This window comes from Entomomonas asaccharolytica, assembly GCF_016653615.1.
GTDB classification, from domain to species: Bacteria; Pseudomonadota; Gammaproteobacteria; order Pseudomonadales; family Pseudomonadaceae; genus Entomomonas; species Entomomonas asaccharolytica.
On sequence record NZ_CP067393.1, the window covers coordinates 1441787 to 1498099 of the forward strand.

General features: G+C 36.3%; 67 protein-coding genes and 1 tRNA gene (2 of these 68 only partly in view). 52 read left to right on the forward strand and 16 right to left on the reverse strand.

Annotated features, from left to right (window positions below; translation table 11 throughout):
- The 38 genes from JHT90_RS06650 to JHT90_RS06835 form a co-directional block, all read left to right on the forward strand.
- Nucleotides 1–212, forward strand: the 3' portion of a protein-coding gene (locus JHT90_RS06650) for an ATP-binding protein (protein WP_201095410.1). 565 nt of this gene lie to the left of the window's left edge; 212 of the gene's 777 nt are visible here — the last part of the coding sequence; its start codon lies off the left edge, out of view; its stop codon occupies nt 210–212.
- Nucleotides 209–433: a hypothetical protein gene (locus JHT90_RS06655; protein WP_201095411.1), complete on the forward strand. Its 225-nt coding sequence runs from the start codon at nt 209–211 to the stop codon at nt 431–433. Before JHT90_RS06650 ends, JHT90_RS06655 begins: the two co-directional genes overlap by 4 nt.
- A gap of 345 nt (nt 434–778) precedes the next feature.
- Nucleotides 779–1015, forward strand: a complete 237-nt coding sequence (locus JHT90_RS06660) for a hypothetical protein (protein ID WP_201095412.1) — start codon at nt 779–781, stop codon at nt 1013–1015.
- A gap of 1 nt (nt 1016) precedes the next feature.
- Nucleotides 1017–1442 (forward strand): recombination protein NinB, encoded by a 426-nt coding sequence (locus JHT90_RS06665; RefSeq protein WP_201095413.1) that lies wholly within the window; start codon nt 1017–1019, stop codon nt 1440–1442.
- Entirely contained in the window at nt 1439–2056 is a 618-nt protein-coding gene (locus JHT90_RS06670; protein ID WP_201095415.1) for an HNH endonuclease, read from the forward strand. The genes JHT90_RS06665 and JHT90_RS06670 overlap by 4 nt, the downstream gene beginning before the upstream one ends.
- Entirely contained in the window at nt 2050–2415 is a 366-nt protein-coding gene (locus tag JHT90_RS06675) for a Ref family recombination enhancement nuclease (RefSeq protein ID WP_201095417.1), read from the forward strand. The genes JHT90_RS06670 and JHT90_RS06675 overlap by 7 nt, the downstream gene beginning before the upstream one ends.
- Entirely contained in the window at nt 2412–2609 is a 198-nt protein-coding gene (locus JHT90_RS06680; protein ID WP_201095419.1) for a hypothetical protein, read from the forward strand. Before JHT90_RS06675 ends, JHT90_RS06680 begins: the two co-directional genes overlap by 4 nt.
- Entirely contained in the window at nt 2596–2976 is a 381-nt protein-coding gene (locus JHT90_RS06685) for a VRR-NUC domain-containing protein (RefSeq protein WP_201095420.1), read from the forward strand. The genes JHT90_RS06680 and JHT90_RS06685 overlap by 14 nt, the downstream gene beginning before the upstream one ends.
- Nucleotides 2977–2980: 4 nt before the next feature.
- Nucleotides 2981–3562 carry a hypothetical protein gene (locus JHT90_RS06690; protein ID WP_201095421.1) on the forward strand — a complete coding sequence of 194 codons (582 nt, stop codon included), beginning with the start codon at nt 2981–2983 and terminating at the stop codon, nt 3560–3562.
- 539 nt (nt 3563–4101) lie between these two features.
- Complete coding sequence (locus tag JHT90_RS06695; protein ID WP_201095422.1) at nt 4102–4416, forward strand: phage holin, lambda family; 315 nt, start codon at nt 4102–4104, stop codon at nt 4414–4416.
- The gene (locus tag JHT90_RS06700) at nt 4413–4787 is read left to right on the forward strand and encodes a M15 family metallopeptidase (RefSeq protein ID WP_201095423.1); all 375 of its coding nucleotides are present in this window, start codon (nt 4413–4415) and stop codon (nt 4785–4787) included. The genes JHT90_RS06695 and JHT90_RS06700 overlap by 4 nt, the downstream gene beginning before the upstream one ends.
- Before the next feature lie 4 nt (nt 4788–4791).
- Nucleotides 4792–4992 carry a hypothetical protein gene (locus tag JHT90_RS06705; RefSeq protein ID WP_201095424.1) on the forward strand — a complete coding sequence of 67 codons (201 nt, stop codon included), beginning with the start codon at nt 4792–4794 and terminating at the stop codon, nt 4990–4992.
- Between the two features lie 5 nt (nt 4993–4997).
- Entirely contained in the window at nt 4998–5348 is a 351-nt protein-coding gene (locus JHT90_RS06710) for a hypothetical protein (RefSeq protein WP_201095425.1), read from the forward strand.
- Nucleotides 5335–5550, forward strand: a complete 216-nt coding sequence (lysC, locus tag JHT90_RS06715; protein ID WP_201095427.1) for an Rz1-like lysis system protein LysC — start codon at nt 5335–5337, stop codon at nt 5548–5550. Before JHT90_RS06710 ends, lysC begins: the two co-directional genes overlap by 14 nt.
- A gap of 167 nt (nt 5551–5717) precedes the next feature.
- On the forward strand, nt 5718–6254 hold the full coding sequence (locus tag JHT90_RS06720; RefSeq protein WP_201095429.1) for a DNA-packaging protein: 537 nt from the start codon (nt 5718–5720) through the stop codon (nt 6252–6254).
- Nucleotides 6196–7635, forward strand: coding sequence for a phage terminase large subunit (gene terL / locus JHT90_RS06725; protein ID WP_201095431.1), 1440 nt, complete (start codon nt 6196–6198; stop codon nt 7633–7635). Before JHT90_RS06720 ends, terL begins: the two co-directional genes overlap by 59 nt.
- Complete coding sequence (locus JHT90_RS06730; RefSeq protein WP_201095432.1) at nt 7632–8951, forward strand: phage portal protein; 1320 nt, start codon at nt 7632–7634, stop codon at nt 8949–8951. Before terL ends, JHT90_RS06730 begins: the two co-directional genes overlap by 4 nt.
- A 58-nt stretch (nt 8952–9009) precedes the next feature.
- Nucleotides 9010–9732 (forward strand): phage head morphogenesis protein, encoded by a 723-nt coding sequence (locus tag JHT90_RS06735; RefSeq protein ID WP_201095434.1) that lies wholly within the window; start codon nt 9010–9012, stop codon nt 9730–9732.
- A gap of 25 nt (nt 9733–9757) precedes the next feature.
- Nucleotides 9758–10927, forward strand: coding sequence for a DUF2213 domain-containing protein (locus JHT90_RS06740; RefSeq protein WP_201095436.1), 1170 nt, complete (start codon nt 9758–9760; stop codon nt 10925–10927).
- A complete protein-coding gene (locus tag JHT90_RS06745; protein ID WP_201095438.1) occupies nt 10927–11406 on the forward strand; it encodes a structural cement protein Gp24 in 480 nt (159 codons plus the stop codon). Before JHT90_RS06740 ends, JHT90_RS06745 begins: the two co-directional genes overlap by 1 nt.
- 10 nt (nt 11407–11416) lie before the next feature.
- Nucleotides 11417–12382: a major capsid family protein gene (locus JHT90_RS06750; protein ID WP_201095440.1), complete on the forward strand. Its 966-nt coding sequence runs from the start codon at nt 11417–11419 to the stop codon at nt 12380–12382.
- Nucleotides 12383–12401: 19 nt separating this feature from the next.
- Entirely contained in the window at nt 12402–12782 is a 381-nt protein-coding gene (locus JHT90_RS06755) for a DUF4054 domain-containing protein (RefSeq protein ID WP_201095442.1), read from the forward strand.
- Nucleotides 12767–13237: a phage virion morphogenesis protein gene (locus JHT90_RS06760; protein ID WP_201095444.1), complete on the forward strand. Its 471-nt coding sequence runs from the start codon at nt 12767–12769 to the stop codon at nt 13235–13237. Before JHT90_RS06755 ends, JHT90_RS06760 begins: the two co-directional genes overlap by 16 nt.
- A complete protein-coding gene (locus JHT90_RS06765) occupies nt 13230–13595 on the forward strand; it encodes a hypothetical protein (protein ID WP_201095446.1) in 366 nt (121 codons plus the stop codon). Before JHT90_RS06760 ends, JHT90_RS06765 begins: the two co-directional genes overlap by 8 nt.
- Nucleotides 13519–14049, forward strand: coding sequence for a phage neck terminator protein (locus tag JHT90_RS06770; RefSeq protein WP_201095448.1), 531 nt, complete (start codon nt 13519–13521; stop codon nt 14047–14049). Before JHT90_RS06765 ends, JHT90_RS06770 begins: the two co-directional genes overlap by 77 nt.
- Nucleotides 14049–15548, forward strand: coding sequence for a DUF3383 domain-containing protein (locus JHT90_RS06775; RefSeq protein ID WP_201095450.1), 1500 nt, complete (start codon nt 14049–14051; stop codon nt 15546–15548). Before JHT90_RS06770 ends, JHT90_RS06775 begins: the two co-directional genes overlap by 1 nt.
- 13 nt (nt 15549–15561) lie before the next feature.
- Complete coding sequence (locus JHT90_RS06780) at nt 15562–15999, forward strand: phage structural protein (protein ID WP_201095452.1); 438 nt, start codon at nt 15562–15564, stop codon at nt 15997–15999.
- On the forward strand, nt 15996–16385 hold the full coding sequence (locus tag JHT90_RS06785; RefSeq protein ID WP_201095454.1) for a phage tail assembly chaperone: 390 nt from the start codon (nt 15996–15998) through the stop codon (nt 16383–16385). The genes JHT90_RS06780 and JHT90_RS06785 overlap by 4 nt, the downstream gene beginning before the upstream one ends.
- Before the next feature lie 150 nt (nt 16386–16535).
- Nucleotides 16536–18206, forward strand: a complete 1671-nt coding sequence (locus tag JHT90_RS06790; RefSeq protein ID WP_201095456.1) for a phage tail tape measure protein — start codon at nt 16536–16538, stop codon at nt 18204–18206.
- Nucleotide 18207: 1 nt separating this feature from the next.
- Nucleotides 18208–18945 (forward strand): phage baseplate protein, encoded by a 738-nt coding sequence (locus JHT90_RS06795; RefSeq protein ID WP_201095458.1) that lies wholly within the window; start codon nt 18208–18210, stop codon nt 18943–18945.
- Nucleotides 18942–19277, forward strand: coding sequence for a phage baseplate plug family protein (locus tag JHT90_RS06800; RefSeq protein ID WP_201095460.1), 336 nt, complete (start codon nt 18942–18944; stop codon nt 19275–19277). The genes JHT90_RS06795 and JHT90_RS06800 overlap by 4 nt, the downstream gene beginning before the upstream one ends.
- Nucleotides 19252–20121, forward strand: coding sequence for a phage protein (locus JHT90_RS06805; protein WP_201095462.1), 870 nt, complete (start codon nt 19252–19254; stop codon nt 20119–20121). The genes JHT90_RS06800 and JHT90_RS06805 overlap by 26 nt, the downstream gene beginning before the upstream one ends.
- The gene (locus JHT90_RS06810) at nt 20108–20662 is read left to right on the forward strand and encodes a Gp138 family membrane-puncturing spike protein (protein ID WP_201095464.1); all 555 of its coding nucleotides are present in this window, start codon (nt 20108–20110) and stop codon (nt 20660–20662) included. Before JHT90_RS06805 ends, JHT90_RS06810 begins: the two co-directional genes overlap by 14 nt.
- Nucleotides 20652–20999, forward strand: coding sequence for a hypothetical protein (locus JHT90_RS06815; protein WP_201095466.1), 348 nt, complete (start codon nt 20652–20654; stop codon nt 20997–20999). Before JHT90_RS06810 ends, JHT90_RS06815 begins: the two co-directional genes overlap by 11 nt.
- A 7-nt stretch (nt 21000–21006) precedes the next feature.
- Nucleotides 21007–22155 (forward strand): baseplate J/gp47 family protein, encoded by a 1149-nt coding sequence (locus JHT90_RS06820; RefSeq protein ID WP_201095468.1) that lies wholly within the window; start codon nt 21007–21009, stop codon nt 22153–22155.
- Nucleotides 22145–22798, forward strand: a complete 654-nt coding sequence (locus JHT90_RS06825) for a DUF2612 domain-containing protein (RefSeq protein ID WP_201095469.1) — start codon at nt 22145–22147, stop codon at nt 22796–22798. Before JHT90_RS06820 ends, JHT90_RS06825 begins: the two co-directional genes overlap by 11 nt.
- On the forward strand, nt 22795–23706 hold the full coding sequence (locus tag JHT90_RS06830; RefSeq protein WP_201095470.1) for a hypothetical protein: 912 nt from the start codon (nt 22795–22797) through the stop codon (nt 23704–23706). The genes JHT90_RS06825 and JHT90_RS06830 overlap by 4 nt, the downstream gene beginning before the upstream one ends.
- Nucleotides 23703–24083: a tail fiber assembly protein gene (locus JHT90_RS06835; protein ID WP_201095471.1), complete on the forward strand. Its 381-nt coding sequence runs from the start codon at nt 23703–23705 to the stop codon at nt 24081–24083. Before JHT90_RS06830 ends, JHT90_RS06835 begins: the two co-directional genes overlap by 4 nt.
- A 7-nt stretch (nt 24084–24090) precedes the next feature.
- Here JHT90_RS06835 and JHT90_RS06840 read toward each other — a convergent pair whose 3' ends face one another.
- The 3 genes from JHT90_RS06840 to JHT90_RS06850 form a co-directional block, all read right to left on the reverse strand.
- Nucleotides 24091–24873, reverse strand: a complete 783-nt coding sequence (locus JHT90_RS06840) for an FkbM family methyltransferase (RefSeq protein WP_201095472.1) — start codon at nt 24871–24873, stop codon at nt 24091–24093.
- A gap of 201 nt (nt 24874–25074) precedes the next feature.
- Entirely contained in the window at nt 25075–25413 is a 339-nt protein-coding gene (locus tag JHT90_RS06845; RefSeq protein ID WP_201095474.1) for a hypothetical protein, read from the reverse strand.
- 5 nt (nt 25414–25418) lie between these two features.
- A complete protein-coding gene (locus JHT90_RS06850) occupies nt 25419–25913 on the reverse strand; it encodes a hypothetical protein (protein WP_201095476.1) in 495 nt (164 codons plus the stop codon).
- 136 nt (nt 25914–26049) lie between these two features.
- On the opposite strand from JHT90_RS06850, the gene JHT90_RS06855 reads away from it, so the two are divergent.
- The 3 genes from JHT90_RS06855 to JHT90_RS06865 all read left to right on the forward strand — a co-directional run bounded on the left by JHT90_RS06855 (nt 26050) and on the right by JHT90_RS06865 (nt 27331).
- Nucleotides 26050–26484, forward strand: coding sequence for a LexA family protein (locus JHT90_RS06855; protein ID WP_201095478.1), 435 nt, complete (start codon nt 26050–26052; stop codon nt 26482–26484).
- A 220-nt stretch (nt 26485–26704) separates the two neighbouring features.
- On the forward strand, nt 26705–27031 hold the full coding sequence (locus JHT90_RS06860) for a hypothetical protein (protein WP_201095480.1): 327 nt from the start codon (nt 26705–26707) through the stop codon (nt 27029–27031).
- Between the two features lie 84 nt (nt 27032–27115).
- Nucleotides 27116–27331 carry a hypothetical protein gene (locus tag JHT90_RS06865; RefSeq protein ID WP_201095481.1) on the forward strand — a complete coding sequence of 72 codons (216 nt, stop codon included), beginning with the start codon at nt 27116–27118 and terminating at the stop codon, nt 27329–27331.
- 6 nt (nt 27332–27337) lie between these two features.
- On the opposite strand, the gene JHT90_RS06870 is transcribed toward JHT90_RS06865, so the two are convergent.
- The 3 genes from JHT90_RS06870 to JHT90_RS06880 form a co-directional block, all read right to left on the reverse strand.
- Nucleotides 27338–27823 carry a hypothetical protein gene (locus JHT90_RS06870; RefSeq protein WP_201095482.1) on the reverse strand — a complete coding sequence of 162 codons (486 nt, stop codon included), beginning with the start codon at nt 27821–27823 and terminating at the stop codon, nt 27338–27340.
- The gene (locus JHT90_RS06875; RefSeq protein ID WP_201095483.1) at nt 27807–28166 is read right to left on the reverse strand and encodes a hypothetical protein; all 360 of its coding nucleotides are present in this window, start codon (nt 28164–28166) and stop codon (nt 27807–27809) included. Before JHT90_RS06875 ends, JHT90_RS06870 begins: the two co-directional genes overlap by 17 nt.
- A gap of 295 nt (nt 28167–28461) precedes the next feature.
- Nucleotides 28462–28537 (reverse strand) — tRNA-Lys (locus tag JHT90_RS06880).
- A 185-nt stretch (nt 28538–28722) separates the two neighbouring features.
- Between JHT90_RS06880 and JHT90_RS06885 the strand changes: the two genes are divergently transcribed.
- The 4 genes from JHT90_RS06885 (at nt 28723) to JHT90_RS06900 (ending at nt 32313) form a co-directional block, all read left to right on the forward strand.
- Nucleotides 28723–29412, forward strand: a complete 690-nt coding sequence (locus tag JHT90_RS06885; RefSeq protein ID WP_330893072.1) for an AzlC family ABC transporter permease — start codon at nt 28723–28725, stop codon at nt 29410–29412.
- Entirely contained in the window at nt 29405–29707 is a 303-nt protein-coding gene (locus JHT90_RS06890) for an AzlD family protein (RefSeq protein WP_201095485.1), read from the forward strand. Before JHT90_RS06885 ends, JHT90_RS06890 begins: the two co-directional genes overlap by 8 nt.
- Nucleotides 29708–29789: 82 nt before the next feature.
- Entirely contained in the window at nt 29790–31745 is a 1956-nt protein-coding gene (locus JHT90_RS06895) for a HAMP domain-containing sensor histidine kinase (protein ID WP_201095786.1), read from the forward strand.
- Complete coding sequence (locus JHT90_RS06900; RefSeq protein ID WP_201095486.1) at nt 31738–32313, forward strand: cob(I)yrinic acid a,c-diamide adenosyltransferase; 576 nt, start codon at nt 31738–31740, stop codon at nt 32311–32313. Before JHT90_RS06895 ends, JHT90_RS06900 begins: the two co-directional genes overlap by 8 nt.
- Before the next feature lie 55 nt (nt 32314–32368).
- On the opposite strand, the gene JHT90_RS06905 is transcribed toward JHT90_RS06900, so the two are convergent.
- On the reverse strand, nt 32369–33100 hold the full coding sequence (locus tag JHT90_RS06905; RefSeq protein WP_201095489.1) for a hypothetical protein: 732 nt from the start codon (nt 33098–33100) through the stop codon (nt 32369–32371).
- Nucleotides 33101–33236: 136 nt separating this feature from the next.
- A complete protein-coding gene (locus JHT90_RS06910; protein WP_201095491.1) occupies nt 33237–34634 on the reverse strand; it encodes an L-cystine transporter in 1398 nt (465 codons plus the stop codon).
- 211 nt (nt 34635–34845) lie between these two features.
- Between JHT90_RS06910 and metE the strand changes: the two genes are divergently transcribed.
- Complete coding sequence (gene metE, locus JHT90_RS06915) at nt 34846–37134, forward strand: 5-methyltetrahydropteroyltriglutamate--homocysteine S-methyltransferase (protein WP_201095492.1); 2289 nt, start codon at nt 34846–34848, stop codon at nt 37132–37134.
- A gap of 47 nt (nt 37135–37181) precedes the next feature.
- On the opposite strand, the gene JHT90_RS06920 is transcribed toward metE, so the two are convergent.
- Both JHT90_RS06920 and JHT90_RS06925 read right to left on the reverse strand, forming a co-directional pair.
- Nucleotides 37182–38072 carry a TolB-like translocation protein gene (locus JHT90_RS06920; protein ID WP_236254062.1) on the reverse strand — a complete coding sequence of 297 codons (891 nt, stop codon included), beginning with the start codon at nt 38070–38072 and terminating at the stop codon, nt 37182–37184.
- Nucleotides 38073–38221: 149 nt separating this feature from the next.
- Nucleotides 38222–38779 (reverse strand): peptidylprolyl isomerase, encoded by a 558-nt coding sequence (locus JHT90_RS06925; RefSeq protein WP_201095493.1) that lies wholly within the window; start codon nt 38777–38779, stop codon nt 38222–38224.
- Nucleotides 38780–38889: 110 nt separating this feature from the next.
- On the opposite strand from JHT90_RS06925, the gene panB reads away from it, so the two are divergent.
- The gene (panB, locus tag JHT90_RS06930; protein ID WP_201095494.1) at nt 38890–39678 is read left to right on the forward strand and encodes a 3-methyl-2-oxobutanoate hydroxymethyltransferase; all 789 of its coding nucleotides are present in this window, start codon (nt 38890–38892) and stop codon (nt 39676–39678) included.
- A 150-nt stretch (nt 39679–39828) separates the two neighbouring features.
- Nucleotides 39829–41136 carry an MFS transporter gene (locus JHT90_RS06935; protein WP_330893080.1) on the forward strand — a complete coding sequence of 436 codons (1308 nt, stop codon included), beginning with the start codon at nt 39829–39831 and terminating at the stop codon, nt 41134–41136.
- Nucleotides 41137–41197: 61 nt separating this feature from the next.
- Here the strand turns inward: JHT90_RS06935 and JHT90_RS06940 are convergent, their stop codons facing one another.
- From JHT90_RS06940 to hldE, 3 genes are all read right to left on the reverse strand, one after another.
- Nucleotides 41198–42493, reverse strand: coding sequence for an adenylosuccinate synthase (locus JHT90_RS06940; protein ID WP_201095496.1), 1296 nt, complete (start codon nt 42491–42493; stop codon nt 41198–41200).
- 2 nt (nt 42494–42495) lie between these two features.
- Nucleotides 42496–43689, reverse strand: a complete 1194-nt coding sequence (locus JHT90_RS06945; RefSeq protein ID WP_201095498.1) for an ATP phosphoribosyltransferase regulatory subunit — start codon at nt 43687–43689, stop codon at nt 42496–42498.
- A gap of 94 nt (nt 43690–43783) precedes the next feature.
- Nucleotides 43784–45205: a bifunctional D-glycero-beta-D-manno-heptose-7-phosphate kinase/D-glycero-beta-D-manno-heptose 1-phosphate adenylyltransferase HldE gene (gene hldE / locus JHT90_RS06950; RefSeq protein ID WP_201095500.1), complete on the reverse strand. Its 1422-nt coding sequence runs from the start codon at nt 45203–45205 to the stop codon at nt 43784–43786.
- A 172-nt stretch (nt 45206–45377) separates the two neighbouring features.
- Here hldE and rsxB point away from each other — a divergent pair, with 172 nt between their 5' ends.
- The gene (rsxB, locus tag JHT90_RS06955) at nt 45378–46196 is read left to right on the forward strand and encodes an electron transport complex subunit RsxB (protein WP_201095503.1); all 819 of its coding nucleotides are present in this window, start codon (nt 45378–45380) and stop codon (nt 46194–46196) included.
- A 10-nt stretch (nt 46197–46206) separates the two neighbouring features.
- Here the strand turns inward: rsxB and JHT90_RS06960 are convergent, their stop codons facing one another.
- Genes JHT90_RS06960 through JHT90_RS06970 form a run of 3 tightly spaced genes read right to left on the reverse strand, consistent with a single transcriptional unit; the run spans nt 46207 to nt 49407 of the window.
- The gene (locus tag JHT90_RS06960) at nt 46207–47715 is read right to left on the reverse strand and encodes a DHA2 family efflux MFS transporter permease subunit (protein ID WP_201095504.1); all 1509 of its coding nucleotides are present in this window, start codon (nt 47713–47715) and stop codon (nt 46207–46209) included.
- A 3-nt stretch (nt 47716–47718) separates the two neighbouring features.
- Nucleotides 47719–48918, reverse strand: coding sequence for an HlyD family secretion protein (locus JHT90_RS06965; protein WP_201095505.1), 1200 nt, complete (start codon nt 48916–48918; stop codon nt 47719–47721).
- Between the two features lie 12 nt (nt 48919–48930).
- A complete protein-coding gene (locus JHT90_RS06970) occupies nt 48931–49407 on the reverse strand; it encodes a MarR family winged helix-turn-helix transcriptional regulator (protein WP_201095506.1) in 477 nt (158 codons plus the stop codon).
- 180 nt (nt 49408–49587) lie between these two features.
- Between JHT90_RS06970 and JHT90_RS06975 the strand changes: the two genes are divergently transcribed.
- The 3 genes in view from JHT90_RS06975 to JHT90_RS06985 are tightly spaced (at most 5 nt apart) and all read left to right on the forward strand, a layout consistent with a single transcriptional unit that may run on beyond the window.
- Nucleotides 49588–50853: an MdtA/MuxA family multidrug efflux RND transporter periplasmic adaptor subunit gene (locus JHT90_RS06975; protein WP_201095507.1), complete on the forward strand. Its 1266-nt coding sequence runs from the start codon at nt 49588–49590 to the stop codon at nt 50851–50853.
- Nucleotides 50854–50858: 5 nt separating this feature from the next.
- Nucleotides 50859–53954, forward strand: coding sequence for a multidrug efflux RND transporter permease subunit (locus JHT90_RS06980; RefSeq protein WP_201095508.1), 3096 nt, complete (start codon nt 50859–50861; stop codon nt 53952–53954).
- Between the two features lie 2 nt (nt 53955–53956).
- Nucleotides 53957–56313 carry the 5' portion of an efflux RND transporter permease subunit gene (locus JHT90_RS06985; RefSeq protein WP_201095509.1) on the forward strand. Its footprint extends 754 nt past the window's final position, so 2357 of the gene's 3111 nt are visible here — the first part of the coding sequence; the start codon lies at nt 53957–53959; its stop codon lies off the right edge, out of view.

Here is a 56313-nt window from a genome sequence, read left to right on the forward strand (position 1 = left end):
AGATAGGCGTGCAGAAGGCTAGTGAGTTTGAGCTAACAGCCTTATTCGACATCATCAATGAACGTTACGAACAAATGTATCCAACGGTCATAGTATCTAATCATGGCCCTAAAGAATTAGCTAATTATCTAGGTGACAGGGTAGTTGATCGTTTGAGAGAAGGTGGTTCTGTAATCCTATTTGAATGGGAATCTGCGAGGGTTAAGGTATGAGTGACAGCTTAGCTTATTTTACTCCAATGGTGGTGCTTACATTTTTATCTATAGCTTTAGTTATATTCAGTATTGGCGATGCTGTAGATATTAAATATTTGAAACGTGAAGTCGCAGAGATCAAGCAGCAGTTAAAACAAATTGAGCTTAAAAGAGAAGTAGCTGAACTAAAAGCAGAAAATCATAAGCTAAAGGAATTAGCTAAGGATGGCGATAAATGAAATTTGCTATTGCTTTCACATTCTTCATATCAATGTGCTTAGTTGGCATAAATTTACATTCTTTTTTAGTTGGTGCTCCCGATATTGATCTAATAATCATTAGTTCATATTGGATAGCTTTATATTTTTCTTTACTAATTATGGATGTTTAGTGATGTTAAGACTAAGGTCATTTATTGGGTTAATAGTTTTTTTAATAGGTTTTCCTTTTTTATTATTTATCCCTTTAGTAAAAGCAATTAAACACTTCATTAAAGAGTATAAGTGGTGGCTTAGGCATTATTTTTATGAATATTTATATATTGTGAAGCAGCTATATAAAAATCTAATAAAAGTTGGTGAGTAATGGATAAGAAAATACAAGAAACCTTAAAAGAATTGATTACAGCTAAACAGAAAACTTATGAATTAGAAAATAAGCTAAGAGAATTATGCCTTCCATATTATGAATTTGAAACATTAGATGATTGGGGAGGTTGGGATAGTCTGATTGATGATATTTGGATAGAAGGCAATGAAAATCCTTTTTTAGAATTTGACAAAGCCATCAAATTTGCAATAAAGAAATATTATGAGGAATAGTATGAGATCAGAGAGAAAATTCCGCATACAATCTCAAGCGGGTATTGAGTTAGCATTGAAGAACGTAGGTAATGTGTTAGCTAATCTAGTCGATTCAGATAATTCAAAAGATGGCTATGAACTAGTGATACGTAATTATAAGAGTAAGCGTTCATTAGAGCAGAATAAACGTTACTGGGCAATGTTGCGACTAATATCAACTAACGTATGGATTGATTACAGAACTTTCAACGATGAAGTGTGGCATGAACAATTTCGTCGCTGGTTCATAGGTTGTGAGGACATTGTATTGCCGACAGGAACAGAAACTAGGGGGATTAGTACAACTACTTTATCAGTAGACGAGTTCGGTAATTATATGGCTCAAATAGAACAATGGTGTGCTGAACAAGGTTATCCAATCATGCAAGAGGAGTTAGTGGCATGAGCAAAATTACAAAAGACTCATTAAATTGGAGATGCGGCAGACCTTACGATCAAATCAGAGCAGATAGAGAAAAAGCCCTAAAGGAAGATATTAATAAAATTATTATTAATTTTAATGCTGAAATACTAACAGGATACAGTTCTTATTACATTACTCCTTGTGGAAAAGTTTATTCAACCAATGGCACAAAATTAAAGTTATTAAAACCAGGAACCAAGAAAGCAGGATATAAATTTGTTGGTTTAACAAATGATTTGAATGAAAGAAAGTATGAAATGATACATAGATTAGTTGCTAATCAATTTATACCTAATCCTGATAATAAGCCAACAGTTAATCACATCAATGGTAATAAATCAGATAATCATGTTGAAAATTTAGAGTGGTGTACTTTTTCTGAAAACTCTGTTCATGCAATAGAAACTGGATTAGCACATTCAGGACTAAGATCATACAAATCGAAATTAACCAAGAGCCAGATATTAGAAATTTACTATGCAAAAGATAGTTATAGCAAGATAGGTAAGCGTTATAACGTATGTGCCCAAACTGTATGTAATATCAAGAATAAGCATACATATAAAAAAGAGTTGACAGAAATGGGGTTGTGCTAGTGGGATCAGTAACTATTGAGCAAAAAAAATATTGGAATCTTCTTTGTAGTGAGGTTGGTTGTATTGCCTGTATGAAAGAAGGTAATCCTAATGATTGGGTATCTATTCATCATATAGAAGGACGCACTAAAAAAGATGCTCATTGGTTAGTCTTATCTTTATGCGCTTCTCATCATCAAGATAATGGAATGGCTATAGCAGTTCATCCTTATAAAAAACGTTTTGAAAATAGATATGGTAATCAGTATCAGTTAATGAGTGACAGCGTATCAATTCTCAAAAGACGAAACATAGAAGTACCTAAAAGAGTAGTTGAGCTTATAGATGAGTTTATTTTTAAAGGAAGGATAGCAGCATGAACTGGCAAAGAGCAAGCAAATATCACATGGTATCTGATATTGGTTACAAAATAGCTAAGTTCAAAGTGGGTGATGATTGGAAATATAGAGCATTTACTCCTAAAGATGATTTTGATTATCAACCTATAGAGTTATTTGACGATCCAGAATTAGCTAAAAAAGCATGTGAGGAACATTTTAATGAGAAAAATTAGAGCATTAGAAGGAGACGAACAAGCTAGCTTAGTTAAATGGTTTAGATTGCAATATAGACCCATTGCTTACTGCTTATTCTCTATCCCTAACGGCTCTGTATTAGCAGGTGACAGGATAAAAAGAGCTAAACAGATGGCTAGATTAAAAAGTGAAGGTTTTGTTAATGGTGTATCTGATCTTTTTCTAATGCAGCCTAATTCTAAATATCATGGTTTATTTATTGAAATGAAAAAAGCATCTGGTGGAAAAGTATCAGATGATCAAAAAGAGTTTTTAAGAAAAGCTACTGAACAAGGCTATCAAGCAGTAGTTTGTAAAGGCTTTGAACAAGCCAAGCATACCATTATTGAGTATTTAAAAGGGTAGTACTATGAAGTATATAACAGCTAGGCAAGTTTGGCATGATGCGCATTTTAGCGGAAAGGAAAATACTATTGAACAGTATTTAAAATTAGGAGTTCCTATTCAGAAAACTGTAAAAAGTAATACTACAGAATCATCTTGTCATGCATGGTTAGCTGGTAGGGTACAGCATGCTATTAGTTTATTGCCTCATAATGTGGCTGGTTTTGGTAATTTTATGTACTCCCCAATGAGAACAATAGATGATCTAGAAGCAGGTCAAGAAGCTATATTTGATTACTTTAGATATAACTATAAAGACGAGAGACTAACAGATAAGAAGTTAGAGCAAGTTAATTATTTGGCTATTGGTGCTATATTTGATTACTTTTTCATTGTATTTGGTAATCCGTCACCTTTTTCAAACGCTGGTATTTTATGTAAGTGGTTATATGATAATAAAGGTGTAAAGATAAATTACCATAATTGGGGTAGAGACTGGGAAGCAATATATGATTGTTTGCTTGAAGCATGTGGCTATATTGATAAGATTGCATTAGAGCCTGTAAGCAAAGTAATTAGTATATCTAAATACAATAAAGTTGCATAAAATTCTGTTATTTCTGTAATAAGTGTTGACTATGAGGACGAAATAGGGCAAAATTACCACAATTCAAAATTGTCACTTTAGAAAAGCCAACTTAATTGTTGGTTTTTTTATGTCTAAATAAAAGCCCCTAAACTAGTAATAGTCAGGGGCTTAATTATTTGCTTTAGTTTATGCGAGGGTGACTTCTTTAATACTAGAATATTAAAGATAGCCCTAATCAGCAGACCGAACTGCATCATAGCTAGACCCCCGTCCTGTACAGGAGTGCAAAGTCTAGCATAATAATGATAAGCAAGGGTTATGCTACAAAAGTCTAACTGTGAGTGTAAAAAGTTACTTTTCACTTATCTTGATGATCAAAAACTAAGATTCAGATGTTCAAGATGTAAGTCTATTCACATTATTCAATTAGATAGGAACACATATCAATACAGATGTGATAATTGCAATAGACTTTTATTCAAATTAAGCGACAACAAAATTGAGATCAAATGTACGCAGTGTAAGAAAATGCACTACAAACCTATGAGTTTAAAGGAATGCCAGAAAAAAACCCTTCATTCTGGGGAGCTTTAATCAGTATATTTCAAGAGTATGGAGTAGTTATGTGCATAACATTCATACTTAGCTACCTTCGAATATCATACGATGATAAAGAACCAAGAATAATGAGAAGATTACTAGAAGCTACAATAGGATCATTAATTGCGCTTATTGTGGGAATGACATGTACTGAGTTCGGTCTGTCTGCTGGATGGACTTATGCTGTAGCAGGATGGATTGGTACGTTTGGTGTAGATCAAATGCGAGTATGGGCTAGAAGATGGACAGATAAAAGGATTGATAAAGAATGACATTCAAATTCAGTCAAAGAAGCTTAGATAAACTAACAGGCATTAATCCTGATTTACGAAAAGTAGTTGATAGGGCTTTACAGTTATCTACAATTGATTTCGGTATTACTGAAGGGCTAAGAGATAGAGCAACACAAGAAAAATATGTGGCTCGTGGTGCTAGTCAAACTATGAATAGCCGCCATTTAACAGGCCATGCTGTAGATGTAGTAGCTTATGTTAATGGTAAAGTAACTTGGGATTGGAAGTATTATGAAGAAATCTCAAAAGCATTTAAACAAGCATCTGAAGAGTTGAGTATCCCTATTGTATGGGGAGGAAGCTGGAAATCTCTGAAAGATGGACCTCACTTTGAATTGATTTTAAGGTGATTATATGGAAGATGACTCTTATGAAAACTTCTTGTATCTTATTGAAAAAGGTTACTTACAGGAATATATAATTAAAAAATGTTGGAAAAAAGGAAATTTAAGTTTAAAAGAAACAAAAAGAGAAATTGCAGCACTTAAAAAAAATAAATCATCAATCACTGATATTGGTATGGTTTTAAAAAAACTAAGAATTAATGATGTTTGAATAATATGGAAACCATCACTAAATATGCTTCTATTGGATTAGCTGCTTTATTAGCTATAGCTATTATCTACATATCAATACTTTCTAATCAGCGTGATAGTGCTTTAGATAAACTAGATAAAGCTAATAAAAATATTGAACAGCTACAACAAGCTAATTTAAACCTAGCAGGATCTATTGATCTATTAGAGAGCCAGGCTCAACAAAACAGAGTTTACATTACAGAGCTAGAAGCCAAACGAACCGAGACAGAGAAACAAGCTACTAAGCTAGTCCAAGAGTTCAAGATAAAGAAACATGAAAACCAAACTATTAATAACTGGGCTAGCAAGCCTTTACCTAGTGGGCTGTATTGATAAGCCAGTAGTTACTGATGTAAAGATAGTTAAGGTTGAAACACCAGTTATTACTCCATGTCAGAGATTAAGCATTCCTGATTGTAAGCCAATTAATAATGGTGAGCTTTATGAGTGTACTTTAACTATTCAAAAGAATCTTAATCTTTGTGCTGATCAGGTAGATGCTTTAATAACATGGCAGAAAAATAATGATGAATAATTTTGAATGGAAACATGAAATTAGTAGCAGTGTTAGACAATGTCATAATAATGGTGGTGATGTTTTAGATCTAGGCTATGAAATATTTCCTCCTAGATTAGACAGTAACTTTAGATGTCAATTAGTACAAATTAAAAAAGATAGTTTAATAAAGAGATTAATTAAGTATGCCAGCTCCAAAGGGAAATCAATTCTGGAAAGCTCGCACAAAGCACGGAAGAGATAAAATATTCAATGATCCTGAAGTGTTATGGAATGCTTGCTGTGAATATTTTGAATGGGTAGAGAATAATCCATTATATGAATCTAAGGCTTTTGCATATCAAGGTGAAGTAAAGATTGAAACACTTCCCAAAATGAGAGCTATGACAATATCGGGAATATGTATTTTTCTTGATATATCTAGGTCTACTTGGGATGAATGGAGAAGAGTTGAAAGTTTTTCGAACATCATTACGCGAGCAGAAGAGATTATAAGAGATCAGAAATTCACAGGTGCAGCAGCAGAATTATTAAATCCTAATATTATTGCTCGTGATCTAGGATTATCTGATAAACAAGAATTAACAGGAAAAGATGGTAATGCTATCAAAATAGAGAATAAGCCTGATCTTTCTGAGCTGTCAGATAAAGAATTAGAACTATATGAAGAACTTGCCATTTTACGATCTAAGCGAGATCAGACAGGAGAAAGCGAGACGTAATTTCTTCAACTTTGTAAAGTACACTAAGCAAGACTTTATAGAAGGATGGTTTAATAAAATAGTTGCTGATGCACTCCAAGAGTTTTATGAAGATGTAAAAGCAGGTAAGCAACCTAGATTAATGATCTTTGCTCCACCTCGTAGCGGTAAAAGTGAATTATTTAGTAGAAGATTTCCAGCATGGGTATTAGGTAAAGACCCTAATCTTCAAATAATAGCTACAAGTTACAGTTCAGACTTATCTAGTAGAATGAATAGAGATGTACAAAGGATTATCGATGAACCCAACTATAATGCTGTTTTCCCTGACACCAGCCTAAACCGAAAAAACATTGTAACTATTGCCAATACTCCACTGAGGAATAGTGAGATATTTGAGATAGTTAATTATCAAGGTGCATACAGAAGCGCAGGGGTAGGCGCAGGCATTACAGGAATGGGTGCTGATATAGCTATTATTGATGACCCTGTAAAAGATGCCAAAGAAGCTAATAGTGCAACAATACGCAATGCTATATGGGATTGGTACACTACAACACTATATACACGCTTAAGCCCTAATAGCGGCATTCTGTTAGGTATGACTCGTTGGCATCAAGATGATCTTGCAGGCCGACTAATAGCTGAAATGAAAAAAGGGGAAGGCGACCACTGGAAAATAATACGCTTTCCTGCTATTGCCGAGATAGATGAACAATTTAGAAAAATAGGTGAGCCTTTACATCCTGAAAGGTTTCCTCTTGAACGACTAAATAAAATCAAGTCAGCAGTGGGTACAACCACTTGGAATGGTCTCTATCAACAACGTCCAACTACTGCTGGCGGTGGAGTAATTAAAGGTACTTGGTTCAAACGTTATGAAATACTACCAAGAATAAAACGAGTAGCAATATTTGCTGATACCGCCCAGAAAGTAAAAACACAAAATGACTATACCGTGTTTTTAGTGGTTGGTCTTGGCCATGATGGTAATCTTTATATTATTGATGTGGTGCGTGGTAAGTGGGAAGCTCCAGACCTTTTTAGAACTGCTAAAGATGTTTGGAATAAATATGCAGATAAAAGACCAACAGCTATTCATATCGAAGATAAATCAAGTGGTTCAAGCTTAATCCAAACATTAAACAAGTTCACCAAGATTCCAGTTAAGCCAATACAAACAGACACCGACAAATATACAAGAGTGTTAGGCGTACAGGGATATATTGAAAGTGGTTTTGTGTTTCTGCCTGCTAATGCCTCATGGGTGCGTGACTTTATTGATGAATGTGAAGATTTTACTGCCACAGATAGCCATCTACATGATGACCAAGTAGATACTTTAGTAATGGCTATTAATCATTTCTTAGGTGGCAGTGTCACTATTTGGGATAGTTTATGAGTGAACAAACATTAAATGACAGTATGATGAATTTAGTTACTGCATTAGGAAGAAAGTCAGAGAGTAGAAAATATAAACAATCTACTAATAAAAGCAATAATTACTGGTTAAATACTTATTTCTCAAGTTGGATAGCAGAAAAGTATATTGATAAAACAGCCAGAGATATGGTTAAAAAGTGGCGTGTTATAGAAACATCTGATACTGAATCAGAACAATTAAAGCTGCTTGAAAAACTTGAAGATAAATTTAAAGTACCAATGATTGCTGAAGAAGCCCTTGCTTTTGGTTCATTGTTTGGTGAAATATTAATACTTGCTATTACTGATATTACAGAAGATCAATATGCAACTGAATTAAATCTATCAACAGAAAAATTATTACGCTTTATTGTAATAGATGATTATAAGAATGGTGATATTGATACCAGCATATTATCAAAAACGTTTGGAGAGCCTTTATCCTATACAGTAAGCAATATTGAAATACATGCATCAAGAGTACATAGATTAGTAACTGGCAAGATACCATTCAGCAAAAGAAAAAAGAACGGTGGTCAAGGCGTTAGTGATCTTAATTCTAAGATGGATATTATTAAAGCCTTTGATGCTATATCGACATCAGTCTCTGATCTTGTTGAAGAATGTAAGATTGATGTATTAAAGATGAAGGGCTTAAATAATCAAATAGCGGCCGGTCAAGAGGATTTAGTTGTTAAATATGCTCAATTAGCTCAACAAATTAAATCATTAAGCAATATGTTGCTAGTAGATGCTGATGACGAGTACGACCAGAAAGAAATTACATTTAGCGGTTTATCTGATCTATGGGTGAAGGCGCGTGAAGTAGTAGCTGGTGCAATGGATAGACCTGTTACAGTGATGTTTGGTCAATCAGCAGCAGGCTTTGCCAGTGGCGAAGAAGATAATCAAGCCTATTATGGCACTATTAACTCATTACAAGAATCACGTTTAAGGCCATTACTTGATTTTACTGACCAGTTTTTGTTAGCAATGGCTAATATCAATCCTGACGACTTCGCATATAGTTTTCCAAGCATAGAGCCTTCTAATCTTAAAGAAGAATCAACCACCTTTGCAACCTATTCAACGGGCATTGTTAGCCTTTATCAAAACAACCTGATAACAGGTAAACAGGCACTGATGGAATTAAAGCAAAAAGAAGTTTTTTCAAATATTAGTGAACAAGATATTGAGAATATAAAAGAGTTGGAAAAACCTTATGATAATCAATTTACCGACCCTTATCAAATCACGGAGACAGGTTCGCAACAGTCGCAAAATACGACCTATTAAGGGCAGCAAACAGGCTGAAGTTATCTATAGGGATGCCTTAACAGAGATTATTAATACAATGGTCTCTATAGCGGTAACAGCAGTAAATAATACTACCCTTATAGATGCTCAAGCAGATAATACCCTGTTAGGGAAAACCAATAGCATTATTCAAAGACTCAGTAGCTTTGATATAGACTCACTGGCTAAACAGATAGCCTCTCGTATGGTAACAAGCATTAACACGCAAAATAGGCGTGTTATGGCTGATCGATTTAAAGCAGCTTATCAAATAGATATATCAAGTTTACTTGGCGATCAGGTAGTTTCATCAACATTAAATAAAGCCATTGATTACAACGTTAGTTTAATTAGTTCAATCAAAAATGACTTTATTAGTGATATAGGTAAAGCCATTAGGGATAACTATACCGATGGAATGCGGTCAAGTGAGCTAGCCAAGATTATTAAAGAGCGTGGCAAAGTAAGCGACTCAAGAGCGAAAATGATTGCTCGTGACCAGACAGCAAAGATAAATGGAACAATAACCAGAGAACGCAATAAATCACTGGGTATTGAAATGTATATCTGGTTAGGTGCTGATGACGAAAGGGAAAGGGATAGCCACAGAGCCATGAATAATAAGCTATGTCGTTTTGATGATGCTACAGTTTATTCTGATGATGGCGGTAAAACATGGAAAAAAAGAACTGCCAATATGGTTAAGTTGCATCCTTGTGAAGATTATCAGTGTAGATGTGATTATCAGCCTTATATCAGTTGGTTAAATGAGCCTGCCTAATAGCAGGCTTTTTTATTGGTGAGATATGAAACTAAGAATTAATGATAAAGCAATAAATTTTGACGGTAAACTACAAATTACCGAGCAAGGCTATTTAGTGGCCAAAGGTGTAAATATTGCAAAGGTAGGTGTTCTTGATTATTTAGGTGAAGAAATAGGACAAGAAAAAGGCAAGCTTTACAAAGTAGGTGTAACCAAAGAAGAACTATTTAACCCTAAAACTATCGAGTCTTTTGAAGGTGCGCCTATTACCTTAATTCATCCTAAAGGCTTAGAAGTAAATGCTAGCACATGGAAAAAAGACGGTATAGGACATACTCAAAATGTTAAACCCAATGGAGAACATTTAACAGCAGATGTTTATATATCTGATGCAGAAGCTATTCAAGAAATAAATAACAAAGATATTAAGCAATTCTCACTAGGTTATGACTGTGATGTTGTAGCTTCTAACAGTAAAGAATTTGATTACAACAAAATCAATATCAAAGGAAATCACGTAGCGATTGTGCCAAGCGGTCGTTGCGGTGATTCGTGCAGGCTTGGCGATAAAGGTATAACAAATATGGTAAAAAATAAAATTATTGATGGCTTAAGAAAGGCAACTGGTCTTTTAAAAGTCAATGATGCAGGTGAAACTGTTTTGTCATCCGATGAAGCCAAGCGACTACAAGAGTTATTAGTTGATTTACAAGAGCAGCTTGCTGAAGAGGAAGGATTACCTGATGGCGAAAAAGACCAGGAGCAAATTGACACCTTAAAAACAATTGTTGATCTTCTTAAAAAGTTACAAACAGCAGAAAGTGAGCCAGTGATTACAGACAAAGAGCCTGATACTGGCGAGCTTTCAAAACGTAATGCTGAACTAGAAGAAGAGAACAAAAATCTTAAAGAAGAACTGGATAAGCTTAAAAATTCTAATGAGGCAAGCATTGCACTTAATGATGCAAAAGCTCGCTTTCCTAAAGCAAAAATTGGTGATTCTTCTACAGCGCGTAAAGTGTATGAGTGCGTTTTAGTAGATAGCGGTATTTTTACCAAAGAGCAATTATTAGGTAAATCTGATATTGAGATTTCCAGTGCTTATGCAGGGCTTAGTGCAACAATGAAGCGCAATAACTCAATAGGTAAAACATTGCTTGGTGACCAAAAGCCAGCAACTAAAACAGCTTCACAACGTTTAGGGGGTAAATAATGGGATTTACAAATTGGGATAGTGATGATGGCATTTTTAATGCTGGCTCAATTAAAAGAGTTTCTAGCTCTGACCAAAAGGTTTGGGGCGAGAAAAATGCAACGGATACTCAAATTGAGTATGGCCTTTTTGTAGCAGTAGCAGCAGAAGGTGGCGTTAAACCTATTACAGCAGGTACTGATTTAATTAGTGGTATTGTCGTTCGTGATATTTATGGCGAAAAAAGCACTGCTGAAAAAACTATTAATGTTGTGCATATTTCTCATGGTGATAGCGTAGCAGTGCAATCAGTAGATGGAATTGATTTTGCGCGTGGTGATCGTGCTTATATTGTGGTCACAGGTGCAGATGCTGGCAAAGTAACCAATGTAAAAGAAGGTGCTATTGACATTGGTGGTTGGGTAGAGGATGTGAGCGCAGGTAATAATTGCGTGGCATTTACTCTTGGATATATACAAAGTTTCACAGATGCAGCCTAAGGAGTAAATCATGCCAGTTTATGAAACAGATTATACAGACGTTTTACAAGAAAGCTTAAATGAGCGTGATACGCAGCTACAAGAAAAGCAATTACCAGAAATTAATATTGCACAAGCAATCCCTATTTCCGAAGGGTTAGAGTTTGGTATTGATACTTGGGATTATGGCGTATCAAATGTTCGTGGTTCAGTAAAAGATGGGATTATTGGTAATAAAACCAATTCATTAAAAACTATTGATAGCAATATTGAATGGTTAAAAGCTAATGTTGCTCAATGGGGCAAAGGTGCTTCTTGGACTCAGCAAGAACTTGAAAAAATTGCCCGTTTAAATATTTCCTTGCAAACTAAAAAGCAAGATGATCTGTATGCTAACGCGTTGGCTACTATTCAATATGCAGGCTATATTGGTCATCAAGAAGCCAAAGGACAAGAAGGATTATTAAGTGGCAAAAAAGTCGAAGTATTGACTGATACCAGTGGCAAAACTATTGCTGAAATGACCAGTGAAGAAGCTGTTGCATTGATTTTAACTGCCTACAACAAAGCATGGGAAAAGTCAGACTATCGTATTCAGCCCACTCATTTAGCAATGGATGCTAAAGACTTTATGCTATTAATGCAAAAGTTTGATACTAATTCTGCAATTGTGGGTACTGATTTATTACCAATATCGGCAATGGACAGAATCATGGCAGCTTTACGCAAGGCAGCAGATGATGAAAACTTTAAATTAACGTTTATTAAAGTTCCATCTTCTTACGCAGCTACCATTAATAAAGGCAAGACACGTTTTGCTGTCTATACCTATAGTAATGACTATGTAGAAATGAAAGTTCACATGCCTGAGTTATTGCCCGTAAGACAGCGCGATCTATTAACCTATGAGTGCGGTTATCGTTCAGCGTTTACTGGTGCGTTATGGTATGAGCCAGCGTCAGCGGTCTATCAAGATTACAAAACTTCAGCTACATAATTAGATGGCTGGTATAGCTATGTTACTAGATGATTTTAGAGCAAGATATCCTGAATTTGACAGCATTTCTGATGGGCGAATTAATGTATTTATTGAAGATGCTCAACTTCAAGTAAGCGCAAAAATTTGGGGTAAGCTCTACCAACAAGGAGTATTAGCATTAGCCGCTCACTTATTAAAAAGTAATCCTAATGCTAATGGAAGCGGTTCAGGCGGCAATGGTTCGCCTTTTCCTGTCTCTAATAAGTCAGCAGGATCACTTTCTATAGGTTATGCAGTGCCTACAGTAAGTGATAATGATGATTCATCTTATATGCTTACTATTTACGGACAGCGATATTTGCAGTTGCGGAAATTAGTAGCTGTACATATAAAGGTTATTGCATGGCCACCAAGATAGAAAAAAATATTGATCTATCCAAGTGGCAAACCTTAGAAGATGAGCTATTAAAACTGGCTAATAAGCATGTTGTGGTAGGTGTACCAGCTTCTAATAATAGTCGTTCTGATGGTGTAACCAATGCACTAATTGCGGCTGTTCATGAATTAGGTGTGCCAGAGCTTAATATTGCTGAGCGTTCATTTTTAAGGGCTTCCCTTACTGGTAATCAAGGCAAATATATTAGGCTTAATGCTGAAAACTTTAAACGGGTTTTGAATCATCAAATGAGCATTGACCAAGCTCTTAATGTGCTTGGCTTAATCGCTGCTGGTGATGTTAAAGCCTTTATTGCTAATGGTGATTTTACACCGCTTAAACCTGAAACAATTAAACGTAAAGGTTCAAGTAAGCCATTAATAGATACAGGTGAATTAAGACAGTCAATAACCTATGAAGTAAGAAACAATGATTAATCTAGCTGAATTTTTTGATGACCCTAATTTTGCTCAACAAGTAGAGCTGTTAGTGGGTGATGGCGAATATATCAATGGTGAGTGGTCGCAATACTATGACCCCACAATTCAAACAATGATTGTTCAACCAACAACACCTGATGACTTGCAAATGCTTGAAGAGGGTGAGCGTTATTTTCCTTCAAAAATGATTCATTCAGTAGAGCCAATTAAAGTTGGTGATGTAGTGATCTATCAAGGTAATAAATGGCGTATAAGGGCAATGAGCGATTGGAGCGAATATGGATACTACTACGGTATCTCGATTAGACGAGGCGGCACTGAGGGGAGTGATAGCAAAGGTTTTGAAGTTCCCTGATACAAGTGTTAGAAAAGCTAATCAATCTGCACCTGTGGGAGATAGCCCTTTTATCACTGTTAAATTTGTTTCTAGTACAGAGTTAGGCTCACCAAGCTATCACTATAATGGAGACACAGAAAAAGAAACAATTACTAGCACTAACCATTCAACTTATAGCATTCAAGCCTTCGGCAATAATGCTAATAGCCTACTTAAAACACTTAAAACTGCGCTTTATTCATCTAATGCCATGCGAGAGCTTAGGGCATTAAAAGCAGCTATTTACTCAATTTCTGAGCCTTTAGATATATCAGCTATAGCAGGGGCAGCAATGGAAGAACGTAGTCAGATGAATTTAATAGTCAGTCACAACCATAAAGTCATGCTGAGTCTAGAACGCATTGAGCAAGTTGCAATAACTACTCATGCAGGCAAGCATGATAAAACTGTAATTATTACGGAGAACCAATAATGTCATTGTCGTTAAATAATATTGTCAATGTACAGCTAAATATTACGCCTACAGCACCATTGAGAAATAATTTTGGGATGATGGCGTTATTTACCCCTGAAATTGGGGAAGTATTTAAAGATCAAAATACTCTCTATCAAATCTATACTAGCCAACAATCTATTGAACTAGATTTTGGGGTAAGCTCAGAAACAGCCAAAGCAAGCTCTTATTTCTGGATGCAGTCACCTAAACCTAAACAAATGATGGTGGCTCGCTGGATTAGAAATGATGTCAATATTGACGCTGTAAAAGCTTCTTTAAGAGGTACACCTTTACTAACTGATTTATCAACACTAAAACAAATTACCAATGGTTGTATGACCGTTTCAATTAATGGTGCTGATTCAGTTATTCAAGATATCGACCTATCAGAAGCAACTGACTTTGCAGATGTAGCTTTAATTATTAATAATCAATTACCTCACTCGCAAGTTGAAATGCGTTTTGATAGTGTTGGTAATCGTTTTATTATTGAAGCGGTTACTGCTGGCGTAGCAATAAAATTAAGCTATGTTAAACAAGGCGAAGCAGTAGGAACTTATATAGGTTCTTTATTACGTCTAGAAAATGGTATGGCGCAACTTGTTGCAGGGGCTGATGCAGTAACACTAGCCAAGCAAACACTAGCAGAGGCCATGTCAGCACTTAATAATAAAACCAGTAACTGGTGGGCTGCTACCTGTGCAGTATCATTAACAGATGATGAAATTGTTAGTGGTGCAAATTGGATAATGGCTACTGATAAAAAAATGTTTGGTGTTACTACACAAAATCCAGACCATATTGAAAATACTTCATCTAACATCTTTAAAGACTTCTATGATCGTCAAATGTATAGAGTAGTCGCTTTATATGATAAGAATGACCATTACGCGATTACTTCATTTTTAGCACGTGGAATGAGTGTCAACTTCTCAGCTCAAAACTCTACTTTAACCATGAAGTTTAAACAATTACCTGGTATTACCCCAGACGATCTTACTGAAACAGAAGCAGCCAAATGTAAAGCATTAGGCATTAACTTCTATACTTACTATGACCAATCAGCAATGGTAGCTGAAGGTACTGTATGTGGTGGTCGTTTCTTTGATGAGGTACATATTCTTGATTGGTTTGTGGATGCTGTACAAAAGCAAGTATTTACTACCCTATACAGATCACCTACCAAAATTCCATTAACTGACTTTGGTACAGAACGAATTAACAGTGCGATTAAATCCGTATGTCGTGAAGGTGTGAACAATGGCGCATTTGCAGCAGGCGTTTGGAATGGCGACCCATTCGGCACGTTAAACACAGGTGATTACTTAGATGAAGGCTTTTATGTATGGTCAGACACCACAGATAACTTGACCAGTTCAGACCGCGAACAGCGTAAAGCTCCACCTTCACAAGTGGCTTTAAAAATGGCTGGTGCAATTCATTCTGTGGATGTAATTGTTAATTTTGACCGTTAAGGAGAATAAATAAATGGCTGTTTTTGACCCTAAACAAATATCTGTAATTATTAACGATGTGCAAATTGAAGATTGGGCTGACGGTTCTGATGTAGTTAGCTATACACGAAATAGTGAACTGGCAACACGCACAGCAGGCGCAGATGGTACAGGCACGTTTATTATCAATCCAGATAAAGGCTATACATTAGTTATCAAGCTAAAACAAAATAGTCCTGATAATGTGCGTATGCAACAAATGCAAAAGCAACAAGAAAACAACCTTAAAACCTTTGGTTTACTCACCTTAGATATTAAAGACTTATTAAATGAAGATGTGGCTTTTGGTAATAAAGGCATGTTTACCAACACGCCAGCATTTACTAGGGGCGTTGGTGATAATCCTAGCGAATGGACTATTATTTTTGATAAAGGCGGTATTACTCAAGCCAATGGAGCATTTAACGAATGAGAAGTGAACAAACAACTATAGGCGATATTGAATATATCCTTAATGCTGGTACTGCGGTTAAAGCCTTTGAATTAATTAAAAAAGGTGGCGTATTACTAAAAGGGGCAGATTTAAGCAAGGTTGATAAATCTTCAGGCGGTGAATTAATCTCTATTTTACTAGGCAATCTACAAGAGCCAGTGGTTAATGAAATCCAAGATTTTGTGTATAGCAATATCGTGGTAAAAATCCCTAACGGTCAACCTTTTAGATTGCAAGATAAAAAAGATGAACATTTTAACAATTACCCTGAACACATGCTGCCTTTATTAGTGAAGGGGGCTAAATTTCAGTTTACCCCTTTTTTCAATTCGTTCAGTCAAATAACGGGCGATCTCAAGCTGTAAAAGCCTATCAGACAGATTGGTTTATCTATGCGCCCATAATGCGCTCAATCTGCACCTTGCACGAATTAAGAACAGTCTACGATATAACTGATCTATGCGCTTTCCATACCGCTATTAGAGAGTGGGACGAAACACAAGCCGAGAATAACCATGATACTAGATGAATTTTTAATTAAACTAGGTGCTATTGCTGACACAAAGGAAGTTTCAGAGTTTAGCAAGGGATTGCAGAACGTTGGTAAAGTAGCTACTGCCTTAGTAGGCACTATAGGCGGTTTAACTGCTGGTATTACTGCTTTTTTTGGTTCTGCATTAGGTGGCCTTGATGATTTAGCTAACCTTTCAGCAGATACCAATACCAGTTTATCTTTTATTCAGAAGTTAGGCTATGCAGCGCAATTATCAGGGTCATCTGTAGAAGAAGCAAACGCCTCTATTAAAGGATTATCTCAGACAATAGGTGAAGCAGCTAATGGTTTAGGACGAGGTGCAGCCAGTTTTAAAGCGTTGGGCTTATCAGCTAAAAATGCAGATGGTAGCATTAAGTCAACTGAACAAGTGCTTGGTGAGGTGCAAGCAAAGTTAGTAGGTTTATCAAAACAGCAACAGATCAGTCTATTGCAAAAGCTTGGCATTAGTCAGAGCATGGTGCAGTTACTCTCTGATACCACTGGTAAAATGTCCGCTTTAATGGCCGAAGCTGAAGCATTAGGGATTGTTACAGCTGAAGGAGCTGATGCGGCTGGCGAATATAATGACGCAATAGATAGATTAAGATTAGTTACAGGTGCATTAAGAACTAATATTGCAGTAGGGCTTGCGCCTGCTTTAACAGACATGGCAAATCGCTTTAAAAACTGGTTAGTGGTTAATAAGGACTTAATCAGAGACGGTTTAGAAAAGACTGTCAAATTTATACTTGCCATGTTTCAGGCTATTGTTAATTTTGTTACTGCACTTTATAAAGTAATAGATGCAACAATAGGCTGGAAAGCAGCACTAGTCATTCTGATGGCAATCTTGATTAAAGTTAAATTTGCCATGATAGCCGCCTTTGCTGTTAATCCTATTACATGGATAGTTCTTGCTATTGTTGGATTAATTGCCTTAATAGATGATTTTATTACCTACTTAGAAGGTGGTGAATCATTTTTTGGTGACTATTGGAAACCATTTGCTGATGCACTAGCATCAATAAAGCCTATTCTGGACAAATTAAAGCCTATTATTGATGCGGTTTTTTCCTTGATGGGTAAATGGGTTACCTTTTTAGGAAGCCTTATTATTTCAGTATTTAAGCGTGTTGCTACAGCTATTCAAGTATTGGTTGGCATTATTGCTTCTATAGCCGATACCTTTAGAACAGTAGCTGATGTAGCAAGTGAAGTCTTTCAAGGTATTGCTGATTTTGTTGGCACAGTATGGGAATACATCAGCGAGGCAGGCAAGCCAGTTATTGACTTCTTTATGAATGCAGTAAATTCAGTATTTGCAGCAGTTGATAAGGTTAGAGGATTCTTTAGTAAAGTAATAGGCGGCATTAAGAATGGTATTAAGGCAGTAACAGGAGAAGTTGAAACAACTGTTAATAACAATGTATCAGGAGCAGTTGACATTGCTCAAAATGCTTCAGCTTATGCTAATAACTCAGCACAGCCTTCAATCCCTGCTAGATACGAAAGAACTATCCAAAATAACCAAGATGTAAAAATCAATATTTCAACTTCTGATCCTGTGGTTGCTGGTAAAACAGCAGCAAGTGAATTAACGCGTCAACAAAGACTTTCGCAACGTAACAATGGAGGGGCTACAGCTTATTAATATGCTTACTATCTCCAATAGAAGAATAGGTGCAATTACTCTTGATGTAACAACCAGTGAAGAACATGAATCAACACTAAGGATTACTGATAATCCTATTGAGTCAGGGGCGGTTATTTCAGATCATGCAGTGGTTGAGCCTAAACAGATCAATATTGAGGGTATTGTTGTTGATTATGAGCCTAGTAATGGCTTTGCTAGTTCACAAAGTAATTTAGCGGTAAGAGGAACGCCAGACTTTGTTGATAATATCTCATTCAATGGGTTATTAAATAAAGCATTTACAGCTATTACACAATTCAAAATGACTAATATTGCTAATACTTGGAACTATACCAAAGCCGATAATATTAGACCATTAGGCAATCAAAATAATAGCTCTGGTTATGATCTCTCCACCTCTAACAATGCACGAATAAGCACTATTCAACAAGAATTAGAGCGTATTCAGGGAAGCGGTGAAACAATTGAGATTAATACAGGTACTAAACTGTATAAAAATATGTTATTACCTTTAGTGAGTGTTACTCAAACGCTAGACGGTTCAGCCACAGTTAGAGTAAATGCAAGAGAAATTATTATTGTAGAAACTCAATCAATTAGTGGTTTATCTGGTTTATTGCAATCAGGGCGAACAGCCATACAAACAGCAGCAAAAGTAGTGAAAGGTGAAGTAAATACACAGGACGCACCTAATAAAGAATCATTAATTAAAACTGCTTTAGGGTTTGGATTATGAGACAAATACCAGTGGGGACAGAAAGCCCCCAAGAAATTACCATTAACTACAACAACGAGCGATTAACCTTAACTTTCACCTTTAGCCCCGTTGGTAAGTTATGGGTATTTGATCTATATAACGAAATTACACAGCAATTTATTGCGCAAGGACTCTCTTTAGTGGTGGGTATTCCCATACTTTATAGATCGCCTACTGATTATTATCTGTGGGTTGAAGATGAAAGCAGCAATGATGTAGACCCTTTCTCTATTGATTGCTTGGGTAATCGTTGCAAGCTCTTTATAGGAGATAAACAAGAAATCTATGAGGCAATTCAACAGGCAGTATAGGTTAGAAATAGGCAACCTATTAGAAGGCATTGCTATCGACAAGTTAAGGGTTTCATTCGATATTGAAAAATCACTAAATCCTACCCCTAATCCAGCTAATATTAAAATCTGGAATCTAAGTCGCTCCAACATGAACAAGATTTTAGCTAAAGAGTATACTAATGTTAGGCTATTTGTTGGCTATGGTGAGCTAAGAGCAATCTTTAGTGGCAATATTATTAAATCCAAAGTAGTTAGGGATGATTTAGACTTTATTGTTGAAATTGAAGTAGGTGATGGTGATGAGGATTTACAAAATGCTAGCATATCAGAAACATTAGCAGAGGGCAGTGACGATTACGAGGCAATAGATAGAGCCTTATTAACCATGCCCTTAACGCAAAAAGGGATTATTTACTTACCTAAAAATAAAAAGAAACCACGTGAAAAAACACTGTGCGGTAATAGCAAAGATATTATTGACCAAGTAGCTAAACAAAATGGCTGTGACTGGTCAATTCAAGATGGGCTTTTACACGTTATCCCATCAAGCCATGTATTACCAAGTGAAGCAGTTTATATCTCACAAGATACAGGCATGATTGGTTCGCCAGAAGATACAGGTGACGGCTTAGAAGTTAAGTGTTTGTTAAATCCAGCATTAACTTGTGGCGGTATGATTCGCCTTAAATCAATACTAAGCTTTTTTAATGGTGATTATAAAATTACCAACTTAAAAATATCAGGTGATGCTTTAGGCGGTGATTGGACTTGCACCATTACCACAGCCAAAGGCGAATATAAGAAAGTAACCATTGAGGAAAAAGAGCAACAGCAACGAGGGGAAACTGATGAGCAATTATAGTTGGGATAATCCTTCCGCCAATTCACAAATGGCAAGTGCAACCGATGAAGCCTTACTAAAAGTAAACACAATTATGCCTGCTCGAATTATCGAATTTGATGATAAATCACAACTGGCCAAAGTGCAGCCATTAATTGATCGTGTAATGAAAGATGGTACTACTCAACCTTATCCAGTATTAGCTAGTGTTCCAGTAGAATTTCCCAGTGGTGGCGGTTTTACTCTGACTTTTCCAATTAAAGCAGGGGATGATTGTGAGCTATCAATTAACCAGCGCTGTATAGATGGTTATTTAGAAACTGGCGAACAGCGACCACCTGAAGAATATAGGATTTTCCATCTTTCTGATGCAGTAGCAAGAGTAGGTATAAGACCAAAAACCAGACCTATAGAAAATTTTGCAACAGATGGTGTTGAGTTAAGAAATGAAGCGGGTACAGCCTATTTTAGAATTAATGATAAAGGTGAATTAGTGATTAAAGCAGCAGTTATTCGCATGGTTGGCGAAGTTACCAATGAGGACGAGGAAGATGAAAGTTAGGCGTGTAGATGCCAATAACGATTGGACTTTTGGTAGAGGTTTAGCTAACTATGCAGATACAACAGAATCAGCGGCACAACGAGTAAAAACAAGATTGCAAAGCTTTGTAAATGACTGGTTTCTTGATCTTGAACATGGTCTAAATTGGCTACCTAACATGGAAAGGCCAGCTAATCTTAATGCTATTGAAAACAGTGTTAAAAGTTGCATTTTAAACACAACAGATATTATTGAAATTATCTCTTTTGAAATGATTACTAACGAAAACCGACAGCTTCAGATCATAACCACTGTAAAAGATAGATTTGATAACGAAACACAAATAATTACTGACTGAGGTAGTCATGGGGCAATTAACAAATCAGGGCTATGTAAAAGAATCATTAGATCAAATAATCACTAACCTAGAAAATGGTTTTAAACAAATCTATGGGGCAGAAATTAATATTGACCCTGATAGTCCAGATGGTCAAATGATTGGTATTTTTGCACAAGCCAAAGCAGATATTGAAGAAATAGCATATAGTATCTACAAAGCATTAGACCCTAATCACGCATCAGGCGCATGGTTAGAGCAATGTGCAGATTATGCAGCTATTACCAGAAAAAAAGCCAATTACAGCTATTTAAGAAATGTAATCTTAATAGGTACAGCAGGCGCATTAATCCCAACGGGAACAATGGTCTCAGATAGCACCAAAACAAGATGGGTATTACAAGCCCCAATTACTTTAGGTGTAGATGGTTCAGGGCGTGGCGATTTTAGAAGTGTAGAGCCAGGTGCATATAATCCAGCAGAACAACAACTAAAAATAGAAACCTTAATACTTGGGTTATCTACTGTCACCATGTTAGAGCCTGCTACTATAGGCGAAGATGAAGAAACAGACCCACAACTTAGGGCAAGGTTATTTGTTACACGGTCTAAGCCTGCAAAAAATAGTGCAGATGGTACAGAAGCAAATTTAAGAGAATTGGCAGGGGTTGTTGATGTAACTTATTTAGAAAATATAACAGATTACACTGATAGTAATGGATTACCGCCTCATTCAGTCAACTTTATTGTGGATGGGGGCAATGAACAGGCAATTGCTGAAATTATCTACAACAGAAAACCAGGTGGAACAAACTTACTTGGTGACATAGAAATTGAAGTAATAGATGGTGGAGGCAGAAAGCGCAAAGTATGGTTTGATCGTCCTCATGTGGTGTATTGCGCATTAACATTAACTGTTGTTAGAAATGAAAAATTTCAACAAATAGATGTGGACGGAATAAAACAAGCTATCAATAGTTATGTATTTAAAATTGGTGAAGATGTTTTATTAAGCCGATTATTTACGCCCATTAATACCGTTGCAGGATTTTGGGTTAAAGATATAAAAATAGGTATACAGGGCGAGACTTTAGGCCAGCAAAATATTGAAATTGACGCAAGGTCAAGAGCTAGGTTTTTAATTGAAAATATAGAGGTAATCATTGATGAATTATGATGATCTTCTTATATGGCAATATCAAGATAAACCAAAAGCCAGAGCCACTATAAAACTCTTAGCTGATGAACTTAACAAGTCATTAACGGGGCTATTATCTATTCCTGAAGCGTTAAATATCAATATAGCAACAGGAAAGAATCTTGATCTTATTGGAGTAAGGGTAGGGCAATCCAGAGTATTAAAAGACTTTGCTCCACGTGCTTTATTTGGCTTTGTACAAACGCCTGAAGGGTTGGGTTTTTCTAAAAAAGGCTCTGGCGGTGGTGTATTTTATAGATACGGTGATCCTTATCTACAATCGGTCGTATTAAGTGATGATGATTATAGGTTTTTGATTAAGTGTCGTATAGCAAAGAACTATCAAACAGGCACAATTCCAGATATTGAGAATATGTTGAATTTTCTATTTGAAGAGGGTTCTGCCGCTTTTGATGGTTATGACATGTCGATTAATGTTGTGATACGCGGCAACAATATAGCACCTTTTAAAAGATATGCAGTGACACAGCTAGACATGCTACCACGTCCTGAAGGGGTAAGAATTAAGTTTTATATTGGCGCACCAGTCAATGCATTTGGCTTCTATGGTGCTAAAGGTGCGAAAGGTTTTAATGAAGGAATTTTTGCGAGGTATTTATGATTTATAACAGACCTGATGAAAATGTTTTTGCATCAACAGCTAAGTCAGGAGAAGTTGAGGACTTTCCAGATATTTTGAGAGGTTGGGGTTTAACCTTTGACCAGACAGGCGGTATTCCACCTATGGAATGGTTTAACGCTTTAGGGTTAAGAACTGACCAAGCAATTCAATACTTTTTACAAAATGGTATTGCTGAATGGGCAACAGAAACAGACTATCCTGTAGGGGCTTATGTTCGCTTTAATAATAAAGTATGGCGAGCAAAAGCAAGAAACTCAGCTAATCAGCCAAGTACAAGTAATGCCAACTGGGAGCAAGCAGCTTTAACACTTGATGAAGTAAAATCATTGATTCCAACACTCATGACACAGGAAGAACTGGATGCTGGTACATCAACTACACCAAAAACTGTTAATGCTGCATTATTAAAAACGATTACAAATAAAATAGTCACTGAATTTGCTACAGATGAAGAAACTCAAGAGGGAGTTATTACTGATAAAATGGTAAGCCCTGCTGGATTAGCTTCTGTTATCGCTACAACTGAAAAGCGTGGTTTAATTCAAATAGCCACAGATGAAGAAGTTGCCAGTGGTGTTAACGATACAAAAGCTGTTACACCTGCTTCATGGAAAAACAATGAAAAACAGATAGGTCATAACCAAACATGGGTAAATATGGCATCAGAACGTCAAATTAATGTTTCATATACTAATAATACTGGAAAGCCAATACAAATATACGTATGCGCTGACATTGCTACAGGTGCATTAGTCATAGACAGGGTTAGTCTAAGCCTTGCAGATTCGGCAGGCTATACTTTCGTAAGCGCAATTATTCCAGAAGGATCTACTTACAGAATTAAAGGTGCGCAGAATGTTATTGTTAGCTGGGGAGAACTAAGATGAGAGATACAGATGTAATAGAAGTTAAGTACTTTAAAGATAGCGAAAATATGCTCTATGCAATTGATATTATGCCAATCAATAAGGAATCTTGGGAAAGTGAAATAAAAGAAGGTTGGGCAGCTATTTCAAAGGAAGAGCTTGACGAATTGTTAAAAAACACGCCAACTGAAGAAGAATCCATTTTTAAAAGAGATAGTTTATTGAAAGAAGTGTCTTTAAGAATAGCTCCACTCCAAGATTCTGTTGATCTTGATATAGCAACAGATGAAGAGGTTAGTAAATTAAATGAATGGAAGAAATATAGGGTATTGCTTAATAGAATAGAAAGCCAGCCTGATTATCCTAATAATATAGACTGGCCTGAAATGCCCAATTAATAAAAAATTATTGAATCACTTTTTGTTTCAATATCAGCTCAAAATTTATTTTTGTATGTGTATAATCAACAACTGTTTGGATATCAATTATTTCTTCATCAAGATTATATATGTCATATAATTTTAGAGCTGTTGATAAATGTTTTATTATTTCGTCTTTCTCTTCAGCCCAAAATGAAGGATGTAATGACAATAATATTGTCAGATTTTTAACAGTTGATAAGTAGATTAAATCATTAACTATATATTTTTCAGCACCTTCAATATCGATCTTAACAATGTTGAAATTTTCTATTTTGTTTTCAAGAATAATATCTGTAATAGTCTTAGATAAAATTTTGAATCCGTCTCCTTCTAAGCTGAAAGACTTAGTAGAAGAGTCGTTTTCGTTTAATGGCTCACCAAAGGATACAATGCTGTTAGATTCAAAATAAACACAGTTATTGATTAATGTAACTTTATCTAATAATAAATTGTTATAACAATTCTTCTTTAATGTATGGAAATTCAAAGGATCAGCTTCAACAGCATATATTTTATTGGGATTATTTGCATAGCCTATTAATACAGTAGGCCCTATCCAGGTTCCTATATCAATAATGTTTTTATCTGGTCGCGTATATTTTTTGAAAAATCTTTTTGTTTGAAGTTCCCAGTCTTTATTAAAACTATCCCAAAATTGATCTAAATTTACATTAAATTTGAATCCATTTATAACAGCTTCATCACAAGGGGTAACTGTTTGTTTTTTCTTCTTTTTATAGTTCTTAATTAGTCTTCTAAGTCCCATTATAGTGCCTTTTGTATATGCTAAAAAACGTTTATAAGTGATTATATTGATTTTATCAAATAAAGAATACCCCAGTTAAGGTGCATTTTATTAATTAATACGTAGAGCAAGGGCAGAAAAAGAGTATAGGTAACAGCTTCATATCATCTATTTAGATTATAAAAGCTGTAATGTTACCTTTAATAAGTAAAAGATTGTAGCTTAAATTCCATAAGCCTTCATTTTTACATCAGATTTCATTTTCCAAGCTGCTGACTTTATACACATTAAATAATGTTTATCATCATTTGCATGTTTGATAACTTTTTTAATATACCCCATACCTATAGCAGTAACTGATCTTGCTGTTCCTATAGGTCCAGCTGGGGAAGGTACTTTATGAATATCTGATGAGCAGTTTTGAGAGCCTTCAATAATTTTAAATACTGCAAAAGTTACATCATCATTAATAGGCCAATTCTCGCCTTCACCAGGATACCAAGCAGTTAAAATACTTCTCATTGCTTCTTCAGTATATAAATCTACTAATTGTTCAGCCATTGTCATTATTCCTTTATGAGCATTTGAATAACTTGGTTTTCTGTAAATCCTCTAAAACTAACAAGATAAAAATAGCTATTACCTTTATTTTTTTGTGGCAATATATAAGCTGTAAAACTTTCTTTATCAGTTAAAGGGTTATTTTCTTTAGTAATTAATATTAGGTAATTATTTTTAGTTATCTGATAAATCTTATTATTACAGTCAGTGTTCCACTTGTCTTGTAATGTTTTTAGTATATCTTCTTGATCACTAAAACTTTCATTAATGAGTTGAAAGCCTAATGTATTTTTGTCTTTAAAAACCAATATAGGATCACCGCCAACAATTGTACTTTTAGGTATATTTGAATAAATAGTTAGATCATGGGCTAATCTATTTTTAAAAGTAAATTGATTATTATTGATTTTTGGATAGATAGATGTAATTTTACATTCATTATTTGCGCTAACACTTACAGCCCAAATGCAAAGAAAAAATGATAGGAGAAATCGTTTCATAAGAGAATATCCTTAAAATATTTGTGGATTATCGGATTTAATTACGATTATAGTCTATTAGAGGAAAGTATTATTATTGTTAAGCATAAAAATCAAATGCTAGAATGAGTAATATTCATTATATTAAGTAGTTTTAATGGTTAGCTGTAACGAATTAGATTTTTTAGGCTCATTATCTAAAGATAATAAGTTTATCCCACTAGCTAGCGAGACCGTAAGAGCTGGCAATCCTATAGAAACAAATGCTTTTATTGAGCAATTCATTAGCTTAAGTGAACATCTAAGCCTAGACCCTGTAACAACCTATTTTTTTAGAAGTGCTGTAACTATTAAAAAAATGGGGATATTTGATAATGACATCCTCATAGTAGACAGAAAGCTTAATATTAAGCGTGATGCTATTGTTATTGCTTATCATACAATAGACGAGGTTTCACTGAGGAAAGTAGTTTATTATCAAGATCAGGTTTTTTTGACTTCGCCTAACTTGCCTGTGATCGAATATTCAGATCATCAACAAATATGGGGCGTGGTTAGATTTAATGTTCATTCATTTAAAAGAAATAAGTAGCTAGTAAGCTTGGTTATCATTTATAACAGTCTTCAAATATTTTGTTGTAACCAAAGGAAATATATTAGACAAATGTTTATTATTAATTTGTCAATTGAACATTGACAGAAAATTAATCGTTTTATATGATAATAGACGCTCTTAAAGAGCTTTAGTTATTAACTATTCTTAATAGCAAGTAATTGCATTAGATTATGTTAACTATAATAGGATATTCAAAATGAAAAAAGTATTGCGTTGCATGTTATTCAAAAAGAATAATTTATACATAGCAGCATGCTTAGATTTAACTCTTGCTGCGCAAGCAGATACTCCAGAAATTGCAAGAAAGAAATTGGAAGAACAGATATGCGACTATCTTTCAGAAGCATTATCAGATAAACAATATGCATATGATCTTTTAAATAGAAAAGCACCGCTTTCGTGGTGGGTAAGATATTATTGCATGCTGTCTATAATTACAGTATTAAATCCTTTCAACAGCAGAAAGTCAGGCATGAAACATCGTCAAATTTTTGAAGAAAATAGCGGATGTTTTGGTAGTTAATATATGAGCTTTTTTCAAAAAAGAAAAATAACAAACTTAAAGTATAATGAAGTTATCAGGGCTCTTACTTCCTTGGGATATGAAATGTCAAAGAAAACAGCCACCTCACACGAGAAGTGGATCTGTTTTCATCAAGAAAGAAAATATGTTGTTACTGTTGATAAGCATGAGGCACCATTTTCAATTTTTCTTATCGAATCAATGGCTCGTCAAGCTGGTTTAGATAAGTTTAAATTTTATGAGTTATGCAAAGGTAATATAACAGCAGAAGAATGCTTTCCTCATATTTCTCAACCATGATTAATGTTAATCTAATGGCTTGAAGTCTATTAGTTCAAAATGGGTGTGATCTGGTATATCAACAAAGCCAATATAGGGAGATAAAAATTTAAACCTATAGCAGCCATTACCATTTTTAAAGTACATATCACGTATAATTTTTAATGTAATATCCTTGAAAATAGCATTTAAATTAAATATTTCATTATGAGAGAATCTTCCGTCAAAAACGGTTATATAACTACCATTAGCTTCAACTTGAACCTCTATAAGTCTATTTAATTCTTCCTCTTTCCTTAAAAACTCACGCTCAAGGCGTTTCACAACAACTCGCCCACCAAAATAGTGCCAATCATATTTATAAGAGTCATCAGATAGATTTAATTCTCTGCAATACTCATTCGCTTTTTCTTTTGGAATGTCTAAAATCTCAAATACTGAACCTTTTTTATACACTTCTTCATCGCAACTTGTTTCATTAATAAAAGGTACTGTTTTATCTTTGGCTTTCATCTGCAAAAATCTCCTCATATTCTTTAGGGCTATATAATTTAGCTGTCATTTCAGGCATAACTTTTTTAACACCTGTAAAATATGTTCTATCTGCTAAAAATGCATTTACTGTATCAATAGTGTTACCACACATAGGTAATTTTTCATAAGGTACTTTTTTTAGATACTCCAAAGCATCTAAAAACTGTTCTTCTCTAAAACTCTTATACGTGGCTTCTGCTGTTCCTACTTGCCAAACTATTTTCTTTTCACCTTCCTCATAATCTGCAAGTCTTTCCTCTATTCGTTGTTTCCAATCTAAAAGCTGATCTTTGTCTAGCTTCTCAATGTCTCTATAGCTCATTTAATACCCCTTAAAACAATCATCATTATCAATAGTTGCGCTAGGCTTAATAGATACCATGCGCCTATGAATGCTAGGAAATTAGTCATAGTTATCTCCATGTTAGTTAAATTACAGAAACAAAAAAGCCTTATGTGTAATAAGGCTTAAAGTTGGGGAGTGATAAAATAGTTAATATAATGTATAATTCTTAACAGGTAAGAATAACAAACAAATAATTATAAAAGCGTGGGACAATGCTTATTTTGTGGGATTTTAAGAAGATTAAAAATGCAGCTAGAAACGTTGGAATAATTGGTGGGTCGTATAGGGCTCGAACCTATGACCAATTGATTAAGAGTCAACTGCTCTACCAACTGAGCTAACGACCCAATGAAGGGAAAAATAATATACTGCTATTTTTTTTGAAAAGCAGATACTTTTATTTATTTTAAACATCTTTGCTTGCAACAGTTTTAATCTCTATTTTCAATATTTCTATCCGAAGAATAAAAGCGTAGAATGACCGTTTTTTAATAGATTTTAGTCGTTATAGGTAAAAATGGTGTCTCGTTTTTTGTCTACCCATAAAGAGTTTATAAGAGGGCTAGTAGCAGCTATTCCTATTATGATTAGTTTTATTCCCTTTTCTTTAGTGCTAGGGGCGCAAGCTATACAGCGAGGAATGGCAACAGGTGAAATAAGTCTGATGGTGGCGATGAATTTTGCTGGTGGATCTGAGTTTGTAGCTGTTAATTTATGGACTTCTCCACCTCATTTGTTGCTATTAGCTTTTATGACTTTATTAGTGAATAGTCGTCATATTTTAATGGGGGCAGCATTAACCCCCTATCTACAAGGTTTACCTAAAAAAAAGGTACTACTGGCACTATTTTTTATGTGTGATGAAAGTTGGGCAATGAGTTTTGCAGATGCGAAAAAGTCTACCAATCAACGATTTAATTATCATTATTATATTGGTGCAAGTTTAGGGCTTTATCTTACATGGGTTATTTTTACTACGATAGGTGCATTGGTAGGTCCATTGATTGGTGATGTAACACACTATGGTTTTGATATGGCCTTTGTGGCTGTATTTCTAGTATTATTAAAAGGAATGTGGAAAGGCGTTGTGGCTGCTATTCCTTGGTTGGTTAGCCTTATTGTAGCAGTAGTAAGTTATTTAATATTACCTGGTGCGTGGTATGTTTTATGTGGTGCTATCGCTGGCCTTATCGTTGCTTTTATAATGGCGCATTATGATTGATTACTTTGTTTTTTTCACTATATTGGCAATGGCTACAGTAACTTATTTGACAAGAATTACAGGCTATTTGTTGTTGCATAATAAGGTGCTTAATCCTCGTTTAGGTAAGGTACTAGAAGCAATACCAGGTTGTGTTTTAATCGCTGTTATTGCGCCTGCCTTTGCTACTACTAATATTGCTAATTTATTAGCATTGGCTATTACCTTACTATTGGCCAGTCGCTTTTCATTATTACCAACAGTTATAATTAGTATTGCAGTTACTGCATTATTACGTCACTATATTCCTTACTAACATCACGTCATGCAGGTTTAGCTTTGTGATTTTAAATAGACTACATAAGTTTTTAAAAAATCTTCCTGTTAGTCGCAAATTAATGGCTGCATTATTTGTGCTATTGATTACGGTTCTTATTATTTCTAATTTAGCTTTTATTAGTGCAAGTTATTGGATTACCCAACAAAGTATAGCGCCTCAAGGATTGAGAACATTAGGTAACTTATATGCAACACCTGCCTTAAGTAGTCAATTATTAAACTCTCAAGAAACTGCCAACGAAGCGTTAGGGCAAATGGTTGATTATATGCCTTTAAGAGGAGCGGCTATTTATAACGCAGATGGAGTTTTGCTCACAAAATTTCCTTATAAAAATTCTCCAGATTTTCCTACTAATGTAACTGATTTAGATAATTGGATGATGTTGCAGTTTGGTACAAGTTATTTAACAGATTTGGAAGGTGAGAATGGGGAGTTTGGGCGTTTAGTATTATTGGCTAGTAATAATTTACCGATGGCATTTTATACAGGCATTGTTACAGCTAGTTTAGGCATTTTATTTCTTAGTATCTTGTTGTGGTTATTGTTATCTAAACAGGTAAAACGTCATATTACAATACCTATTCAAGAGTTGGAAGCATTAGCGTTACGTGTTACGCGTGAAGAAAATTATGCATTACGGGTGATCCCTCACAGTCGAGATGAAATAGGTCAGTTAGCTACAACATTTAATACCATGCTAAGTCGTATTGAGGCCAGAGAACAGTTGTTAAAATCAGCGCGTGACGAAGCTGAAGATTTGGCTGCTGAGATGCGAGAAACAAATGAGCAATTGGTTAAAGAGGTCGATGTTCGTAATAAAGTAGAGAAAAAACTAACAGGCTTTCAGCATTATTTAAATAATATTATTAATTCGATGCCTTCAGCATTAATTGCAGTTGATGGTGAGTTATATGTTACTCAGTGGAATCAAGAAGCTACTAATCTGTCAGGTTCTACGCTTGAAGATGCAATTGATCAGCCGATTTTTCTAGCTTTTCCCCATTTAAGACCCTATGCAGAACAGCTTAAACGTTGTGTTGAGCTTAATCAGATTGAAAAGGTTGAACGTGTTTCTTGGATGCAAGAGGGTAATATTTGTCATTATGCGTTAACTTTCTATCCTCTAGCAGGGGATAATGTGCATGGTGGAGTAATTCGAATTGATGATGTAACAGAGCGCTTAAATTTACAAGAGCTAATGGTGCAATCTGAAAAAATGTTATCTGTAGGTGGACTAGCAGCAGGAATGGCACATGAAATTAATAATCCGCTGGGTGCTATTTTGCATAATGTACAAAATATTCGTCGTCGTTTATCACCTACTTTGGCCAAAAACAAACAAGTTGCTCAAGATATAAATGTTTCTTTAGAGGGTATCAATTATTATTTAATGCGTAGAGAGATTCCTAATTTGTTAGATGGAATTTATCAAGCAGGAAGTAGAGCTTCTAAAATTGTAACGCATATGTTGTCTTTTAGTCGTCGTAGTAAAAGGCAATTAATTCGTGCTGATTTAGTTGAGATTATTCAACAAACATTAGAAATTGCAGAAGCAGACCTTCATTTAGGCGAGTCTACAGATTTTAAAGATATAGATATTCAATTAGAGCTTGATGAGAGTTTAAAAGCGGTACCCATAGTTATTAATGAACTTGAACAAGTGTTATTAAACTTATTAAAAAATGCTGCACAAGCTATATTTATGCGGGTTAATCCTACTACTCAAGGAGTGATTCAAATTCGGCTCTATCGTCAACATCAATGGGCTGTTATTGAAATAGAAGATAATGGGATTGGAATGAATGAGATTACTGCCAAGCGTATTTTTGAACCTTTCTTTACCACGAAAGAGATAGGTAGAGGTACGGGGCTAGGGCTCTTTGTCTCTTATTTTATTATTACCAATAATCATAAAGGTGAGCTCTCTCTTAAATCTAAATTAGGTCAAGGTACTTGTTTTACTATATGTTTACCTTTAAATAATCCCTTGATAAAAGACCAAGACCATGAATAGATTAACAAAGATTTATACCAGACAAGGTGACCAAGGACTTACTAGCCTTGCTACAGGTGAAAGAGTGGCAAAAGATCATCTTCGTATTCAAGCGATAGGTGAAGTGGATATGCTCAATAGCCAATTAGGGCTGTTACTCTCTTATTTATCTGAGGCGAAAAATGATACACCTAACTTACAACAGCTAATAGATCAATTAACTCCTTGTTTACACCGCTTGTTTGACGTGGGGGGAGAGCTTGCTATGCCTGAATATCAGGCGATTAGTGAAGATCATATTAAATACCTTGAAAGCCTAATAGATAATTGGAATGAGCAGTTACAACCATTAAAAGATTTTATTTTACCTACAGGTTCAGTACCTGCGTCACAAACTCATGTTTGTCGTAGCCAAGCAAGAGCAGCTGAAAGAACTTTGCAAAGTTTACATAAGCAAGAACCCTTAAGAAAAGAATTACTGGCTTATTTAAATAGAATTTCAGATTTATTTTTTGTGGCAGCTAGAATAATTAATCATTATCAGCATATACCAGAAGCATTATGGGAAGCGGCTAAAAAGTCTCAGTAGTTTTTAGAAAAGTAACAGTATTTCATATTACCTTTCTACCTAACAAAATAGCTTGTTATTTTTTTATACTATATTGTTCTACAATACCTTGCCATGTTTGGTCGGCTGCTTTTACAAGGTCATTAAAGGCCAATTGTTCTGCTTCAACACGTTTTTTATCAACAGTAGCATCGGATGACCAAGCACTAGTAAGCCCTGTAGCTTTAGCCGTTGCATCGGCTGTGCCGTAAGTAAAGCCTGTACGTACATCAGTAAAAATAGCAGTGGCGGTAGCTGTTACATTAGCGTTTCTATCAGGCATCATACCTAAGGAAAGTAAGGAGAAAGAGGCATGGAAATGATTGTTGATATAAAATTTTGTATCGATTGTGTAAATCATTAACACATCTGCTTGTAGTTTTGCAGCAGCTAATCGTAGATCATCAATAGATTTTGCATTGGCAGGAATAAGCAATGAGCTTACAGGAACAACAGTGGTAACTTGTGGCCATTGTTGAATTTTTTGTAGGGTATTATCTGCCGTTAGCTCATGGGCAGGAATAATAGAGAAGCCACCATATCTTTGTCCTTCTGCTGTATAGGAGACATAATTAGGTGCTTGAATACGTATTACCGCAATACGTGCAGGAAAGTTTGGTGATGGTTTGCGAGAAACTATTTCTGCGATATCCTCTCGATTAATATCTGCAAAGTTGGCAGGCTCGCCTGGTGTGGTATAGGATGATGAAGTGCATCCTGCACAAATAATAATAACTGAACATAACAAATACTTTAGTAAAGTAGACATATACTGATCCTTCAACAAGCTTATTTCAATAATAGATTTTATCAATATATACCATGTATTCAGTCATTGTGAAGAAGCGTTAATTTTCAATTAAGATTAGCAAGATAAAAAGCAGGTTTCTGCCTCCTTTGTTAATTTATTGGGTGGATAGTGCTTCTTGATCTTCACTATCAAATAGTTGTTTATTGGTTTTTCTAAGAAGTTGACTGGTAATAGTGCCAGCAGTCATTGAACCATTAACATTTAAGGCAGTACGTCCCATATCTATCAAAGGTTCAATGGATATTAAGAGAGCTACTAAGGTGACAGGTAAACCCATTGTAGGTAATACAATAAGTGAAGCAAAAGTTGCTCCACCACCAACACCTGCTACACCAATGGAGCTTAAGGTTACCACACCTACCAGTGTGGCTATCCACATTGGATCAAAAGGATTAATACCAACAGTAGGAGCTACCATCACAGCTAGCATAGCAGGGTATAAACCTGCACAACCATTTTGACCAATGGTTGCTCCAAAGGAAGCGGAAAAACTAGCAATAGATTCTGGTACACCAATACGTTGTGTTTGTGCTTCAACATTTAAAGGGATACTTGCTGCACTAGAGCGACTAATAAAGGCAAAAGATAATACAGGCCATACTTTTTTAAAGAAGCGTAATGGATTAATACCTGTTAAAGAAAGTAAAATAGCATGAATACAAAACATAATTAATAGCCCTAAATAAGAGGCTATAACAAAACTTCCTAGCTTTATAATATCTTGATAATTAGCATTAGCCACTACTTTTGCCATAAGCGCCATAACTCCATAAGGTGTTAGTAACATTACAATACGTACTAATTTCATTACCCATGCTTGTAATATAGCGATTGCACCAATAACTTTTTCACCTTTCTGTTGTTCGTCTTTAAGTAGTTTTATAGCCGCTAAACCCAGAAATATTGCAAAGATAACGACACCAATAATGGAAGTAGGGCGCGCTCCTGTTAGATCAGCAAAAGGATTAGTGGGAAGAAATGATAAAATAAGGTTAGGTGTTGTTAAATTGGCTAATTGGCCTTGATAATGTGTTTGTAATTGATTTAATCGACTGGTTTCTTGTGTTCCCTGTACAAGGCCCTCTGCACTTAAACCAAATAGGTAGGTGACAAAAACACCTACTAACGCTGCAATCAGCGTGGTAAATAATAAAGTACCAATCGTAAAAAAGCTGATTTTTCCTAATGATGAAGCATTATGTAGATTTGCAACAGCGCTGAGGATGCAGGCGAATACCAAAGGCATAATAATCATTTGTAATAGCTGAACATAACCATTACCTACAATATCAATCCATGAAATTGTTTCATTAATAATAATATGAGAAGAGGCATCTCCATAAATTAAATGTAGTCCAGCACCATAGAGAATACCTAATAATAAGCCAGTTAATACTTTCTTAGCCAAAGACCATTGGGTACGTCGGGTTTGGTCGAGTAAAACTAATAAAATAATAAACACAGCCAAATTAATAATTAATGGCAGATTCATAAATACCTCAAATGTTTTTGCTTTTTTTCTCTATAGATAGCTAATAGCAGCATATGATGAAGTTTATTAACAAAAAAAGAAATACGGCATAAGGCTAACATAAGAATTGAAAGTGAATAAAACTAAAGATCAACTTTAGTAATTTGAATTTGTTTCATGTTGATTGATTCAGGACAATAAACGCCATCTATAAAGAGGAGTTCGATTTATTATGGCATTGGCACATAACTTAGGTTTTCCGAGAATTGGTCGTGATCGAGAATTAAAAAAGGCTTTAGAAGCCTATTGGAAAGGGGATATTAGTGAAGCAGATTTACAACAAGTAGCTAAAGAGTTACGTGCTGCGCATTGGAAAATACAGCAGCAAGCAGGTATAGAATTATTGCCTGTAGGGGATTTTGCTTGGTATGACCAAGTATTAACCCACTCATTAATGTTTGGTGTTATTCCAGAACGCCATCAAAATAAAGAAGGTAAGATAACATTAGATACTTTGTTTGCTATGGCGCGTGGTGTTGCTAAAGCTTCCTGTGGTTGTAGTTCAGGTACTCAAGCACAAGAAATGACTAAGTGGTTTGATACTAATTATCATTACTTAGTACCTGAGTTTACTAAAAACCAACAGTTTAAATTATCTTGGAACCAATTATTTGATGAAGTAGCAGAAGCTAAAGCTTTAGGCCATACTATTAAGCCAGTTATTATTGGGCCATTAACTTATCTTTGGTTAGGTAAGGAACAAGAGCCAAGCTTTAATAAACTAGATTTACTTGAAAGATTATTGCCAGTATATGGCGAAGTATTTGAGAAGTTAGCCGAGCAAGGGGTAGAGTGGGTACAAATTGATGAACCTATTTTAGGTTTGGATTTACCGCAGCAGTGGAAAGCAGCTTTTGAGCGTGCTTATAATTTATTGCAACGTGAACCTACTAAAAAGCTAATAGCTACTTATTTTTCTGGTTTAGAAGATAATATTGGATTAGCAGCCTCATTACCTGTTGATGGTCTGCATGTTGACTTAGTTCGTGCCCCTGAGCAATTCCCTTGTATTCTTGATCGTATTTCTGGCTATAAAGTTTTATCGTTAGGTGTGGTTAATGGTCGTAATGTTTGGCGTGCTGACCTTGAAAAGATCATAGCTATATTAAAGCAAGCAGCAGAACGATTAGGAGATCGTCTATGGGTAGCTCCTTCATGCTCTTTATTGCATAGTCCTGTTGACTTAAATCGTGAAGATAAACTAGATGATGAGTTAAAAAGTTGGTTAGCTTTTGCTGTTCAGAAGTGCCAAGAGGTTGCTATTTTAACTAAGGCGATCAATCAACCAGAAGCTGACGAAGTAACAAAAGCTCTAACTGAAAGTAAACGTATCCAAGCAAGCCGTGCTAAATCTTCACGTATTCATAAGGTAGAAGTGCAAAATAGATTATCAGCAATAACAGCTGAGGATAGTCAACGTTTATCACCCTTCTCGGCACGTATTAAGTTGCAGCATCAACGTTTACAGTTACCTCTTTTCCCAACAACGACGATTGGTTCTTTTCCACAAACTAAAGAAATTCGTACAGCACGAAGTGACTTTAAACAAGGCCGTATTGATAAGCAAACTTATACAGAGTTAATGCAGTCAGAAATTGATCAAGTGATAGCTTTCCAAGAAAAGATTGGTTTAGATGTATTGGTGCATGGTGAGCCAGAACGTAATGATATGGTTGAGTATTTTGCTGAACAATTAGATGGCTATCTATTTACCCGCTTTGGTTGGGTACAAAGTTATGGTTCACGTTGTGTAAAACCTGCCATTATTTATGGAGATTTATCCCGTCCTAAAGCCATGACAGTAGATTGGATAAGTTATGCTCAGGGTAAAACCAATAAAAAAATGAAAGGAATGTTAACAGGGCCTGTAACCATGCTTATGTGGTCTTTCCCCCGTGAAGATGTCACGCGTGAAATACAGGCAAAACAGCTTGCATTAGCTATTCGTGATGAGGTTTTAGATTTAGAAGCTGCTGGTATTAAGGTTATTCAAATTGATGAGGCTGCTTTTCGTGAGGGAGTACCACTTCGTCGAGCAGCATGGCAACATTATTTAGATTGGGCGGTAAATGCTTTTAAACTATGTTCTGCTGCTGTAAAAGATGAAACTCAAATACACACCCATATGTGCTACAGTGAATTTAATGATGTGATTGAATCTATTGCAGCGATGGATGCAGATGTGATTACTATTGAAACATCACGTTCGCATATGGAGTTATTAGATGCCTTTAAAGCCTTTAATTACCCAAATGAAATTGGTCCTGGTGTCTATGATATTCATTCGCCACGTATACCATCTACTGAGGAAATGGTGACGTTACTCAAAAATGCTGTAGCGTTAATTCCAGCAGAACAGTTATGGGTTAATCCTGACTGTGGATTAAAAACGCGAGCTTGGCATGAAACCGAAGCTGCATTGGTTAATATGGTTACAGCGGCTAAAGTAATGAGAGGTTAATACTAAGAAACCCCTTATATACTAAGTATAAGGGGTTTTTATAAAGGCTAATTTATTTTTTTAATTTCTATAATTCGATCACGACCACCTTCAGCTAAAAGATATTCATCTTCATTAATTTCTAGTAATTGCTGGGGTGCTTTTAAATGGCTAAGAATAACTTTTAATTTACCATCAGGTTGCAACAACATAAGGCGAGCTCTATGGGTAGAGTCTTCAGAAATCCAAAGCCCTTGGCTGTTACATTTTAAGATACTAGGCTCTTTAGTTTGCTTATAGTTTAAAACAACAGGATCAGTACCATCATCGGTTAATAATCTTACTCGATTAGCCTCTTTTTCATTGTAGTATTTTTGTCCATTAGGACAAATAGCTAAGGTTTCTGCCTCATTGAGGTTATCACGAATAACTTCTATGGTTTTAGTAATAGAGTTATAGCGCAGAATCTTACTTTGTGGACCACGGTCTTCAACAGCATATAAGTATTTTCCATCTGCAATTAAGCCTTGTACATTGGTGCCTTGAAAAAGTACATGTACGATACCATCTTTTAGCCAATTAACAGGGTACTCACCGCCTTCTTGACTAAATACAATGCCACCCGCAAATGCTGTTATTCCATCTGGTTTATTAAGATTACCAAATAGCGTGGTACGTTCACCATTGGGAGCAATACGTATAATTCTTCCTCTGCTTTTATTGAGTTCTTCTGCAACAATAAGACTACCATCAGCTTCTTTATAAATAGCACTTGCCTTTGCTATATTGGTATGTAGCACACGGTATTGCCAAGATTTATCTGCCACAACAGGGAAATAATGTTGCCATAGTAGAAAGCCACCACCAAAAACAAGGGTAAGTATGATTAATAACAATATAAGTTTAAGGGTTAAAAGCAAGAAAGATTTTGGCGAGTGTAGTGGTAAAATAGAAAACACAAATAAGCTCAACTTGATATTTATAATATTAAATAATCTTAATATTTTACGCTAAAAGTATTATTTAGTCATTTTTAAATTGTATTTTTATATATTTATAATTATTAAAGGGAATTATATTTCCCTTTAATAACATAGTGTTATAATAATTATAGTTGTTTTGCTAATACAATTATAACAGGATCAACAGGGACGTCACGTGAGCCTTGGCGATAGGTTGTTTTTACAGCAGCAATTTTATCAACAACTTCCATACCAGTAATTACTTTTGCAAAAACAGCGTAACCAAAATCACGTTTACCATGATTTAAAAAGTCATTATCTTTTACATTAATAAAAAACTGGCTTGTAGCTGAATCAACAATACCTGTACGAGCCATAGCAACAGTACCACGTTCGTTTGCTAAACCGTTATCAGCTTCATTTTTAATAGGCTCTAAGGTTGTTTTTTTAGTCATATCTTCATTAAAGCCACCACCTTGAATCATAAAGTTAGGTATCACACGATGAAAAATAGTACCATTATAAAAGCCACTATTAACATAGTTTAAAAAATTAGTTACAGTAGCAGGAGCTTGTTGCGGATATAGTTCAATTTCTATATCGCCCATATTGGTGGATAATAAAACTCTTGGGTTTGTTTCTGCGAATGCTGGTGTAGTGAGCATAAATATACAACAGAAAGAAAGTAGTAACTTTTTTAACATAATCATTATTTCCAAGGGTAGAGGGTTAAGTTTGTTATTCTAAATGAATAACAGGGTGTAATATTAATTAATTTTAGGGTTAATTGATACAAAATGACAAATGAGGCTATATGATTACTTTATCAACTTTACAGAAAATGAAGAAAGAGCAACAAAAAATTGCTATGTTAACATGCTATGAAGCAAGCTTTGCAACATTACTAGATGAGGCAGGTGTTGATATTTTGTTGATAGGTGATTCATTAGGCATGACAGTACAAGGACATTTTTCTACTTTGCCTGTTACCTTAGAGCAAATGTGTTATCACACTGAAATTGTGGCTAGGGGCACTAAAAATGCATTAGTGTTAGCCGATTTATCTTTTGGCAGTTATCAAAAAAGCAAGGAACAAGCCTTTGATTCGGCCAGTAAATTAATGGCTGCTGGCGCGCATATGGTGAAATTGGAAGGTGGCAGTTACATGGTAGAAACCACTAGGTTTTTACAAGAAAGGGGTATTCCTGTTTGTACGCATTTAGGGTTAACCCCTCAATCAGTAAATGCGTTTGGTGGTTATAAGGTGCAGGGAAAGGGAGATAGTGCTGCCAAACAATTATTAGAAGATGCAAAACAGCATGAACAAGCAGGGGCTGCAATGATTCTGATGGAGTGTATACCAGCATCATTAGCCAAAGAAGTAACAGCAGCACTCCATTGCCCAACTATAGGTATTGGTGCAGGTGTTGATTGTGATGGGCAAGTACTTGTGTTGCATGACATGATAGGGATTTATGCAGGTAAATCTCCAAAATTCTCCAAAAATTTTATGGAGGGTCAAACAAGTATTCAAGGTGCCATTTCTGCTTATGTGAAAGCAGTAAAAGATGGTACATTTCCCTCATTAGAACATTCTTTCTAAGAAGCTAACACAAGGATGTGTTTTTCTAATCCCATTGGGTAATACGCTTTATATATAGGTTATGGTATAAAACTTCGCTAGCTTTTCAGTTATATTTTGTAATATGCTAATAAGCTTGGGTTTTTTATTTGTTTTTTTGATGTAGAGAAAATAATAATGAGTAATATACTTCCGCATTATACTCCAGAAGAGCGTCGCAAAAGAATTTATGGTATAGCAGGTGCCGCCTCAGGTAATCTAGTAGAGTGGTTCGATTTTTATATTTATGCAGTGTTTGCAGTTTACTTTCAACATGCACTGACACCACCTGATATGGCAGAAACAACGAAAGCAATTTATGTTTGGGGCGTCTTTGCAGCTAGTTTCTTTATGCGTCCTATAGGTAGCTGGCTATTTGGTTGGATGGCTGATAAATATGGCCGCAAACAGTCCATGTTGGTTTCGATTAGTATGATGTGTGCAAGTTCCTTCTGTTTTGCCTTATTACCATCCTATGAACAAGTGGGTATGTTAGCGCCTGTTTTATTATTAATCGTACGTTTATTCCAAGGCTTATCAGTAGGTGGTGAATACGGTGCTGTTGCTACTTATATGAGTGAAGTGGCGTTAAGAGGGCACCGTGGTTTCTATGCTTCTTTCCAATACGTTACTTTATCAGGTGGTCAGTTATTAGCTAGCTTATTAGGTGTTGTGTTATTAGCTGTAATGACAACTGAACAGTTAGAAGCAGGTGGTTGGCGTATACCTTTTATAATTGGTGGTTTAGCAGCTATCCTATCACTTTGGATTAGACGTACTTTAGAAGAAACTACAACTGCTGAAGAGCGTGCTAAAGAAGAATCTGGTAGTTTGATTGCATTATTCCGTGATCATTGGAAATCATTTATTACTGTAGTGGGTTATACCGCTGGTGGTTCATTAGCTTTCTATACTATTACTGTTTATTCAAAAACCTATTTAACAGGTATTGGTGTGAATGGTAAGACAGTAGGCTATATTATGACTATAGCCCTATTTGTCTTTATGATCTCGCAACCCTTCTTTGGTGCTTTAGCGGATCGCATAGGACGTCGAGCGTCAATGTTATTGTTTAGCGGCTTAGGTGCTATTTGTATTTACCCCATTATGGTACTTGGTATGCAATCAATGACCAATTCACCTGTGATGATTGCTATTTTATTAATCTTAATGATGCTAATCCTTAGCTTCTATACTTCTATTGGTGGTTTAGTAAAAGCGGAAATGTTCCCAACACAGGTGCGTGCATTAGGTGTAGGTTTTTCTTATGCTATTGGTAATGCGATATTCGGCGGTTCAGCACCAGCAGTTGCTTTAAAATTTAAAGAAGCAGGTATAGAAAACGAATTCTTTATCTATGTAATTGTGATGCTAGTTATTTGTTTTGCATTTAGCTGGAGAATTCCTAAGAAACCTGAGTATTTAGAACATGATCATTAATTAATGAGAGAAATAAATAACCCCAGCAAATGCTGGGGTTATTTATTAAAGAAAGAAAAAATTAAGCAAAAGGATGACGTAAAATAATTGTTTCAACACGATCAGGGCCTGTTGAAATAATATCAATAGGTGCACCTACAAGCTCACCTAAACGCTTAATATAAGCTACTGCATTGGCAGGTAAGTCATCTAAAGATTTAGCGCCAAACGTTGATTCAGACCAACCTGCCACTTCTTCATAAACAGGCGTTAATCCTAAGTAGCTATCTGCATCGGTAGGCGCATCACATAATAAATTACCATCAGCATCTTTGTAACCTGTACAGATTTTAATACTTTCTAAACCGTCTAATACATCCAGTTTAGTTAAACAAAGACCAGAAATACTGTTAATTTCAATAGAGCGACGTAATATAACCGCATCAAACCAGCCACAACGACGAGCACGACCTGTTACTGAACCAAACTCATTGCCTCTTTCTGCTAAACGCTCACCAACATCATCAAATAACTCTGTAGGGAAAGGCCCTGAGCCAACACGTGTTGTATAGGCTTTAGTGATACCTAGAATATAGTCAAGGTACATAGGACCAAAGCCAGAGCCAGTAGCTACACCACCTGCAGTAGTATTAGAACTGGTTACATAAGGGTAAGTACCATGGTCAATATCCAGTAAAGCGCCTTGCGCGCCTTCAAACATAATATTTTGGCCTTGGCGACGTAACTCATGTAAGCGCGATGTTACGTCCATCACCATCGGTTTAATTTGTTCAGCATAAGCCATGCATTGTTCTAAAGTTTCTTGGAAATCAATAGTTTTAGCATTATAGAAGTTTTTGAGTGAGAAGTTATGGAAATCTAATAATTCACCTAATTTTGCTGCAAAACGCTCGCGGTGAAATAAATCGCCTACCCGTAAACCACGACGGGCTACTTTATCTTCATAAGCAGGGCCAATACCACGACCAGTAGTGCCAATTTTAGCAGCGCCTCTAGCCACTTCGCGAGCTTGGTCCAAGGCTACATGGTAAGGTAAAATCAGTGAACAAGCAGGGCTAACATGTAAACGCTCACGCACATTTACGCCATTATCTTCTAACTCCTTTACTTCTTTAAGGAATGCATCTGGAGCAAGCACTACACCATTACCTATCAAGCACTGTACATTGTCACGTAAGATACCAGAAGGAATAAGTCTTAAAATAGTTTTTTTACCATCAATGACTAAGGTGTGACCAGCATTATGACCACCTTGATAGCGAACAACAACAGCAGCATCTTCAGTAAGAAGGTCAACAATTTTACCTTTACCTTCATCACCCCATTGAGTACCAAGTACAACAACATTCTTACCCATGATTATTTCCCCGCAACGATTGGCTTAACTTGCCAACTATTTTCAATAAAGACTAAATACTGATCACAACCCATTTCAGTGGCTTCTGTTAATGCTTGATTTGGCAGTGCTTGAATAACTCGGTGGCCTTGTTTACGTAATTCTACAATTGTTTGACAAAGTGCAGGCTGATTTTCATAGGGTGCCCAAATGGCTTGTTTGGTATTAGTAAAATCAGCTTGCCCTAAATTAACTAGTGTTTTTAGGTCAGTTGAAAAACCTGTAGCTGGACGTGAGCGCCCAAAAGCAATACCTGCACTATCATAGCGACCACCTTGCGCAATAGATTGTCCAACATTAGGTACAAAAGCCGCGAATACGATACCTGTATGATATTGATAACCTCGTAACTCCCCTAAATCAAAGTAAAGGGTGATATGAGGGTAGCGTAAAGTAATCTGCTGAGCAATTTCAGCTAATTTATCAATAGCTTTTAATACAGAGGCAGGGGCATTGGTTAATGCTTGCTTAGCATTTGCAATAACTTCTTCACCTCCGCAAAGGGTGGTTAAGGCACAAAACATAGCAGCTTCATTTTTAGGTAAATCAGCTGTTAACTTGCGAACTTCATCAATAGCTTTGCGCTGTAAGGCATCAAATAATTGGTTTTCTAGTTCATTAGATAATTTAGAAGCTTGCGCTAGACCTCTGAAAATAGCAACATGGCCTAAATCCATATGGATATTTTCAACTTTGGCTAATGCTAGGGTTTCTAACATTAGGCTAATAATTTCGATATCGCTAGCAGTGCTTTTATCACCATATAACTCAGCACCTAATTGGATAGGGCTACGCGAGGTAGTATGCGCTCTCGGTTTAGTTAACAGAATACTGCCTGCGTAGCAAAGGCGGGCAGGCGTTTCTTCTTTTAACCAATGTGCATCAAGGCGAGTAACTTGTGGCGTAATATCACTACGAAACCCTAGTAAACGTCCAGATAATGGATCAACGGTTTTAAAGGTTTGTAAGTCAAGGTCTTGGGCGGTGCCTGTTAGCAATGCATCTATATATTCAACATGAGGGGTAATAACTAAATCATAACCCCAACATTCAAATAAATCTAAAATACGGCGACGAGCCGTTTCTATACAAGCAGCCTCATTGGGTAAAACTTCTTCTATACCATCAGGTAACAGCCAGCGATCTAGCTTAGTCATCTGTGTCCTCGGTCACTCACTCAAATGGACGTAAAAAAGCCGGGCGTTCCCGGCGAAACGTTAATAATAACATGTTTTTTATCAATTAAGGGAGTTATTGTCCTTTAATTTTATCAACAATAGCCGTTGTAGAACTATTTTCTACTAAGCCTAATACCTTCACTTCTCCACCATACTCAAGCACTATATCAGCGCCTACTACTTCATCTACAGCGTAGTCGCCACCTTTTACTAAAACATCTGGTCTAATTGCTTGTAATAGACGTTCAGGGGTGGAGTCAGCAAAACTGGTTACCCAATCAACAGCGCCTAAACCAGCCAATACAGCCATACGACGATCGACTGAATTAATAGGGCGGCCAATGCCTTTTAGTGCAGTAACAGAAACATCATCGTTGACTGCCACAATTAAACGACCACCTAAAGCGCGCGCTTGTTCTAAATAAGCCACATGGCCTGCATGGAGAATATCAAAACAGCCATTGGTGAAGACGATTTTTTCACCTTGCGCTCGTGCATCCTCTACAGCAATTAATAACTGATCTAAGCTAAGCACACCTTTGCCATTGCCTGTATCGCGTTGAATAGCGCGGCGTAATTCAGGGGCGCTAATACAGGCTGTACCTAATTTAGCGACGACAATACTGGCTGCAAGATTAGCGAGGGCTACTGCTTCAGTGAGCTCTACACCAGATGCTAAAGCGGCTGCAAGAGTGGAAATAACTGTGTCACCTGCACCTGTAACATCAAATACTTCACGTGCACGGGCAGGCAAGTGTAATTCTTGTTGATTATCACGTAACAAGGTCATACCTTGTTCGCCACGAGTGATTAATAAGCCACCTAATTCTAAATGCTCGATTAATTGTTGTGCTTTTTCAATCAGTTGGTTTTCATCAAGGCATTTACCAACAATGGCTTCAAATTCTGCTAGATTAGGTGTTAATAGGGTAGCCCCTTTATAAATAGTAAAGTCATTACCTTTAGGGTCAACTAACACAGGGATATTATGCTGTTTAGCGAGTTTTATTAATTGCTGATGATTTTTTAATGTACCTTTACCATAATCGGATAATAATAGGACTTTTACAGAAGACAAAAGTTTTTCAACTTCGCTGGCAAGTGCTTCTTTATTAATATCAAAGATTTCTTCAAAATCAACACGGATAAGCTGTTGATGGCGACTCATCACCCGTAGCTTTATAGTAGTAGGCTGTCCAGCAATACGTTGAAAATGTGTTTCTACACCAGCAGATCCTAAACTATCAGCTAATGAGTCAGCAGCTTCATCTTCACCCGTTGCACCAATTAGCCATGTTTTTGCGCCTAATGCAGCCATATTTAAGGCAACATTAGCCGCGCCACCAGCTCGATCTTCTCGCTGGTTAATTTTCACTACAGGTACGGGTGCTTCAGGAGAAATGCGAGAAGTACCACCATGCCAATAACGATCAAGCATTACATCACCTACTACTAATACAGAGGCTTGCTCAAAGTGGGGCATGGTCAGTTTCATTATTTCTCCTAACTAATATTAGATGGATAGCTTATTGAGTCATATAAAAAATAGGTGTTTATTATATAACAATTGAAAGTTAATAACGAAATTATCTAAGGCTCATTATTAAGGTATACTATTAGACCTTGAATAATCTGATGAAATTAAATTAAAAAGTGTAAATAACCAAATGCAGTTAATTAACTTAATAGATGCTTTGTTGCCCCAAACTCAGTGCACTAAATGTGGTTATCAAGGATGTAAACCCTACGCAGAAGCAATCGCTAATGGTGACGCTATTAATAAATGCCCACCAGGGGGCGAGGAAACAATCAATGCTTTGGCCGCTTTGTTAGATAAGCCAGTGATTGCTTTAGCTGAAGAGCGTTCACCTGCCCAATTAGCTTATATAAGAGAAGCTGAGTGTATTGGCTGTACTAAGTGTATTCAAGCGTGCCCAGTGGATGCCATTGTTGGCGCTGCTAAGCTTATGCATACAGTGATTGAAACTGAATGTACAGGCTGTGAACTTTGTGTTGCGCCTTGCCCTGTTGATTGTATTGATATTATTCCATTACCTAAACAATTAGTGGCCTTAACAGGTGATTCTGCACTCACAGAAGAACAGCGGGTGACAAAGCAGTTAAGAAGAGATCATGCGAGAAATCGCTTTGAATTTCATAAAGCTCGTTTAGAGAGAGAAGAACAACATAGACAGCAAGAGCGACAAGCTAGGTTGCAAAAAACTGCTGATACTCCGATTGTACAAGCTATTAATCCTAAACAATCAATTATTGAAAAAGTAAAATCACAACAAGCGACTGCCAATACCTTAACCGCTGAACAGAAGAAATTAAAAATTGAAGCTGCAATGATACAAGTGGCACTAAATAAAGCTGAAAAGCAGTTAAAACAGTACAATACCCCTGAGCTGCAACAGCAAGTGGATACATTAAAAGCTAAGTTAGTTGAAGCTCAACAACTATTTAATCATTCATTGGTTAATTAATAAGTTGTTATTAATGACCAATTTTTTTAGGTCTGGCTAACCAAGCCACAAATACAAGTGACATAAAGCCAAAGCCTAACATATAGAAATAATCGATAGTGGATAGCATATAAGCTTGATTATTTACAATATTTTCTAACAGCGCATAGTTTTCTAAAGTCTTACCGCCCATTTTTTCTAATGTTTGTTGTGTAATAGGATCATATAAGGTAATGCTTTCTGTAAGGTAGGCATGATGCTCGCTCGCTTTTCTAGTCCAAATCCACGTAGTAAGTGAAGCAGCAAAGCTGCCGCCTAATGTTCTTAAAAATGCCGCTAATCCAGAACCTTCGGCAATTTGATCTTGTTTTAGATCAGATAAGACAATAGACATTACAGGCATAAAGAACAGTGCCACACCAATTCCCATAAACAATTGCACCATGGCAATATGTTCATAGTTAACTTGGGTGTTAAAGCCTGCACGCATAAAGCAACTGCCACTAATAGCGGCAAAAGCAAAACTAGCGAGTAAACGCATATCAAAATGCTGAGCATAACGACCAAGAAAAGGAGTAAGTAATACTGGTAGTACCCCAATAGGGGCAGCGGCTAAACCTGCCCATGTGGCAGTATAACCCATTTGCGTTTGTAACCATTGTGGTAGTAATAAATTAATACCAAAGAAACCAGAATAGCCTAATACCAATAAAATACACCCAACACTAAAATTATAGTTAGTAAATAGTTTTAGATTAACAATAGGATGTTTATCGGTTAACTCCCAAATAATAAAAAAGATAATACCAACCACTGCAATAGCAGAACCAATAATAATAAAATTAGATTCAAACCAATCTAAATCATTGCCTTTGTCTAATACAACTTGCAGTGCGCCAACACCAATGACTAAAGCGATTAAGCCAATATAATCAATAGGCGAGCGTTGGGTTTCTTCAGGTTTGCTACTTAGTTGTTGGTAAGCAAAAAAAGCAGCAAACAGCCCAAAGGGTACATTAATAAAAAATATCCAAGGCCAACTGTAATTATAGGAAATCCACCCCCCTAAAATAGGGCCAGCAATAGGAGCAACAACCGTTACAATACTTAAGATAGCTAGTGCAACTCCGCGTTTAATAGGGGGATAAATGGCAAGTAATAGGGATTGGGCAATAGGATAAAGAGGGCCCGCAACTGCTCCTTGTAAACAACGAAAAATAATAAGCTCGGTCATACTGCGAGCAATACCACATAAGAATGAGGTAATCACAAATAACAACACTACCCAAATAAATAACTTAACTTCGCCTAAACGCTTTGATAACCAACCAGTAAGCGGTAGAGTAATAGCATTACAAACAGCGAAAGAGGTAATAACCCACGTTCCTTGCTCGGCACTTACGCCTAAGTTACCTGCAATAGTCGGCAAGGCTACGTTTGCAATAGTGGTGTCTAGCACCTGCATAAAACTAGCTAATGATATAGCAATAGTCGCTAAAGCCAGATTAGCAGGTTTGAAGACAGCTTGTTGAAGGCTCATGATTTATTTACTGTCACCAGCATTTTGTTCAATTATTTTATCAATAAGTTGTTTAGCTTCTGCCAATTGTTGCTGATAGATATCAGTTGATAATATCGGTTTAGTAGGAGGTTGTTGTGGTAACATAGCGCCTGATTGGTCATGTAGATCAACCTTAACGGTCATCGATAAACCAATACGTAAAGGATGTTTATCTAATTCTTTAGCGTCTAATCGTATGCGCACAGGCACTCGTTGTACGATTTTAATCCAGTTTCCTGTCGCATTTTGTGCAGGTAACAAGGCAAAAGCACTGCCAGTGCCTACTCCTAAGCTTTCCACATAGCCGTGATAAACTACATCACTATAAATATCAGCTTCTAATGTCACAGGCTGTCCAATACGCATATATTCCAATTGCGTTTCTTTAAAATTTGCATCAACCCATACTTGGTGTAGAGGAATGATAGCCATAAGTTGGCTACCTTTTTCAACGTGCTGTCCTACCTGTACACTACGCTTTGCAATAAAACCTGACACAGGGGCGGTAAGGTTACTACGTAATTGATTTAAATAAGCTTGCTCAAATTGTGTTGCTGCTGCTAATACATCAGGGTGGGTACGTAACACCGTATTATCTACAAGTACTTTATTGCTTTGTAATTGTTGTTTGATATTGATTACATTGGCTTGTGCTTCTTGTAAGGTGGTAAGGGCATGAGAGAGTTCTTCACGGGAAATAGCGCCTTGTGCAATCAATTTTTGGCGACGATTAAAATCCTCTTGGGCTTTTTGTAGACCTGCTTGGCTGCTCTTTAATTGTGCTTCAAAGCTATCTACAGTGCTGTAAAGGCTGCGTACTTTACGCACAGTGTTAGCCAAATTAGCAGCCGCTTGTTGTAGAGCAATTTCTGTGTCATTTGGATCAAGTGATACTAAGGTTTGACCCTGTTGTACAAGATCGCCATCATCAGCACCAATGCTTACTACGGTACCACTGACCAGTGGCGTTACTTGTACAATATTACCATTGACATAGGCATCATCCGTGCTTTCATACCATTGCCCATAGAGCAAGTACCATAAAATAACGAGTAATATTGCTACAACCACCACCACAGTTAATATCAATAGCCATTTTCTGCGTTGTCTGGATGGATTTAAGGGAGTCTTTTTGTGTTTTTTTTCAGTTTTTTCAACTGCTTCAGATGTTTCAGTAGTCATTGTTGTAAATCTTTAATCAATTTTGTTAAGTATAAAATCAGTAGCTTGATAACCATTAGCCAATAACATTTTCTTTAACAGGGCTTGGAGTTGTTCTACTTCATTATTGGTTAATGACAGAGTCAATTGGTTTAGTGAATCAGCTACAATTGCAGGTATTTTTTTACTGATAGCGATCCCCTGTGTTGTTAATACAATATTTATTTGTCGGCGATCTTGTTCGTCTCTTACGCGTTGTAGTAACCCTTTTTTTTCTAAACGATCAAGTAATCTTGTAACCGCTCCGTTATCTATTCGTAGAGCTTGACTTAATACAGCAGGGGTTGTCATATTTCTAAAGGCAATACATAGCAAAGCCTTGAATTGAGCAGAGGTGAGGTCATAAGCAGCAGTATATTGATCAATTATTTTATCTTTGCAATTATTGGCAAAATGTAATAATTGTCCTAAGGTACTGCCTTCAATAATGGTTTCAGGTGTAAAATACATATTTTTTTGTACAATATAGAAGATAAATAAATTTATTTGACTAGGCAATAATTGTCAAGTCAAATAAAATAGTCATTTAGTCTATAAAAATGGTATATGTAAAAATAAAGTAAAAATACTTTATTTTCGTGAGAGATAACTATAGAGTTGTCTCGTTTAGGATGACCGTAGATTGTAACAATGAATGATAAACAAGAAAATATGCAAAGCAACCAAGCAAATTCTAATAAGAAATGGATAATTATTAGTTTAATTATCATCCTTGTTATTGTTGGAGTTTCTTGGTGGGGTAAATCCACTTCTCCCACTTCCACCTCAGAAAATGATTCATCACCTTTTGGCAGGCGAGGCATGGGGATGTTCAGTAATGTGGTGCCTGTCAGGGTTGAGGCTGTTAAGGAAGATGAGTTTGCGGTTTATTTAAATGCGCTGGGTACAGTAACTGCTTATAACACTGTTAATATTGTAAGTCGTGTACAGGGTGAGCTAGTAAAAGTATTATTTACTGAAGGCCAACAGGTTAAAGAGAATGACTTGCTCGCAGTTATTGATCCAAGACCTTATGAAGCAGCGTTGCAACAAGCAAAGGGTGCTGTTCAACAAAATCAGGCTTTATTGCAAAATGCACGTTCTGAATTAACGCGTTATCAAAAATTAATTAAACAAGATTCCATTGCTAAACAAACTTATGAATCGCAAATGGCATTAGTTAATCAATATCAAGGTTCAGTATTAACCAGTCAGGCGCAATTAAAAGAAGCAGAGCTTAATTTGGAGTTCACCCAGATTAAAGCACCTATTACTGGGCGTTTAGGTTTAAGGCAAATTGATATTGGTAACTATATAAAAGTAGGTGATACCACACCTTTAGTATCCATTACCCAAACTCAACCTATTTCAACAACCTTTACTTTACCAGAGGCACAGTTGCCAGAGGTGGCTAGTCGTTTAGCAAAAGGTGAAGATTTAGTGGTAGAGGCTTGGGATAGCACCAATACGCATTTATTAGCCACAGGCTTAGTAGAGACATTAGATAATCAAATTAACACCAGCACTGGGACGATTTTGGTTAAAGCTCGTTTTACTAATGAAGATAGTATGTTATTCCCTAATCAATTTGTGAATATCAAACTGAAATTAACAACATTAGACAAGCAATTAATTATCCCTACTGATTCTGTACAATATGGTAACAAAGGCACTTTTGTGTATGTGGTAGAAGGTAATAAGGTGCATTTACGCTATATTACCATTGGTCGCAGTGATGCCGATAAAACCATTGTTGTAGAGGGTTTAAAGGTAGGGGAGAGGGTTGTTCTAGAGGGAACTGATCGACTACGTGAAGACAGTCAAGTAGAAGTGGTTAACAGTGAAGATATACTCACTACTATAGAGAATATAGAAGAGAAGCCTCAACCTTCAGAGAATGCAGAAGTAAGCGAGTAATAATAATGAATATTTCGCGCCCATTTATTCTGCGCCCTGTTGCTACCACGTTAATTATGATAGCGTTAATGCTATCAGGTATTATCGCTTATAAAATGCTGGCAGTAGCAGCTTTGCCTCAAGTAGATTATCCTACTATACGGGTGGTTACTTATTACCCTGGTGCGAGTCCTGAAGTAATGAGCAGTGCAGTAACTGCACCATTAGAAAGACAGTTTGGGCAAATGGCAGGTCTTGCACAAATGTCATCCACCAGTGCTAATGGGGTATCTATTGTTACCTTAAGATTTTCCTTAGATACTGAATTATCTGTTGCAGAGCAGGAAGTACAGTCATCTATTAACTCAGCAAATAATGATTTGCCTAGTAATTTACCTGCACCACCAGTCTATAATAAAGTAAACCCAGCTGATACACCTATTTTAACCCTTGCGATTACCTCAGACACCTTGCCATTGCCCACTGTGCGGGATTTAGTCGATACTCGTATGGCGCAAAAAATAGCACAAATTTCTGGGGTGGGTTTGGTTAGTATTGCAGGCGGACAAAAACCAGCTGTTCGTGTGAAAGTAGATCCACAAAAATTAGCTGCTTATGGGTTGGGTATGGATGATGTAAGAAATCTAATCACCAGTGCTAATATTAATCAGCCCAAAGGTACCTTAGATGGTCCTACACGCCAGTCAATGATCGATGCCAATGATCAATTAGCCTCAGCCAAAGCTTATCAAGAATTGATTTTGGGTTATCAAGATGGCGCAGTATTAAGATTAGGTGATGTGGCCACTATTAGCCATGGCCGAGAAGATGACCGCTTAGCAGCATGGGCAGATCAAAAAGAGGCCATTTTATTAAATATCCAACGGCAACCTGAAGCCAATGTTATCAATGTGGTAGATAATATTAAGTCAGTATTACCTCAATTAACAGCTACTATGCCTACTGGGGTAGATGTTAAAGAGTTAACCGATCGCACCATTACTATTCGCGCTTCCATTACTGGTGTACAGCATGAAATGCTGATGGCTATTATGCTGGTAGTATTAGTAACCTTTTTGTTTTTACGTAATGTATCAGCCACTATTATTCCTTCAATAGCTGTACCCTTGTCTATTGTTGGCACCTTTGGGGTGATGTATCTTGCAGGTTTCTCAGTCAATAATCTTACATTAATGGCATTAACTATTGCTACAGGCTTTGTGGTAGATGATGCTATTGTGATGTTGGAGAATATTGCTAGGCATCTAGAAGAGGGAGAAAAACCGTTAGAGGCTGCATTAAAAGGTTCTAGAGAAATTGGTTTTACATTAGTTTCTTTAACCTTCTCACTGATTGCCGTATTGATTCCGCTATTATTTATGGCTGATGTGGTAGGGCGTTTATTTAGAGAATTTGCTATTACCTTAGCGGTAGCTATTTTAATATCATTAGTGGTGTCTTTGACATTAACGCCTATGATGTGCGCTAAGTTATTAAGGCATATCCCAGAAGAAAAACAAGGCAAGTTTTATCAAAAAAGCGGTGCAGCGATAGATTGGTTAATTAAGCACTATGCTACAGGCTTAACTTTTGTATTACGCCATCAAACAGCCACTTTATTAGTGGCTATAGCTACCTTTGTGTTTACTGTATTGCTTTATTTAGTTATTCCAAAGGGCTTTTTCCCAGTACAAGATACAGGTGTTATTCAAGGTATTTCAGAAGCACCACAAAATATTTCTTTTAAAGCGATGGCTGAAAGGCAACAACGCTTAGTGGATGTAATTTTAAAAAATCCTAATGTGGTTAGTTTATCTTCTTATATTGGGGTGGATGGTGATAATACTTCATTAAACAGTGGTCGTATTTTAATTAACCTTAAAAATCATGGTGAACGGAGTGTTACAGCGACTGAAATTATTGGCGAGTTACAGCCAGAGTTAAATAAGGTAACGGGTATTCGTCTTTATATGCAACCTATTCAGGATTTGAGTATTGAAGATAAGGTCAGCCGTACTCAGTATCAATTTACATTAAATTCACCAGATGAAGTTTTATTAAGAGAATGGACACCTATTCTCGTAGATACCTTAAATCAGCAACCAGAATTGGTGGATGTGAACAGTGATTTACAGGATCAAGGGTTACAGATTTATTTAAATATTGATCGTGATATGGCTAGTCGTTTAGGGCTTAAGGTGTCCGACATAGTTGATACACTTTATGATGCATATGGGCAACGACAAATATCTACTATTTTTACCCAAGCCAATCAATATCGTATTGTATTAGAGGCGAATAATTCCAATACAGAAGGGATTGATGCATTAAAGAATCTACATGTAGTTACTGCAAATGGGGATAAAGTACCATTAACCAATTTAGTAAAAATGGAATCACGCCCTGCGTCATTGGTAATCAATCATATTGGTCAATTTCCAGCGGTTACTTTATCGTTTAACTTAGCCAGTGGTGTTTCTATTGGTGAGGCGGTAGATATCATTAATAAAGTAAAGGCAGATATTGCCTTACCTGACTCTGTAGAAATGAAATTTCAAGGGGTTGCTGAGGCTTTCCAAGCTTCATTATCTAGCACTTTATTCCTGATTTTAGCTGCTATCATAACCATGTATATAGTATTAGGGGTATTATATGAAAGTTATATTCACCCAATTACTATTCTATCAACTTTACCTTCAGCGGCGGTAGGTGCTTTGTTAGCATTGCTAATGAGTGGTAATGAGTTAGGGTTAATTGCCATTATTGGTATTATTCTTTTGATTGGTATTGTAAAGAAGAATGCCATTATGATGATTGACTTTGCATTAGAGGCAGAACGTCATCAAGGTTTAACCGCAGAGCAGGCTATATACCAAGCAGCATTATTGAGATTTAGACCTATTTTAATGACTACGCTTGCAGCGTTATTTGGGGCAGTTCCTTTAATGTTAGCAACAGGTTCAGGGGCAGAGTTACGACAACCATTAGGTTATTCAATGGTAGGTGGTTTGTTATTAAGCCAATTGCTAACTTTATTCACTACTCCTGTTATTTACCTATTCTTTGATAGATTGTCACTTAATACCCATCCTAAGCAATACAGTGAAGCTGAGGAAGTATAAGCATGAATTTATCAGCTCCCTTTATTTTTAGATCAGTTGCTACCATGCTATGTAATGTAGCCATACTGCTCCTGGGGATATTATGCTTTAAATTATTACCTGTTGCGCCATTGCCAGAAATGGATTTTCCAGTAATTACAGTAAGTGCCAGTTTGCCAGGTGCTAGCCCTGAAGTGATGGCCTCTACAGTGGCTACTCCTTTAGAGCGAGCTTTTGGTAGTATTTCTGGGGTACAACAAATGAACTCTAGCAGTGGGCAGGGTTCTATGCGGATTATGCTTGTATTTGATTTAAAGCGTAATATTAATGATGCCGCAAGGGATGTTCAAGCTGCCATTAATGCCGCACGTGATTTATTGCCAAGTGGTATGCCTAATAATCCTACGTATCGTAAGATTAACCCTTCGCAAGCCCCTATTTTACTAGTGACCTTAACATCTGATATTTTAAGTAAAGGGCAATTATATGATGTGGCTTCCACTGTAGTGGCGCAAAAAATATCACAAGTCTCAGGTGTGGGTGATGTACAAGTAGGGGGAAGTTCATTGCCTGCAGTAAGGGTAGAGTTAGAGCCTAAATTATTAGCACATTATAATGTTTCTTTATCTGAAGTAAGACAAGCGATTGCCAATTCAAACTTAAGAAAACCTAAAGGCTTTGTAGAAAACGACCGATATCAATGGCAAATTACAGCGAATGACCAATTAACCAAAGCCGAACAATATAAACCTATTGTAATACGTTATGATAACGGTGCAGCCATCCGTTTACAAGATGTGGCAAAGGTTTATGATGCGGTAGAAAATAGGTATAACGCTGGTTACTATAATAATGAAGATGCCATCATCTTAATTATTAATAAAGAATCAGGGGCTAATGTTATTGAGACCATTAAAGGGATCAAAGATACCTTGCCTTTGTTGAAGGCTGTTATTCCATCCAGTGTTGAATTAAATATAACCATGGATCGTTCAGCAGGTATTCAAGCGACACTCACTGAAGCAGAAAACACCCTTATTATTGCAGTTTTTTTGGTTATTCTAGTTGTATTATTATTTTTAGGGCATTGGCGTGCAGCGCTTATTCCTGCTTTAGCGGTACCTGTATCCATTATTGGTACATTTACAGTGATGTATTTATTGGGATTCTCGTTAAACAATCTATCATTAATGGCTTTGATCGTGGCGGCAGGTTTGGTGGTTGACGATGCTATTGTGGTACTGGAAAATATTGCACGTTATATTGATGAAGGAATGAGTCCTTTAGAGGCTGCATTACGAGGCACTAAAGAGGTCGGTTTTACTTTAATATCGATGAATGCATCACTGGTTGCTGTGTTTTTGGCGTTACTCTTTGCTGGTGGTTTACTGTCGCAATTATTTAAAGAGTTTGCTATTACATTATCAGTTACCATTCTGGTTTCATTGCTTGTTTCGCTTACGCTAACCCCCATGTTATGTGCAAGATGGCTAAAGAAACATGACTTAGACAAGAAACCAAGCCGCTGGCAACAGGGGTTTAATAATTTCTTTGCTAAAGTAACAGGTTATTATCGTGTTAGCTTAGGTTGGGCTTTAAGGCATTCTAGGTTAATGTTAATGATTTTATTTATTACTATTGGTATTAATGTCTACTTATATATAGCCATTTCTAAAACCTTATTGCCTGAGCAAGATACTGCGGTCTTGTGGGGATTTATTCGAGGTGACAACGCTATGTCATTTCAAATTATGCAGCCTAAGGTGGACGAGTTGCGTAAGTATGTATTAAGTGATCCAGCAGTGGTGAATGTGGCTGGTTTTATTGGTGGTGGTAATAGTGTTAATAACTCGATGATGGTGGTACGTTTAAAACCAAAGAGTGACCGTAAGGAAAGCGCGCAAGATATTATTAACAGATTACGTGACAATGCACCGAAAGTAGCAGGCGCTAGAATGTTCTTAATGGCTGCTCAGGATATTCAGTTAAATATGCGCCAAAACCAAAGTTCTGATACTGAATACCAATTGCTAGGTGACGATCTTGATCTATTGAGAAAATGGACAATTAAAGTGGCAGACGCTTTTCGAGAAATTCCACAGATTACCAATGTGGATGCTGATGATAATGGTGGGGCGCAGCAAATCTCTTTAACCATCGATCGTGAAATGGCTAAGCGTCTAGGCATAGATATGAGTGAAGTGATGGATGTATTAAATAACTCATTTAGTCAAAGACAAATTTCCACTATTTTTAATAGCCTTAACCAATACCGTGTGGTGATGGAAGTAAATCCTAAATATGCTCAATATCCCGATATGCTTAAGGATTTACAAGTGATTACTAAGGATGGTAAGCGCGTGCCGCTTTCAGCCTTTAC

Excerpts from the sequence above, each read along its gene's own strand:
- JHT90_RS06965 (WP_201095505.1), bottom strand. The coding sequence starts at position 48,918 with ATGACTACTGAAACATCTGAAGCAGTTGAAAAAACTGAAAAAAAACAC.
- JHT90_RS06905 (WP_201095489.1), bottom strand. The coding sequence starts at position 33,100 with ATGTCTACTTTACTAAAGTATTTGTTATGTTCAGTTATTATTATTTGT.
- JHT90_RS06760 (WP_201095444.1), top strand. The coding sequence starts at position 12,767 with ATGGCCACCAAGATAGAAAAAAATATTGATCTATCCAAGTGGCAAACC.
- JHT90_RS06755 (WP_201095442.1), top strand. The coding sequence starts at position 12,402 with ATGTTACTAGATGATTTTAGAGCAAGATATCCTGAATTTGACAGCATT.
- JHT90_RS06925 (WP_201095493.1), bottom strand. The coding sequence starts at position 38,779 with ATGTTAAAAAAGTTACTACTTTCTTTCTGTTGTATATTTATGCTCACT.
- JHT90_RS06765 (WP_201095446.1), top strand. The coding sequence starts at position 13,230 with ATGATTAATCTAGCTGAATTTTTTGATGACCCTAATTTTGCTCAACAA.
- JHT90_RS06815 (WP_201095466.1), top strand. The coding sequence starts at position 20,652 with ATGAAAGTTAGGCGTGTAGATGCCAATAACGATTGGACTTTTGGTAGA.
- JHT90_RS06700 (WP_201095423.1), top strand. The coding sequence starts at position 4,413 with ATGACATTCAAATTCAGTCAAAGAAGCTTAGATAAACTAACAGGCATT.
- JHT90_RS06970 (WP_201095506.1), bottom strand. The coding sequence starts at position 49,407 with ATGTATTTTACACCTGAAACCATTATTGAAGGCAGTACCTTAGGACAA.
- JHT90_RS06800 (WP_201095460.1), top strand. The coding sequence starts at position 18,942 with ATGAGACAAATACCAGTGGGGACAGAAAGCCCCCAAGAAATTACCATT.
- JHT90_RS06695 (WP_201095422.1), top strand. The coding sequence starts at position 4,102 with ATGCCAGAAAAAAACCCTTCATTCTGGGGAGCTTTAATCAGTATATTT.
- JHT90_RS06830 (WP_201095470.1), top strand. The coding sequence starts at position 22,795 with ATGATTTATAACAGACCTGATGAAAATGTTTTTGCATCAACAGCTAAG.
- rsxB (WP_201095503.1), top strand. The coding sequence starts at position 45,378 with ATGCAGTTAATTAACTTAATAGATGCTTTGTTGCCCCAAACTCAGTGC.
- JHT90_RS06660 (WP_201095412.1), top strand. The coding sequence starts at position 779 with ATGGATAAGAAAATACAAGAAACCTTAAAAGAATTGATTACAGCTAAA.
- metE (WP_201095492.1), top strand. The coding sequence starts at position 34,846 with ATGGCATTGGCACATAACTTAGGTTTTCCGAGAATTGGTCGTGATCGA.
- JHT90_RS06735 (WP_201095434.1), top strand. The coding sequence starts at position 9,010 with ATGGTCTCTATAGCGGTAACAGCAGTAAATAATACTACCCTTATAGAT.
- JHT90_RS06770 (WP_201095448.1), top strand. The coding sequence starts at position 13,519 with ATGGATACTACTACGGTATCTCGATTAGACGAGGCGGCACTGAGGGGA.
- JHT90_RS06655 (WP_201095411.1), top strand. The coding sequence starts at position 209 with ATGAGTGACAGCTTAGCTTATTTTACTCCAATGGTGGTGCTTACATTT.
- JHT90_RS06960 (WP_201095504.1), bottom strand. The coding sequence starts at position 47,715 with ATGAGCCTTCAACAAGCTGTCTTCAAACCTGCTAATCTGGCTTTAGCG.
- JHT90_RS06980 (WP_201095508.1), top strand. The coding sequence starts at position 50,859 with ATGAATATTTCGCGCCCATTTATTCTGCGCCCTGTTGCTACCACGTTA.
- JHT90_RS06740 (WP_201095436.1), top strand. The coding sequence starts at position 9,758 with ATGAAACTAAGAATTAATGATAAAGCAATAAATTTTGACGGTAAACTA.
- JHT90_RS06825 (WP_201095469.1), top strand. The coding sequence starts at position 22,145 with ATGAATTATGATGATCTTCTTATATGGCAATATCAAGATAAACCAAAA.
- JHT90_RS06750 (WP_201095440.1), top strand. The coding sequence starts at position 11,417 with ATGCCAGTTTATGAAACAGATTATACAGACGTTTTACAAGAAAGCTTA.
- JHT90_RS06670 (WP_201095415.1), top strand. The coding sequence starts at position 1,439 with ATGAGCAAAATTACAAAAGACTCATTAAATTGGAGATGCGGCAGACCT.
- JHT90_RS06720 (WP_201095429.1), top strand. The coding sequence starts at position 5,718 with ATGCCAGCTCCAAAGGGAAATCAATTCTGGAAAGCTCGCACAAAGCAC.
- JHT90_RS06680 (WP_201095419.1), top strand. The coding sequence starts at position 2,412 with ATGAACTGGCAAAGAGCAAGCAAATATCACATGGTATCTGATATTGGT.
- JHT90_RS06865 (WP_201095481.1), top strand. The coding sequence starts at position 27,116 with ATGTCAAAGAAAACAGCCACCTCACACGAGAAGTGGATCTGTTTTCAT.
- panB (WP_201095494.1), top strand. The coding sequence starts at position 38,890 with ATGATTACTTTATCAACTTTACAGAAAATGAAGAAAGAGCAACAAAAA.
- JHT90_RS06795 (WP_201095458.1), top strand. The coding sequence starts at position 18,208 with ATGCTTACTATCTCCAATAGAAGAATAGGTGCAATTACTCTTGATGTA.
- JHT90_RS06900 (WP_201095486.1), top strand. The coding sequence starts at position 31,738 with ATGAATAGATTAACAAAGATTTATACCAGACAAGGTGACCAAGGACTT.
- JHT90_RS06775 (WP_201095450.1), top strand. The coding sequence starts at position 14,049 with ATGTCATTGTCGTTAAATAATATTGTCAATGTACAGCTAAATATTACG.
- JHT90_RS06855 (WP_201095478.1), top strand. The coding sequence starts at position 26,050 with ATGGTTAGCTGTAACGAATTAGATTTTTTAGGCTCATTATCTAAAGAT.
- JHT90_RS06785 (WP_201095454.1), top strand. The coding sequence starts at position 15,996 with ATGAGAAGTGAACAAACAACTATAGGCGATATTGAATATATCCTTAAT.
- JHT90_RS06945 (WP_201095498.1), bottom strand. The coding sequence starts at position 43,689 with ATGACTAAGCTAGATCGCTGGCTGTTACCTGATGGTATAGAAGAAGTT.
- JHT90_RS06745 (WP_201095438.1), top strand. The coding sequence starts at position 10,927 with ATGGGATTTACAAATTGGGATAGTGATGATGGCATTTTTAATGCTGGC.
- JHT90_RS06895 (WP_201095786.1), top strand. The coding sequence starts at position 29,790 with ATGGCTGCATTATTTGTGCTATTGATTACGGTTCTTATTATTTCTAAT.
- JHT90_RS06975 (WP_201095507.1), top strand. The coding sequence starts at position 49,588 with ATGAATGATAAACAAGAAAATATGCAAAGCAACCAAGCAAATTCTAAT.
- JHT90_RS06665 (WP_201095413.1), top strand. The coding sequence starts at position 1,017 with ATGAGATCAGAGAGAAAATTCCGCATACAATCTCAAGCGGGTATTGAG.
- terL (WP_201095431.1), top strand. The coding sequence starts at position 6,196 with ATGAAGAACTTGCCATTTTACGATCTAAGCGAGATCAGACAGGAGAAA.
- JHT90_RS06705 (WP_201095424.1), top strand. The coding sequence starts at position 4,792 with ATGGAAGATGACTCTTATGAAAACTTCTTGTATCTTATTGAAAAAGGT.
- JHT90_RS06780 (WP_201095452.1), top strand. The coding sequence starts at position 15,562 with ATGGCTGTTTTTGACCCTAAACAAATATCTGTAATTATTAACGATGTG.
- JHT90_RS06730 (WP_201095432.1), top strand. The coding sequence starts at position 7,632 with ATGAGTGAACAAACATTAAATGACAGTATGATGAATTTAGTTACTGCA.
- JHT90_RS06790 (WP_201095456.1), top strand. The coding sequence starts at position 16,536 with ATGATACTAGATGAATTTTTAATTAAACTAGGTGCTATTGCTGACACA.
- JHT90_RS06820 (WP_201095468.1), top strand. The coding sequence starts at position 21,007 with ATGGGGCAATTAACAAATCAGGGCTATGTAAAAGAATCATTAGATCAA.
- JHT90_RS06685 (WP_201095420.1), top strand. The coding sequence starts at position 2,596 with ATGAGAAAAATTAGAGCATTAGAAGGAGACGAACAAGCTAGCTTAGTT.
- JHT90_RS06850 (WP_201095476.1), bottom strand. The coding sequence starts at position 25,913 with ATGAAACGATTTCTCCTATCATTTTTTCTTTGCATTTGGGCTGTAAGT.
- JHT90_RS06810 (WP_201095464.1), top strand. The coding sequence starts at position 20,108 with ATGAGCAATTATAGTTGGGATAATCCTTCCGCCAATTCACAAATGGCA.
- JHT90_RS06835 (WP_201095471.1), top strand. The coding sequence starts at position 23,703 with ATGAGAGATACAGATGTAATAGAAGTTAAGTACTTTAAAGATAGCGAA.
- JHT90_RS06890 (WP_201095485.1), top strand. The coding sequence starts at position 29,405 with ATGATTGATTACTTTGTTTTTTTCACTATATTGGCAATGGCTACAGTA.
- JHT90_RS06910 (WP_201095491.1), bottom strand. The coding sequence starts at position 34,634 with ATGAATCTGCCATTAATTATTAATTTGGCTGTGTTTATTATTTTATTA.
- JHT90_RS06690 (WP_201095421.1), top strand. The coding sequence starts at position 2,981 with ATGAAGTATATAACAGCTAGGCAAGTTTGGCATGATGCGCATTTTAGC.
- JHT90_RS06840 (WP_201095472.1), bottom strand. The coding sequence starts at position 24,873 with ATGGGACTTAGAAGACTAATTAAGAACTATAAAAAGAAGAAAAAACAA.
- JHT90_RS06870 (WP_201095482.1), bottom strand. The coding sequence starts at position 27,823 with ATGAAAGCCAAAGATAAAACAGTACCTTTTATTAATGAAACAAGTTGC.
- JHT90_RS06940 (WP_201095496.1), bottom strand. The coding sequence starts at position 42,493 with ATGGGTAAGAATGTTGTTGTACTTGGTACTCAATGGGGTGATGAAGGT.
- JHT90_RS06875 (WP_201095483.1), bottom strand. The coding sequence starts at position 28,166 with ATGAGCTATAGAGACATTGAGAAGCTAGACAAAGATCAGCTTTTAGAT.
- JHT90_RS06860 (WP_201095480.1), top strand. The coding sequence starts at position 26,705 with ATGAAAAAAGTATTGCGTTGCATGTTATTCAAAAAGAATAATTTATAC.
- JHT90_RS06805 (WP_201095462.1), top strand. The coding sequence starts at position 19,252 with ATGAGGCAATTCAACAGGCAGTATAGGTTAGAAATAGGCAACCTATTA.
- JHT90_RS06845 (WP_201095474.1), bottom strand. The coding sequence starts at position 25,413 with ATGGCTGAACAATTAGTAGATTTATATACTGAAGAAGCAATGAGAAGT.
- JHT90_RS06710 (WP_201095425.1), top strand. The coding sequence starts at position 4,998 with ATGGAAACCATCACTAAATATGCTTCTATTGGATTAGCTGCTTTATTA.
- hldE (WP_201095500.1), bottom strand. The coding sequence starts at position 45,205 with ATGAAACTGACCATGCCCCACTTTGAGCAAGCCTCTGTATTAGTAGTA.